This is a genomic window from Nocardia concava NBRC 100430, assembly GCF_000308815.1.
In the GTDB taxonomy this organism is placed as follows: Bacteria; Actinomycetota; Actinomycetes; order Mycobacteriales; family Mycobacteriaceae; genus Nocardia; species Nocardia concava.
The window spans coordinates 56,256-112,405 of the sequence record NZ_BAFX01000123.1; the positions used below are offsets into that span (position 1 = coordinate 56,256).

At 67.7% G+C, this 56,150-nt stretch carries 51 protein-coding genes, 1 tRNA gene and 2 pseudogenes (1 of these 54 only partly in view); 31 read left to right on the forward strand and 23 right to left on the reverse strand.

Annotated elements, in window-relative coordinates; all coding sequences use genetic code 11:
• From ON43_RS28785 to ON43_RS28795, 3 genes are all read right to left on the reverse strand, one after another.
• A protein-coding gene (locus tag ON43_RS28785; RefSeq protein WP_040812528.1) for an FtsB family cell division protein crosses the window boundary here: on the reverse strand, positions 1-51 show its beginning. 567 nt of this gene lie to the left of the window's left edge; only the first 51 of its 618 coding nucleotides appear in the window; the start codon lies at positions 49-51; its stop codon lies beyond the left edge, outside the window.
• Between the two features lie 43 nt (positions 52-94).
• Positions 95-1,381 (reverse strand): phosphopyruvate hydratase, encoded by a 1,287-nt coding sequence (gene eno / locus ON43_RS28790; RefSeq protein ID WP_040812530.1) that lies wholly within the window; start codon positions 1,379-1,381, stop codon positions 95-97.
• A gap of 166 nt (positions 1,382-1,547) precedes the next feature.
• Positions 1,548-2,279 carry a lytic transglycosylase domain-containing protein gene (locus ON43_RS28795; RefSeq protein WP_040812531.1) on the reverse strand — a complete coding sequence of 244 codons (732 nt, stop codon included), beginning with the start codon at positions 2,277-2,279 and terminating at the stop codon, positions 1,548-1,550.
• Between the two features lie 189 nt (positions 2,280-2,468).
• On the opposite strand from ON43_RS28795, the gene ON43_RS28800 reads away from it, so the two are divergent.
• The 7 genes and pseudogenes from ON43_RS28800 to ON43_RS28830 all read left to right on the forward strand — a co-directional run bounded on the left by ON43_RS28800 (position 2,469) and on the right by ON43_RS28830 (position 12,047).
• Positions 2,469-3,548 carry a TauD/TfdA family dioxygenase gene (locus ON43_RS28800; RefSeq protein WP_040812620.1) on the forward strand — a complete coding sequence of 360 codons (1,080 nt, stop codon included), beginning with the start codon at positions 2,469-2,471 and terminating at the stop codon, positions 3,546-3,548.
• Positions 3,549-3,571: 23 nt separating this feature from the next.
• The gene (locus ON43_RS28805) at positions 3,572-4,534 is read left to right on the forward strand and encodes an ornithine cyclodeaminase (protein WP_040812621.1); all 963 of its coding nucleotides are present in this window, start codon (positions 3,572-3,574) and stop codon (positions 4,532-4,534) included.
• 76 nt (positions 4,535-4,610) lie between these two features.
• A complete protein-coding gene (locus ON43_RS28810) occupies positions 4,611-5,975 on the forward strand; it encodes a type III PLP-dependent enzyme domain-containing protein (protein ID WP_245568793.1) in 1,365 nt (454 codons plus the stop codon).
• Positions 5,976-6,085: 110 nt separating this feature from the next.
• Positions 6,086-7,123 (forward strand): annotated as a pseudogene (locus ON43_RS28815) (PLP-dependent cysteine synthase family protein); the annotation flags it as partial.
• Positions 7,124-7,491: 368 nt separating this feature from the next.
• Positions 7,492-8,910 carry an MATE family efflux transporter gene (locus tag ON43_RS28820; protein WP_040812532.1) on the forward strand — a complete coding sequence of 473 codons (1,419 nt, stop codon included), beginning with the start codon at positions 7,492-7,494 and terminating at the stop codon, positions 8,908-8,910.
• A gap of 156 nt (positions 8,911-9,066) precedes the next feature.
• Positions 9,067-10,020, forward strand: coding sequence for a metallophosphoesterase (locus tag ON43_RS28825; protein WP_083913811.1), 954 nt, complete (start codon positions 9,067-9,069; stop codon positions 10,018-10,020).
• A gap of 110 nt (positions 10,021-10,130) precedes the next feature.
• Positions 10,131-12,047 (forward strand): M3 family metallopeptidase, encoded by a 1,917-nt coding sequence (locus ON43_RS28830; protein ID WP_040812533.1) that lies wholly within the window; start codon positions 10,131-10,133, stop codon positions 12,045-12,047.
• Between the two features lie 82 nt (positions 12,048-12,129).
• Here the strand turns inward: ON43_RS28830 and ON43_RS28835 are convergent, their stop codons facing one another.
• Entirely contained in the window at positions 12,130-12,510 is a 381-nt protein-coding gene (locus ON43_RS28835) for a hypothetical protein (RefSeq protein ID WP_040812534.1), read from the reverse strand.
• Between the two features lie 76 nt (positions 12,511-12,586).
• Positions 12,587-14,020 carry a stealth family protein gene (locus ON43_RS28840; RefSeq protein WP_051179405.1) on the reverse strand — a complete coding sequence of 478 codons (1,434 nt, stop codon included), beginning with the start codon at positions 14,018-14,020 and terminating at the stop codon, positions 12,587-12,589.
• A gap of 514 nt (positions 14,021-14,534) precedes the next feature.
• Between ON43_RS28840 and ON43_RS28845 the strand changes: the two genes are divergently transcribed.
• The 4 genes and pseudogenes from ON43_RS28845 to ON43_RS28860 all read left to right on the forward strand — a co-directional run bounded on the left by ON43_RS28845 (position 14,535) and on the right by ON43_RS28860 (position 17,046).
• Positions 14,535-15,005: a pyridoxamine 5'-phosphate oxidase family protein gene (locus ON43_RS28845; RefSeq protein WP_040812535.1), complete on the forward strand. Its 471-nt coding sequence runs from the start codon at positions 14,535-14,537 to the stop codon at positions 15,003-15,005.
• A gap of 17 nt (positions 15,006-15,022) precedes the next feature.
• Positions 15,023-15,598 carry a TerD family protein gene (locus ON43_RS28850; RefSeq protein WP_040812536.1) on the forward strand — a complete coding sequence of 192 codons (576 nt, stop codon included), beginning with the start codon at positions 15,023-15,025 and terminating at the stop codon, positions 15,596-15,598.
• Positions 15,595-15,892: pseudogene (locus ON43_RS28855) on the forward strand (MTH1187 family thiamine-binding protein). Before ON43_RS28850 ends, ON43_RS28855 begins: the two are co-directional and overlap by 4 nt.
• 203 nt (positions 15,893-16,095) lie before the next feature.
• Entirely contained in the window at positions 16,096-17,046 is a 951-nt protein-coding gene (locus ON43_RS28860; protein ID WP_245568794.1) for a Fic family protein, read from the forward strand.
• Between the two features lie 19 nt (positions 17,047-17,065).
• On the opposite strand, the gene ON43_RS28865 is transcribed toward ON43_RS28860, so the two are convergent.
• The 3 genes from ON43_RS28865 to mfd are packed head-to-tail and all read right to left on the reverse strand — an operon-like array spanning position 17,066 to position 22,449.
• A complete protein-coding gene (locus ON43_RS28865) occupies positions 17,066-18,040 on the reverse strand; it encodes a hypothetical protein (protein WP_040812537.1) in 975 nt (324 codons plus the stop codon).
• A gap of 42 nt (positions 18,041-18,082) precedes the next feature.
• On the reverse strand, positions 18,083-18,835 hold the full coding sequence (locus ON43_RS28870) for a nucleoside triphosphate pyrophosphohydrolase (protein ID WP_040812538.1): 753 nt from the start codon (positions 18,833-18,835) through the stop codon (positions 18,083-18,085).
• Positions 18,832-22,449 (reverse strand): transcription-repair coupling factor, encoded by a 3,618-nt coding sequence (gene mfd / locus ON43_RS28875; RefSeq protein ID WP_040812539.1) that lies wholly within the window; start codon positions 22,447-22,449, stop codon positions 18,832-18,834. The genes ON43_RS28870 and mfd overlap by 4 nt, the downstream gene beginning before the upstream one ends.
• Positions 22,450-22,698: 249 nt before the next feature.
• Between mfd and ON43_RS28880 the strand changes: the two genes are divergently transcribed.
• Entirely contained in the window at positions 22,699-23,091 is a 393-nt protein-coding gene (locus ON43_RS28880; RefSeq protein ID WP_040812540.1) for a DUF1801 domain-containing protein, read from the forward strand.
• A 127-nt stretch (positions 23,092-23,218) separates the two neighbouring features.
• On the opposite strand, the gene ON43_RS28885 is transcribed toward ON43_RS28880, so the two are convergent.
• Together ON43_RS28885 and ON43_RS28890 are read right to left on the reverse strand one after the other, a co-directional pair.
• Entirely contained in the window at positions 23,219-23,866 is a 648-nt protein-coding gene (locus tag ON43_RS28885) for a TetR family transcriptional regulator (RefSeq protein WP_040812541.1), read from the reverse strand.
• Positions 23,867-24,095: 229 nt separating this feature from the next.
• On the reverse strand, positions 24,096-24,710 hold the full coding sequence (locus tag ON43_RS28890) for a TetR/AcrR family transcriptional regulator (protein ID WP_040812543.1): 615 nt from the start codon (positions 24,708-24,710) through the stop codon (positions 24,096-24,098).
• A gap of 321 nt (positions 24,711-25,031) precedes the next feature.
• On the opposite strand from ON43_RS28890, the gene ON43_RS28895 reads away from it, so the two are divergent.
• The 6 genes from ON43_RS28895 to ON43_RS28920 all read left to right on the forward strand — a co-directional run bounded on the left by ON43_RS28895 (position 25,032) and on the right by ON43_RS28920 (position 29,400).
• Positions 25,032-25,102, forward strand: a tRNA-Gln gene (locus ON43_RS28895).
• Between the two features lie 80 nt (positions 25,103-25,182).
• On the forward strand, positions 25,183-26,685 hold the full coding sequence (gene glmU / locus ON43_RS28900; RefSeq protein ID WP_040812545.1) for a bifunctional UDP-N-acetylglucosamine diphosphorylase/glucosamine-1-phosphate N-acetyltransferase GlmU: 1,503 nt from the start codon (positions 25,183-25,185) through the stop codon (positions 26,683-26,685).
• Positions 26,682-27,662 carry a ribose-phosphate diphosphokinase gene (locus ON43_RS28905; RefSeq protein WP_040812547.1) on the forward strand — a complete coding sequence of 327 codons (981 nt, stop codon included), beginning with the start codon at positions 26,682-26,684 and terminating at the stop codon, positions 27,660-27,662. The genes glmU and ON43_RS28905 overlap by 4 nt, the downstream gene beginning before the upstream one ends.
• A 163-nt stretch (positions 27,663-27,825) precedes the next feature.
• The gene (locus tag ON43_RS28910; protein ID WP_040812549.1) at positions 27,826-28,158 is read left to right on the forward strand and encodes a hypothetical protein; all 333 of its coding nucleotides are present in this window, start codon (positions 27,826-27,828) and stop codon (positions 28,156-28,158) included.
• Positions 28,159-28,231: 73 nt separating this feature from the next.
• Positions 28,232-28,759, forward strand: coding sequence for a hypothetical protein (locus tag ON43_RS42870; RefSeq protein ID WP_051179397.1), 528 nt, complete (start codon positions 28,232-28,234; stop codon positions 28,757-28,759).
• A gap of 2 nt (positions 28,760-28,761) precedes the next feature.
• Positions 28,762-29,400, forward strand: a complete 639-nt coding sequence (locus tag ON43_RS28920) for a DUF2461 domain-containing protein (RefSeq protein WP_040812550.1) — start codon at positions 28,762-28,764, stop codon at positions 29,398-29,400.
• Here the strand turns inward: ON43_RS28920 and egtD are convergent, their stop codons facing one another.
• Genes egtD through egtA form a run of 4 tightly spaced genes read right to left on the reverse strand, consistent with a single transcriptional unit; the run spans position 29,401 to position 34,086 of the window.
• Positions 29,401-30,372: an L-histidine N(alpha)-methyltransferase gene (gene egtD, locus ON43_RS28925; RefSeq protein WP_040812552.1), complete on the reverse strand. Its 972-nt coding sequence runs from the start codon at positions 30,370-30,372 to the stop codon at positions 29,401-29,403.
• Positions 30,369-31,403, reverse strand: a complete 1,035-nt coding sequence (locus ON43_RS28930) for a class II glutamine amidotransferase domain-containing protein (RefSeq protein WP_373283494.1) — start codon at positions 31,401-31,403, stop codon at positions 30,369-30,371. Before ON43_RS28930 ends, egtD begins: the two co-directional genes overlap by 4 nt.
• Positions 31,404-31,450: 47 nt before the next feature.
• Entirely contained in the window at positions 31,451-32,794 is a 1,344-nt protein-coding gene (gene egtB / locus ON43_RS28935) for an ergothioneine biosynthesis protein EgtB (protein ID WP_051179399.1), read from the reverse strand.
• On the reverse strand, positions 32,791-34,086 hold the full coding sequence (egtA, locus tag ON43_RS28940; RefSeq protein WP_083913809.1) for an ergothioneine biosynthesis glutamate--cysteine ligase EgtA: 1,296 nt from the start codon (positions 34,084-34,086) through the stop codon (positions 32,791-32,793). Before egtA ends, egtB begins: the two co-directional genes overlap by 4 nt.
• Positions 34,087-34,209: 123 nt before the next feature.
• Here egtA and ON43_RS28945 point away from each other — a divergent pair, with 123 nt between their 5' ends.
• Together ON43_RS28945 and ON43_RS28950 are read left to right on the forward strand one after the other, a co-directional pair.
• Entirely contained in the window at positions 34,210-35,382 is a 1,173-nt protein-coding gene (locus tag ON43_RS28945) for an aminotransferase class V-fold PLP-dependent enzyme (RefSeq protein ID WP_040812638.1), read from the forward strand.
• Between the two features lie 106 nt (positions 35,383-35,488).
• On the forward strand, positions 35,489-37,135 hold the full coding sequence (locus tag ON43_RS28950; protein ID WP_040812553.1) for a fatty acyl-AMP ligase: 1,647 nt from the start codon (positions 35,489-35,491) through the stop codon (positions 37,133-37,135).
• 13 nt (positions 37,136-37,148) lie between these two features.
• On the opposite strand, the gene pth is transcribed toward ON43_RS28950, so the two are convergent.
• Both pth and ON43_RS28960 read right to left on the reverse strand, forming a co-directional pair.
• Positions 37,149-37,733, reverse strand: coding sequence for an aminoacyl-tRNA hydrolase (pth, locus tag ON43_RS28955; RefSeq protein WP_040812555.1), 585 nt, complete (start codon positions 37,731-37,733; stop codon positions 37,149-37,151).
• A 46-nt stretch (positions 37,734-37,779) separates the two neighbouring features.
• A complete protein-coding gene (locus tag ON43_RS28960) occupies positions 37,780-38,379 on the reverse strand; it encodes a 50S ribosomal protein L25/general stress protein Ctc (protein WP_040812556.1) in 600 nt (199 codons plus the stop codon).
• A gap of 385 nt (positions 38,380-38,764) precedes the next feature.
• Here ON43_RS28960 and ON43_RS28965 point away from each other — a divergent pair, with 385 nt between their 5' ends.
• Positions 38,765-39,244 carry a hypothetical protein gene (locus ON43_RS28965; protein ID WP_040812557.1) on the forward strand — a complete coding sequence of 160 codons (480 nt, stop codon included), beginning with the start codon at positions 38,765-38,767 and terminating at the stop codon, positions 39,242-39,244.
• Positions 39,245-39,367: 123 nt separating this feature from the next.
• A complete protein-coding gene (locus ON43_RS28970; RefSeq protein WP_040812559.1) occupies positions 39,368-39,655 on the forward strand; it encodes a hypothetical protein in 288 nt (95 codons plus the stop codon).
• Between the two features lie 72 nt (positions 39,656-39,727).
• Here the strand turns inward: ON43_RS28970 and ON43_RS28975 are convergent, their stop codons facing one another.
• Positions 39,728-40,390, reverse strand: a complete 663-nt coding sequence (locus ON43_RS28975; RefSeq protein WP_040812561.1) for a lysophospholipid acyltransferase family protein — start codon at positions 40,388-40,390, stop codon at positions 39,728-39,730.
• A gap of 99 nt (positions 40,391-40,489) precedes the next feature.
• Between ON43_RS28975 and ON43_RS28980 the strand changes: the two genes are divergently transcribed.
• Positions 40,490-41,053 carry a TetR/AcrR family transcriptional regulator gene (locus tag ON43_RS28980; RefSeq protein WP_051179400.1) on the forward strand — a complete coding sequence of 188 codons (564 nt, stop codon included), beginning with the start codon at positions 40,490-40,492 and terminating at the stop codon, positions 41,051-41,053.
• A 79-nt stretch (positions 41,054-41,132) separates the two neighbouring features.
• Positions 41,133-42,758, forward strand: a complete 1,626-nt coding sequence (locus ON43_RS28985; RefSeq protein ID WP_051179401.1) for a peptide chain release factor 3 — start codon at positions 41,133-41,135, stop codon at positions 42,756-42,758.
• A 4-nt stretch (positions 42,759-42,762) separates the two neighbouring features.
• Here ON43_RS28985 and ON43_RS28990 read toward each other — a convergent pair whose 3' ends face one another.
• Positions 42,763-43,284, reverse strand: a complete 522-nt coding sequence (locus tag ON43_RS28990) for a nuclear transport factor 2 family protein (protein ID WP_040812567.1) — start codon at positions 43,282-43,284, stop codon at positions 42,763-42,765.
• Positions 43,285-43,367: 83 nt separating this feature from the next.
• Positions 43,368-44,255: an Abi-alpha family protein gene (locus tag ON43_RS46410; RefSeq protein ID WP_083913810.1), complete on the reverse strand. Its 888-nt coding sequence runs from the start codon at positions 44,253-44,255 to the stop codon at positions 43,368-43,370.
• 356 nt (positions 44,256-44,611) lie between these two features.
• Between ON43_RS46410 and ON43_RS29000 the strand changes: the two genes are divergently transcribed.
• Positions 44,612-45,934, forward strand: coding sequence for a DUF445 domain-containing protein (locus ON43_RS29000; protein ID WP_245568796.1), 1,323 nt, complete (start codon positions 44,612-44,614; stop codon positions 45,932-45,934).
• Positions 45,925-46,836 carry an Abi-alpha family protein gene (locus ON43_RS29005; protein ID WP_063712649.1) on the forward strand — a complete coding sequence of 304 codons (912 nt, stop codon included), beginning with the start codon at positions 45,925-45,927 and terminating at the stop codon, positions 46,834-46,836. Before ON43_RS29000 ends, ON43_RS29005 begins: the two co-directional genes overlap by 10 nt.
• A 106-nt stretch (positions 46,837-46,942) precedes the next feature.
• Here the strand turns inward: ON43_RS29005 and ON43_RS29010 are convergent, their stop codons facing one another.
• Positions 46,943-48,739, reverse strand: coding sequence for an ABC-F family ATP-binding cassette domain-containing protein (locus ON43_RS29010; RefSeq protein WP_040812571.1), 1,797 nt, complete (start codon positions 48,737-48,739; stop codon positions 46,943-46,945).
• A 66-nt stretch (positions 48,740-48,805) separates the two neighbouring features.
• Positions 48,806-49,744, reverse strand: a complete 939-nt coding sequence (locus ON43_RS29015; RefSeq protein WP_040812642.1) for a 4-(cytidine 5'-diphospho)-2-C-methyl-D-erythritol kinase — start codon at positions 49,742-49,744, stop codon at positions 48,806-48,808.
• A gap of 140 nt (positions 49,745-49,884) precedes the next feature.
• On the opposite strand from ON43_RS29015, the gene ON43_RS29020 reads away from it, so the two are divergent.
• The 4 genes from ON43_RS29020 (at position 49,885) to ON43_RS29035 (ending at position 53,916) form a co-directional block, all read left to right on the forward strand.
• A complete protein-coding gene (locus ON43_RS29020; RefSeq protein WP_040812572.1) occupies positions 49,885-50,091 on the forward strand; it encodes a heavy-metal-associated domain-containing protein in 207 nt (68 codons plus the stop codon).
• Positions 50,088-50,978 carry a DUF8832 domain-containing protein gene (locus ON43_RS29025; protein WP_040812574.1) on the forward strand — a complete coding sequence of 297 codons (891 nt, stop codon included), beginning with the start codon at positions 50,088-50,090 and terminating at the stop codon, positions 50,976-50,978. The genes ON43_RS29020 and ON43_RS29025 overlap by 4 nt, the downstream gene beginning before the upstream one ends.
• On the forward strand, positions 50,975-53,236 hold the full coding sequence (locus tag ON43_RS29030) for a heavy metal translocating P-type ATPase (protein WP_040812576.1): 2,262 nt from the start codon (positions 50,975-50,977) through the stop codon (positions 53,234-53,236). The genes ON43_RS29025 and ON43_RS29030 overlap by 4 nt, the downstream gene beginning before the upstream one ends.
• 179 nt (positions 53,237-53,415) lie before the next feature.
• Positions 53,416-53,916 (forward strand): LpqN/LpqT family lipoprotein, encoded by a 501-nt coding sequence (locus ON43_RS29035; RefSeq protein WP_051179402.1) that lies wholly within the window; start codon positions 53,416-53,418, stop codon positions 53,914-53,916.
• Positions 53,917-53,923: 7 nt separating this feature from the next.
• Here ON43_RS29035 and ON43_RS29040 read toward each other — a convergent pair whose 3' ends face one another.
• Together ON43_RS29040 and ON43_RS29045 are read right to left on the reverse strand one after the other, a co-directional pair.
• Positions 53,924-54,115 (reverse strand): DUF397 domain-containing protein, encoded by a 192-nt coding sequence (locus ON43_RS29040; protein WP_040812577.1) that lies wholly within the window; start codon positions 54,113-54,115, stop codon positions 53,924-53,926.
• Complete coding sequence (locus tag ON43_RS29045; RefSeq protein ID WP_245568797.1) at positions 54,112-54,984, reverse strand: helix-turn-helix domain-containing protein; 873 nt, start codon at positions 54,982-54,984, stop codon at positions 54,112-54,114. The genes ON43_RS29040 and ON43_RS29045 overlap by 4 nt, the downstream gene beginning before the upstream one ends.
• Before the next feature lie 456 nt (positions 54,985-55,440).
• Between ON43_RS29045 and ON43_RS29050 the strand changes: the two genes are divergently transcribed.
• Positions 55,441-55,665, forward strand: coding sequence for a hypothetical protein (locus tag ON43_RS29050; RefSeq protein ID WP_040812581.1), 225 nt, complete (start codon positions 55,441-55,443; stop codon positions 55,663-55,665).
• Positions 55,666-56,150 lie beyond the last annotated feature (485 nt).

Consider the following 56,150-nt stretch of genomic DNA (forward strand, 5'->3'; position numbering starts at 1 on the left):
GCGGTCATTTCGTCCCGCAGGACTCTTGCCGCGCGCCCGTCGCTCCGTCATCTCACACCTCGAATTTCGTTAGCCCATACGAGCTACCGATTATTCAGCCTTCGAACGCGAAACGCGGGAACGCCACGTCACCGGCGTAGCGAGCCGAGTCACCCAGGGCGTCCTCGATGCGCAGCAGCTGGTTGTACTTGGCGACACGCTCCGAGCGAGCCGGGGCGCCGGTCTTGATCTGACCGGAGCCGACGGCCACGGCCAGGTCGGCGATGGTGGTGTCCTCGGTCTCGCCGGACCGGTGCGACATCATCGTCTTGTAGCCGTTGCGGTGGGCCAGGTCGACCGCGTCCAGGGTCTCGGTCAGGGTGCCGATCTGGTTGACCTTCACCAGGAGTGCGTTGGCCGCACCCTTGGCGATGCCCTCCTCCAGGCGCTCCGGGTTGGTGACGAACAGGTCGTCGCCGACCAGCTGCACCTTGTCGCCGATGGCGTCGGTCAGCGAGACCCAGCCGTCCCAGTCGTCCTCCGACAGCGGGTCCTCGATGGAGACCAGCGGGTACTGGCCGAGCAGCTCGGTGTAGAAGGCGGTCATCTCCGCGGCGGTGCGGTTCTGGCCCTCGAACTTGTAACCGTCGGCGGTGCTGTAGAACTCGGTGGCCGCGACATCGAGCGCGAGCGCGATATCGGTGCCGAGCTTGTAGCCGGCCTTCTCGATGGCCGAGGAGATCAGGTCCAGCGCGGCCTTGGTGCCCGCGACGTCGGGCGCGAAGCCGCCCTCGTCACCCAGACCGGTGGCCAGGCCCTGGGCCTTCAGCACCGACTTGAGGGTGTGGTAGACCTCGGCACCCCAGCGCAGCGCCTCCTTGAAGGTGGGCGCGCCGATCGGGGCGATCATGAATTCCTGCACGTCCACACCGGTGTCGGCGTGCGCGCCACCGTTGAGGATGTTCATCATCGGAACCGGCAGGACGTGGGCGTTCGGGCCGCCGACATAGCGGAACAGCTCCAGGCCCGAGGACTCGGCGGCCGCGCGGGCCACCGCGAGCGAGACACCCAGCAGGGCGTTCGCGCCCAGACGCGACTTGTCCGGGGTGCCGTCCAGATCCAGCAGGGTCTGGTCGACGGTGCGCTGCTCGACGGCGTCGAGACCGATCACGGCCGGGGCGATCTCGTCGAGGACGCCCTCGACGGCCTTCTGCACGCCCTTGCCCTGGTAGCGATCGCCACCGTCACGCAGCTCGACGGCCTCGTGCTCACCGGTGGACGCGCCGGAGGGCACCGCCGCGCGGGTGAGGGTGCCGTCGTCGAGAGCGATCTCGACCTCGACAGTGGGGTTGCCACGCGAATCCAGGATCTCGCGAGCTCCGACCTGTTCGATGATGGCCACGAAACGACACTCCTTCGGCTGCTGACTCGGCAGGTCGCACGGGGAACCCGTGCGGTCACGAGCCTACTGTGCCGTGATCGAGCTGCCACATCCCCCCATCGGCGTGGCCAGAAGATATAAACCTGCCCGAGCGCACGGACCGGATCGGGAGGGGCGCGGACCGGATTCAGGCGCGGCGGCCGACGCTGTAGGCGGCGGCGCGGTATCGGACGGTGTTCATGTAGCTGGTCGATTGGTTATAGGTGAGCAGCGCCTTCTGCCAACCGTCGACGGTGGTGAGGTTGCCGCCCATGGCACAGAGGTAGCGGGCGGCGGTGAGAGCCGCGTCGTCGATGCTGTCCGGGTCGATCTTGCCGTCGCCATTGGCGTCGACGCCCCAGCGCTGCCAGGTCTCGGGGATGAACTGGAAGGGGCCCATCGCGCGCACGTAGATCGGATTCGCTTCGGTGGAGCCGGTTTCCAGGATGCGCGCCCGGCCCGGCGAACCGTCCAGCGCCAGCCCGCGAATCGGTGGCGAAACCGTTCCGTCGTCGGCCAGGCGCGACCCGCCGTGCGAACCGTGGTGGCTCTCCACGCTCGCGATTCCGGCGAGAGTCGTCCAGCCGATACCGCATTCGGGCTTCGAGCGCGCCATGACGGCGGCCGCGTATCCGTAGGCCTCCAGCGCCACGACGGGAATCCCCGTCGGGCCGTGCTGTTCCTCCGCCCAGGCCTCGAGCTGAACGGCGGTGCGCCCGGGCGCATCCAGGTCGATGGGCGGCAGCGGGGCACCGGCCGGGGGCGGCATATCGTCGGGCACCGGCGTGAGATGTTCTGTGCCGCAAGCCGTCAACAGCGTCAGGGCGGCCGCCGTGCCCAATAGGCCGGCTCGGGTCAGCAGGGCCCTGAAGTCGGCCATTCGGTTTCGCACCCTTCCATCTTCCAGATAAATCGAGTCGGCTAGTCTCGCCGCTGGCGACTGATACCGACACGCTATTTCTGGAACACACCCTTAGGTAAGGCTTGCCAAAATTACAGGGGCGGAATACGGTCTGAGGCCGAGGCAAGATCACCATGTCACCACCGAGCCCAGGAAGGCCCTCTCTTGGTGAAAAGCGTTCTCTCCGAACGTCAGACGCTTCACCCCGCGGAGATCGAAACTCGCGACCTGCCCGAATCCGCCACCCGCGCGGTCCGCCACCTCGCCGCTGAGATCGCCGTCACAGTCGGGGCCTGCCAGGAGATAGCCACCACGCTCTCGCACCCGGTCCTGCTGCGCCACATCGATGCCAAGTACGGGCGGCTGCCCGACGCCGTGCACGAGGCCATGCGCCCGCCGGCCACCGACGCGGGCGTGACCGTCATTCGCCCGCTGCCCATCAGCGACGAGGAACTCGGTCTCACCCCGCACGATTGGCGCGCGGCCGCGGCCTGGGCCGGGGACCGCTCGCATCGGTCGGCATCCTTCGAGCTCGATATCGCCATGCTGTTGCTGGCCCGTTGCGCCGGTGAGCCTTTCGGCTGGGAGGGGCAGCAGGGCGGGCGGCTGGTCAACAACATCGTCCCGACCCCCGGGCACGAGCACGAGCAGTCGGGGGCGAGCAGCACCGCGCTGCTCAGCCCGCACACCGAGGACGCCTTCCACCCGCATCGCGCCAATCTGCTCATGCTCGGCTGCCTGCGCAATCCGGAGCGGGTGGGCACCACGGTGTCCTCGGTGCGGTGCACGGAACTCGATGCGGCGCAACGGGAAACGCTGAGCCGCGCCCGGCTGCCGATCCTGCCCGATGTCTCCTACGGCACCGGGTTCGACGAAGCCCCGACGCCCGCGGTCGCCACGCTCGGCAGCGACGAGGGGCGGCTGACGCTGCGCTTCGACCCGGCGTACACCCCGCTCGACAAGGCCGACCCCGAATTCCGGTCCGCCTACCGGCATTTGGCGGCGGAACTCGAAAGGGTCTGCATCACCGCCGCTTTGGCCCCCGGAGAACTCCTGCTGGTGGACAATGACGTTGTGGTGCACGGGCGGGTGCCGTTCACCCCCCGCTACGACGGCACCGACCGCTGGCTCAAGCGGGTGAACATCCGGCTGCCCGACCGTCGGCGCGACGCGGCCGAGGCGGCCGAGGACGGGTACGGCCAGCGTGTGGTGGCACCGTTCCGCACGAGCCGAGGGAACAACACGTGAATGCCCGACCTACCCCGCTGCGGGTGCTGTCCCGCAGCGACCTAGCCGACGTCCCGATCTCCCCCGCCGAGGTGGTGCGCGCCGTGGAGGACGCGTATCTCGCCTTCGCGGGCGGGGATTCGGACAATCCCCGCAAGCTCAGCGTGGCGCATCCCGACGGCTGGTCGGTGGCCTACGCCATGCTGGGCCGCGACGGCCGCCGCCGGGTGGTGGCCATGAAGACCAGCTACAAGTTCGACCCACATCACGATCGCTCGAACAAGCGGTACTTCACCACCATCTCGCTCTACGACGACGCCACCGGATCGCCCATCGCACTGATGGATTGCGCCCGGGTGGGAGCGCTACGCACGCCCGCGGTGTCGTCGTTACTCGTGCGGGAGTGCGCGCGACCGGGTGCCCGCAGTGTGCTGTTGATCGGCACCGGCACCCAGGGCCGCAACGCGCTCCCGCACCTGCTCGCCGCCAATCCGCATTTGAATCGGCTGATGCTCTACGGCACCCACCCCGAGGGCCTGGAAGCGGTGTATCAGCAACTGCTGCAGCACCATCCGCACGCCGAACTCGAGATCGTGAGCGATCCCAACGCCGCCGCGCGCGAGGCCGATGTCATCCTCGCCACCGCCGGGCCCGGCACCCGCGTCGCCATCGAATCCAAGGATCTCGCCCCGGGCGCGACCGTCGTCCTGGTCGGCTACGGCCTGGCCCCCTCCACCCTGGTCGAGGCCGACCGCGTGATCGCCACCAGCGCCGAGCAGATGGCCCTCACCGGCACCGACATGGCCGGTCCAGACGGCCGACTACGCCGCGTCGACGCCGAACTACCCCAGATCCTCGATCACCGCGCCGTCGGCCGCCTCACCGACGACGAACGCATCTTCGTCTACAACAGCGGCCTGGTCCTCACCGACATCGCCGTCGCCCACGCCCTGGCCAATCGCGCCATCGCCGAGGGCCGGGGCACGGAGGTGTCGCTATGGGACTGAGGCGCGGGCCCTCAATTCCCGTACTGCACAGAATTCCCGTACTCCACAGCGGAGGGAGAACGCTCTGACCGACACGTTGAAGTCCCTGACCGTGCCGCCCGGCTACTCCGAGATCACCGCCACCCCGATGCCCGCGCATCGCGACGAATGGGAGCATCGGCTCCTCGCCGACCCGAATCTGCTGCGCGACATCGCCTCTCACGTCGCGGGCCCGTTCCACCTCCTCTATCCGCCCCGGGTCGCGGCCAATATCCGCGCCTTCCAGCGGGTGTTCCTGGAGTCCGGGGTGGAGGGCGACATCTATTACGGCAAGAAGGCGAACAAATCCCCGAGCGTGGTGCGCGTGTGCGCGGAAACCGGTGCGGGAGTGGATGTCTCCAGTACCGGCGAGTTCCTGTCCGCCCTGCGCGGCGGGGTGCGCGGCATGGATCTGATGGTCACCGGGCCCGCCAAATCCGATCAGCTGCTGCACCTCTCGGCCAATTACGGCGCCCTGATCGCCATCGACGACCTGGACGAACTCGCGCGCCTCACGAGCCTGGGCATTCCGGCCCGCGTGCTGCTGCGGGTGCTGCCGCCGAACTCCACGAGCCGCTTCGGCATGACCGACTCCGAGCTCGAACTGGCCCTCACCCTCGCCGATACCGATCTGATCCGGTTGGAGGGCTTCAGCTTTCACCTCCAGGGCTACGACTTCCTGCCGCGCGCGGAGCTGGCCCACCGGCTCATCGACCGCTGCCTGGCGGCCCGCGGCGAGGACCGCCCGTTCGCCACCATCTCCATCGGTGGCGGCTTCGGCGTCGACTATCTGCCCGCCGAGGCCTGGGACACCTTCCTGGAGGGCGTGAATCCGCGTTGGTTCCACGGCGACCGCGCGCCGCATCCGGAGTCCTACTACCCGTACCACTGCCCGACTCCCGGCCCCTCGATGCTCGCCGCGGTCCTGGCCCACGGCAACCTGGGCGACCGACTGCGTTCGGCCGGAATACGTTTGGCCATCGAACCCGGCCGCGCCCTGCTGGACCAGGCCGGCTGCTCGGTCTTCCAGGTCCAGGGCGTGAAGGTCCGCCGCGCCCACGGCTTCCCCTACATGATCCTGACCGTGAACGGCACCAGCCTCAGCCTCTCCGAACAATGGTTCGACTCCGAATACCTGCCCGATCCGGTGCTGTGGCCCCGATACCCGGGCTCGATCACCCCGACCTGCGTCAGCGGCGCCTCCTGCCTCGAGGAGGACATGCTCAGCTGGCGTCGCATCCCGCTCCCCCGCGCCGCCGCGACGGACGATCTTCTCATTTACCCCAATACGGCCGGGTACCAGATGGATTCCAACGAGTCCGCATTCCACGACTTGCCGATTCCGCCCAAAATCGTGTTACGCGACGTTTCAGCGGAGCGAAGTTATGAATGGGATCTGGAAGTGCCGGGAACCGTGGACTAACGTTTCCCCCGGCCGGTGTAAACAGCTCTGAACTGTCTATATCCATAATGCCCGTTATCCATGCCCCCGTTACCCCATGCGCCACCGACTTCCTTAAGGAGAAGCCCTCGATGCCGGTTATTGCCAGGCGTGTGTCGGAGTTGATCGGACAGACCCCTCTGTTCGAGCTGGCCGTCAGCGCAGCGACCGGGTCACGGCTATTCCTGAAGCTCGAGACGATGAACCCGACGGGGGCCGCGAAGATCAGGATGGCGCGCTCGATGGTGCTCGACGCCGAGCGGCGCGGGCTGCTGCGGCCGGGCGGGCACATCATCGAATCCACCTCGGGGAACACGGGTTTGGGGCTCGCGGTGGTGGCGCGGGAGCGGGGCTACCGTTTCACGGCGGTGGTGGACCATCACGCGTGCACCGCGAAACTGAACGCCATGCGGGCGATGGGCGCGGAACTGGAATTCGTTTCCGACGAAGGGGACGACGGGCTCTCCACCTCGGCGCGTGAGGAACGCGCGGCGGAGATGGCGGCGCAGGAAGGACCCGGCGCGTATTTCCCGGCGCAGCACGAGAATCTGGCCAATGGCGTCGGGTATTTCGGGCTGGCGGAGGAATTGCTGACCGATCTGGCGAAGATCGACATTCTGGTCGGGGCCGTCGGCACCGGCGGGTCGCTGTTCGGCACCGCCGAGGGATTACGGGCGCAGGGCTGCGTTCCGCGACTGGTCGGGGTCGAGCCGGAGGGTTCGATCGCGTTCGGCGGTCCGGCGCACGACTATTGGCAGTCCGGAACGGGCACCCCCGAGGGAGCGGTGCCGGGCGTGCATGTCGATCGGGATCTGCGGCTCATCGACGAGCGCGACCGGATCAAGGTCTCCGATGTGGACGCCTTCGCCACCACGCGGGCCCTGGCCGCGCGGCTCGGGCTGATGATCGGCGGGTCCTCGGGCAGCTCGGTGTACGCGGCGCTGACCCGTCTCGACGAGTTCCCCGACCATTCGATCGTGGTCGTCATCATCAATGACGACGGCGAGAAGTACCTCGACACCGTGTTCGACGACGAATGGATGAGCGACCGCGACCTGCTCGACAAGGAGCGCGAGGACGTCGTCACCGCACTGCTCGCGCGGCATCGGCCCCCGAACCGGCCGGATCCGGGCGAGATCGAGGTGCTGCGCCATCTGCACTACGCCCTGCCCGACACCTTCGCCATCGAGAACGGTCTCACCGGTGCGACGCTCGAGGACTACGCCGATGAGCAGGTACCGCGGGCCAAGCTGATTCACCTGCTGCATCTGGTGGACATGCCGCTGCACGAGATCGGCGAGCTGCTGGCCGGCGGTGAGGATCACGTGTACCTCGCGCTGGAGAAGCACCGGCAGCGGCTGGCCGATCAGGCCACCCTGGTCGCGCAGGCCCTGGCGAGCATGCGCGCACAGCAGCGGGACCTGCGCGAGCACGAGCGGACGCACACCATCCTCGTGCCCGACGCGATGGCGGCGGAGATGGACGGGGCCGCCGCGAAATGAGCGGCACGCCTCACGAATCCGATAGGCGACACCGGCAATCCGATGGGCGGCAGCTGACTTCGCTGGCCACGCCCATCGCCTTGACTCAGCTTGCGCAGGTTGCGGTGTCCACCACCAATATCGCGTTGATGGGGACGCTGGGGGTGCGGGAGGTGGCCGCGGGCGGGCTGGCGTTGGTGTTGTTCAACCAGATTCGGACCATGTGCGTCGGGTTGATCACCGGGACCGGCAATCAGGTGGCGACCGTGGTGAGCCGGGCCGAGAAGCAGGGGCGACGGGGCGAGGCGCAGGTTCGGGCGGTGGTGCGGTCCAGTTTCCTGATCGCGACGCTGGCCGGATTGCTCGGTGGCGCACTGCTTATCGGGCTCGGGTGGGCACTGCGGTGGCTCGGGCAGGATGCCGCGGTGCTGGCCGAGGCCCGGCCGATGATGGTGGCACTCGCACCGGGGCTGGTGCCGTGCCTGTGGTTCCAGGTGTTGCGGCAGTACACGGTCGGAATGCAGCGGCCGCAGGCGCTACTGCTGGTGACGCTGGGGTCGGTGGCGTTGAACCTGGCGCTGGCGCTGGCGTTCATCCACGGGTGGGCGGGGCTGCCGGAGCTGGGGTTGACCGGTGTCGGCGTGGCCACCTCGCTGGTCTTCCTGATCACCTTCGGCGTGTTCTGGGCGATGGTGCGGCGCGATACGAAACTCGGTGCGACACTGCCGCTTCGGATGTGGCCGGTGCATGCGGCGACGGTGTGGGAGGAGCTGCGGCTGGGGACGCCGATCGCGCTCACCTACGGGTCCGAGGCGGGCATGTTCTCGGTGCTGGCGCTGGTCATGGGCAGTCTCGGCGCGGCCGCACTGGCCGCCCACAATGTCGTCTATCAGATCGTGTACATCGTGTTCCAGGTGGCGATCGGGCTCTCGCACGGCGCCTCGATCCTGGTGAGCAAGGCGGTCGCGCGGGACGAATTCACGCACGCGCGATCGGTCGCTTGGCTGGCTCTGCGGTTCGCGGGACTCGTCGCCGGGCTCACCGGCATCGCCTATGTGGCCGCACCGGATTGGGTGCTGCGCCCGTTCCTGGCCGACAGCGACGCGGCCACCATCGCGCTGGCGCACACGCTGCTGCTGATCGCCATCGTGCTGCAGTTCTTCGACGCGGCCCAGAACATCGGCGTCGGTCTGCTGCGCGGGCTCAAGGACACCAAGGCCGGGTTCCGGCTCTCCCTGGTCGGCTACTGGATTGTGGGATTGCCCACTGCGCTGCTGCTCGCCTTCCCCGCGAATCTGGGCGCGGCGGGCGTCTGGTGGGGTCTGACCGCCGGTCTGGCCACCACCGCTGCCCTTATGCTGCGCCGCTACTTCACCCTGCTGCATGTGCGTGAGCAGGAACATCCGCGGGTGCTGGCCGGTAGCCTCGGGCATTAGCCCGACATCCAAATCTCACCTTCCCGCAAGCATGTCGTCACTGCACGCGGGCAACCTGAAAGAAACGGCTTTCGCTATTCTGGCGACGATATCGGCAAAGAGCGTCAACAGAATCGGCAAGCCAGGGCGCAACCACCAATGCCGGGGAGGATGTCCGTGTACATCTCGCGAGTCGCCGAGTATCCGAAACCGGATCACGTGCTGTTCCACTTCAGTGACACGCACCTGATCGCGGCCGACACCGAACTCTACGACGCCGTCGACGCCGAGGCGCGCCTGTCCACCCTGCTGGGCCAGGCCGAGGCCAGCCGCATCGCGCCGACCGCCATCGTCTTCACCGGCGACCTCACCGACCGAGGTGAGCCGGGCGCCTACCGCAAGCTGCGCGATCTGGTCGAGCCGTGGGCCGAGCGCATCGGCGCGCCCGTGGTGTGGGTCGCGGGCAACCACGACGAGCGGGGCGTGTTACGCGAGCACCTGCTGGACGAAAAGCCTTCCGGCACACCGTTCGACACCGTGCACATGTACGACGGCCTGCGCATCATCGCCCTCGACACCACGGTCCCCGGCCACCACTGGGGCGAGATCACCGATGCGCAATTGCGCTGGCTGCGTGACGTTCTCGCCGAGCCGGCGCCCTTCGGCACCGTGCTCGCCATGCACCACCCGCCCATCCCCTGCGTGCAGGATCTGGCCGTGCTGGTGGAGCTACGCGAACAGCGCCGCCTCGCCGACGTCCTCGACGGCACCGACGTCCGCGCGATTCTGGCCGGGCACCTGCATCTTTCGAGCACCGCGACCTTCGCCGGGATCCCGGTCTCGGTCGCCTCGGCCACCTGCTACAGCCAGGACATGGCCGCCGCGGAAGGCGGCCAGCGCGGTCGCGACGGCGCGCAAGCCTTCAACTACGTGCACATCTACCCCGACACCATCGTCCACTCGGTGGTGCCCATCGGCGCCGGGCCGACCGTCGGCAACCCCTCGGATCCCGAGCAGGCGGCGAACAAACTCGCCGACGCCGGAATCGTGATACCCCCCGCGGCCCGCATCCCACACGTCCTCCGCCGCCGGACCGAGGCCCCCGAGTCCGACGGCGAGACGGTTCTGTGAGGGGTCACCAGAGCTCGGTGAAGGTTCACCGGCACCGGACGAGCGTCGAAATCGCCTCCGGCCACGCCTGATCCGGAGACGCCCGCGCTTCCCCCCGGTAGATTCGGGAGATGCCGAACGAACCGCTTGTGCTGCCGCCCGATGACTGGTCCGAGTGGCTGTCTGGTTACGTCCAGGACCGGTTGGATTCCGCGGCAGCGATATTGGAGCGGCTCCGGGCGGGGGACGGTTCCGGCACGATAGGCGTGCTCGACCTGTGGAACGACGCCGATATCGCATTGAACGGCGCGCGTTCCGCCGCCGGGCTGTTCGCTGAGGTCCACACCGATCCCGAGGTGCGCAAGCTCGGCGACGAACTGGTGCAGCGGATCGACCGGGCCCGCACCGATCGCGAACTCGACCGCACGCTCTACGACATCGTCGCCGCGACGTCCCCGGCCGGGCTGGACGCGGCGGCCGCACGCATGCGCGAGCATGTGCTGCGCGACTTCCGGCGCAGCGGTGTGGATCGCGACGACGACACCCGGGCGCGGCTGCGGGAGATCTCCGAACGGCTCGTCGTGCTGGAGCAGGATTTCGGCCGGACCATCCGCGAGGACGTCCGCACGGTCCGGCTCGCGCCCGAGCAGCTCGACGGGATGCCCGACGACTTCATCGCCGCGCACCCGCCCGCCGCGGACGGATCGGTCACGGTCACCACCGATTACCCCGACTACCTCCCGTTCCGGACCTACGCCCGCGACGCCGAGGCGCGCCGCCTGCTGACGCTCGAATTCGAGAGTCGCGGATGGCCGGCCAACAGCGCTGTGCTGCAGGAGATGCTCGAGCTGCGCGATGAGAAGGCGCGGCTGCTCGGTTTCGGCGGCTGGCCCGACTACGACGCCGATGTCAAGATGATCGGAAACGGCGCGGCCATCGCCGATTTCATCGAGGAGGTCGCGGCGGCGGCCGATGCGGCGGGTCGGCGCGATCTCGACCTGCTGCTCGCGCGTCGCCGCAAGGACGAGCCCGGCGCCACCGCGATCGACCGTTCCGAGAGCGCCTACTACACCGAGCTGATCCGCGGCGAACAGTACGACGTGGACGCGCGGGAAGTGCGCCGGTACTTCGCCTTCGACCGGGTCCGGGCCGGGCTGCTCGAGGTCACCGGCCGCCTGTTCGGCCTGGAATACCGCCCGGTCGAGGTGCCGCGCTGGCACGACGACGTCACCGCCTACGACGTCTACTCCGAGAACGAGCACCTCGGCCGGATCTACCTCGATCTGCATCCGCGCGACGGAAAGTACAAGCACGCAGCACAATTCGACCTGGTCGCGGGAGTCACCGACCGCCTGCTGCCCGAGGGCGTGCTGGTCTGCAACTTCTCCCGCGGCCTGATGGAGCACCGCGAAGTCGTCACGCTCTTCCACGAATTCGGGCATCTGCTGCACCATGTACTCGGCGGCCGGCAGCGCTGGGCGCGGTTCTCCGGTGTCGCCACCGAATGGGATTTCGTCGAGGCGCCCTCCCAGATGCTGGAGGAATGGGCCTGGGACGCAACCATTCTGGGGACCTTCGCGGTCGACGAGACCGGCGCGGTCATTCCACCCGAACTGGTGGAGCGCATGCGGGCGGCGCGCCGGTTCGGCGAGGGGATCTCGGTCCTCACCCAGGTCGGCTACTCCGAGATCTCCTACCGGCTGCACCGCGACCGACCCGCCGACCACGACGCCGCGGTCTTCACCGCCATGGACCGCTACAGCCCGATCGCCACCCTGCCCGGAACCCACTTCCAGACCTCGTTCGGTCATCTCGCGGGCTACACCTCCGCGTACTACACCTATGTTTGGAGCCTGGTCATCGCGAAGGACCTGTTCTCCGCGTTCGACCCCGCCGACCTGTTCGATCCCGCTGTCGCGCAACGCTATCGGGATCGCATCCTGGCCCCCGGCGGCTCCCGCGACGCGGCCGATCTGGTGGCGGATTTCCTGGGCCGCCCGTTCACCTCCGACGCCTTCACCGCATCGCTCGAGCAACCGCCCGTGTAGCGAGCCGGACGTGACGAAGGAGCGCACCCCATGGGTGCGCTCCTTTCCGGTTCGGGCAGAGGAATTTTCGGGGCAGCGGGATTCAGTCGATCTTGACGCTCATGCCGTAGTCGATGGTGGCGTGGCTGGGCGAGGTGACCTTCAGCTGGTAGGAACCGTTGACCGGCAGCACGACCCGCGACCACTGCCGCTGGTAGGACAGGGTCCCGGTGGGCCCGGTGATGGTGACGACCGCGTCCGACCAGTTCGGGCTCGCCTCGACGATCATGACCTGACCGCCGCGGGCGTCGACCTGGTAGGTGTCGTGGCCGAAGCCCTGCACATGGCCGCTCACGTACCCGTTGTCGGTGCCGTAGGCGAAGTAGATCTGCTGGACGTTGTCGGCGGAGGCGGACCCGGCGCCGAGGATGGTGGCGGTCGACGCGGCGGCGAGAACGGCGGCGGCGAGGAATTTCTTCTGCATGCGCCAAGAGTCGGTCCCGCCGCCAATCGGATTCCAACGGCGGACTATCGGCCCACGCCACCGCCCGTTCCCACCGTCAGGCCGCGCCGGATTCGAATGCCGTCATGGTTCCCGCGATCGTCTCCGGCTTCTCCCAGGGCGCCGGTTCCGGGAAGTAGGTTTCCAGGAATTCCGAGACGGCTCGGACCCGTTCGGCCTCCGGGACCTCCGGGAAGCTGCCGTCGTTGAGGCAGAAGAAATCCACATTGCGCCGCTTGGCCAGACCCTCGAGCAGGGCCAGGCCCGTGTACGAGGTGGTGTCCACGTACCGCATCTTGGCGGCCTCCTGCGGGACCGCGCGGCCGGTGAGCAGGGCGTAGTAGTGGTAGAGCGAATTGGTGACCGAGATGTCGGTGGCGGCGCGGAAGCGGCTGGCGCGGGTGCGGGCGAAGTCCTCGGCGAAGACCTCCTCCATCTCCAGGAGCACGCTGCGGCGCAAGGGAACCGGGGTGTGCTCGAGGTGACGCGTGATGACGTGGCCGAAGCGCTGGGTCAGCAGCGCGCGGTTCACGCGGGCGGCGTTCTCGAAGCCGCTGCGACGTTCATTGTTGGCGCCGGGGCCGATTCGGGTGCCCGCCTCGATGTAGCGGCTGATGCCCGCGGGCGTGAAGAACATGGACGGCCGCACGGGGCGGGCGAAGAACATGTCGTCGTTGGAGTAGAGGAAATGCTCCGACAGTCCCTCGATGTGCTGCAACTGGCATTCCACCGCATGGGAATTGAAGATCGGCAGCGCGCTGATATCCGAGAAGTGGTCCACCGCACGGACAATGGTGACCTTCGGATCGTCGGCCAGCCAGTCCGGGACACGGGAATCGGTGGCGATGAAGATGCGGCGGATCCACGGCGCGTTCTTGTGCACCGAGCGCAGGGCGTAACGCAGTTCGTCGATCTGGCGGATGCGGGCATCGGCCTCGTCGCCCTCGCCGACCACCACCTGCGCCATCATTCCCGCACGGCGGGCGCGGAATTCGGGATCGCTGCCGTCCACCCAGGAGAACACCAGGTCGATGTCGAAGGGGACATCGGTGGCGTGCGGGGTGAACATGCCGGCCAGGGTGGGCCAGCTGGCGTCGTAGAGCAGCACGGTGGTGGGTTCCACGTCGGCGACGTCGAAGACCATGCGGGTCAAGGCATTCGGGCGCGGGCATTCGACGGTGTCGCCGTGGTACTCCCACAGTTCGACCTCGACGTGATGGGCCGGATCCAGGTCGCGGCCGAGCCGGAAGACATTGTGCTGCTTCTCATTGCAGGAGAATCCGGCGACGACGGCGGCCCCGAGGACCCGTCGCAGCGCGGCCCGATGACCGCTGTCCACTGCCAATATCAGCCGATGGGCGGCGTCGCGGACCAGCAGATAGGGGACATCGGCCAGCGACAGTTCGGCCCGCAGGTAGCGCAGGTCCTCTATCACCGCATTCGATACCACCAGATTCGCCACGGTCCCCCGTCCCACCAACTCGTCCACCATCACGGTCTCCACTCTCTTCGCACTGCACTTCAAGACGCGCTGCACTTCGTGATGCGCTGCACCTCACGTCCGATCCCCTCGCGGAGGCACGGCGTCGACGCCGGCCCGGATGTTCTCCGAGCCGGCCCGCGCCGTGAATCCGGTTGAAAAACTTCTGCGTTCGTCGACGCCACCGCGCGCATCGTCAGAAGATGCCGTGCCGGGCGGACGAGCTTCACCGGGCGGTCATCGGCCGGTTACTCGCATGACCTCGTTCAGTCGAGGGACTGTAACGAATGATGCAGCCGTTATCGCTTCTCGTCAATCCGTTCCCCCGCAGGTCCGCGTATGTTTTCACAGTCGTTACCGACAAACCGGTCAGGTTGTACGGGCCGCGGGCCCGTTTCGGAGGCCAGCGGGCCAGCGCGGCAACGGCATACACTTGCGACAGCACAGTCCAGCCCGCTGTGCGGGAGTCAATGGTGAGGTGACGCGGATGGTAGCCGAAGCGCGGGAACGTCAGGAGCCCTCGACAATGGCAGAGCCCGATGACCACTCGACAGCGCAAGACCACCCCGAATTGGACGCCCTACCCGACTGGCCGCTCGACACCATCGCCGTGCTGGTGACCACCGATCCGGCACCGCACGCGATTCCGGTCTCGTGGCCGGTGCGCGCCGGAGACCGTCGAATCCTGCTCAGCCTCAAGTCCGATCGCGGTTCGCTGGCGCGGCTGCGGGAGCGGCCCGAGGTGGCGCTGCTGATCCTGGGCGGCGGCAATGTCGCGCTGTGCGCGCGGGGCGCAGCGCGGGTGATCGCCGATCCGCTGCCGGGCGCCGACGATTATGTCGCGGTGGAATTGAACGTCGCGGCGATCGACGATCACCGGCAGTCCGCGTTCGCGGTGGCCTCGGGAATTCAACGCACCGTCCTCGACGACACCGAACTACGCTATCTGGAGAAACGGGTCGCCGTACTCAAAGCCATGGCGGCCGATCAGAACTGAGTATCGAAGGAGACCGCGTGTCTGTCAGCTTGGCCAAGGGCGGAAACGTTTCGCTGTCCAAACAAGCCCCGAATCTGACCAAGGTCTCGGTGGCGCTGGGCTGGGACGTGCGCACCACCACCGGCGCCGATTACGACCTCGACGCCAGCGCGCTGGCCTGCGGATCCAACCAGCGTGTGCTGTCCGACGCGCACTTCATCTTCTACAACAACCTGCGCTCCCCCGAGGGCACCATCGAGCACACCGGTGACAACCTCACCGGTGCGGGCGACGGGGACGACGAGGTGATCAATGTCGACCTGGCCGCCATGCCGCCGACCATCACCAATATCTTCTTCCCCGTCTCCATTCACGAGGCCGATGTCCGCCGCCAGTCCTTCGGTCAGGTCCGCAACGCCTACATCCGCGTGATCGACGCGGCCACCGGCTCCGAACTGGCCCGCTTCGACCTCACCGAGGACGCCTCCACCGAAACCGCCATGGTCTTCGGCGAGCTCTACCGCCACGGCCCGGAATGGAAGTTCCGCGCCATCGGCCAGGGCTACGCCTCCGGCCTGGCCGGCATCGCCCGCGACTACGGCGTGAACGTGTGATCGTCGCCTTCTCGGTCACCCCCGCTCGGCGTCGGCGCGGACGTCGGCCGCGCCGTCGCCGAAGCGGTCCGCATCGTCCGAGCCAGCGGCCTCCCCAACGAAACCAACGCCATGTTCACCACTCTCGAGGGTGAATGGGACGAGGTCATGGCCGTCGTCAAACAGGCCACCGACGCCATCCTCGCCGTGGCCCCGCGCTGCAGCCTCGTCCTCAAGGCCGACATCCGCCCGGGCGTCACCGACGCGATGAAGTCCAAGGTCGAATCCGTGGAGCGCTACCTCGCGGAGGAGTAGCGACCATCACGCTGTTCCGGACACCTACCCTGACCGCAGCCGACACCCGTGTCCTTGCCGATGTGGATCGGATGCGAACTGAACTGCGTCATCGGCTTCGGTTGAATTCCGACAAATGGGTACAGCGGCTACGCGAGTTCCTCGTTGCGGACTCGATTGCCGCATCGAACTCGATCGAGGGTTTCAACGTCCCCACCGTCGACGTGGCCGACCTGATCGCAGGCGACCGAGACGTCGACACTCCCGACGAGAACAAGGACGAGACACTCGCCTACTCCCAGATGATGGGCTACATCCGACTGTGTGGCGACGACCGCAGCTTCAGCTACGACAACAGCGTTCTCAACGCATTGCACTGGATGCTGCAGGGACACCGGCACTCCGAGCGCCGCCCGGCCGGGCGGTGGCGGCGCGGCCCGGTCTACGTGACCGATACACGCGACCCGACCACCGTCGCGTACACCGCACCGGATGCCGGGCAGGTACCCGCCCTGATGGATGAGTTGATCGAGTGGCTGAACACCGATGACGAATCTCCTCCACTCGTCCGCGCGGCGATGGCACATCTGCACCTCGTCTGCGTTCACCCCTGGGCGGACGGCAACGGGCGCATGTCCCGATCCCTGCAAACACTGCTGATCGCGCGCGAAGGGGTTCTCGCACCTGAGTTTTCGTCGATCGAGGCGTGGCTCGGCAGGCCGGGCAACACGTGGGAGTACTACCAGGTGCTCAACCGCAAGGGCAGCACCTACCAGCCGGATCAGGATGTGTCCGAGTGGATTCGGTTCAACCTGACCGCTTATCACCAGCAGGCTCAAACCGTCCATGCGCGCTGGGTCCGCTCCGGCTCGGTGTGGGCGATGCTCGATGACTACGTCGCGGGGATCCGCCTCGATGAACGATTCGTCAGCGCACTGCATGACGTCGCGATGTCCGGCCGAGTCCGTCGCACCCGATACGAGCAGGCCGAAGGGTTGAGTCTGCAGCAGGCGCAACGCGATCTACGCGATCTGGTGTCACTGGGCGTACTCGAGCCGGTCGGCAGAACCCGAGCCCGGTTCTACACCGCCGGATCGAATTTTCCGGCCCATGTCCTCGAGGTCGCCAGCACCCCAACCGTTCTCGACAATCCCTACAGGTCACGAGCTATTTAGGCAGTAGACCCCGGGCCGGTCACGAGATGCGCTGGCGGAGCCAGGTGGGGATTTCGTCGCCGGCTCGGGGGTAGGTGGCCAGTTCGCGGCGGCATTCGTCCGGCTCGGGGATGGGGAGCCAGTCGGGGATCTCCTTGAAGGAGAGGGTGAATTCGGCTCGGGAGGAGTCGGCGCGGAGGAGGACCTGACCGGAGAGCCAGGTGCCGGTCATCTGGTCGTAGCAGACTTCCTTGAGGCGATTGAGGAGCATGAGGACCTCCTCGGAGGGCTGGAGGTCGTCGGCCTCGGGCTCGGTGGGTTCCATTTGGATGCCGGCGTGGCCGTCGTCGCCGACCAGGGAGAACCAGAGGACCGCCAGGTGCCAGTCCACGGGTAGGGCGTCGGTGAGGGCGCTGACCAAGGCGCTTTCGACCATGTCGCGATCGGCGGAGCGGGGACTGCTGGGCGGCGGGTCGGCGGGTTCGTCGCCGGGTGCGCCGACCGCCAGATCGGGATGGTGCTCGCGCATGACCTCGACCACGGCGGGCACCGGGACGGGTAGGCGCTCGGGGACGATGTAGAGCGGGCGGTCGATGTTCTTGCGGGCGGCGGCATCGCCGAGAGCGTGGACGCGGTCGCGGAATTCGCCGGGATCGCGCAGCACCACCTCGGCGAATTTCTCCTCGCGGCCGCCCTTGCGCAGTCGTCCGATGCCCAGGCGCAGGCGCACGACTTCGCTCCACGCCACGTGCGGGTAGCCGCGGTAGGTGAAGCCGTGATCGGTGATCACCAGGGTGGGCTGCGGGCGGATCAGGTCGTCGAGCATGGCGTACACCCCGAAACCGAACAACGCCATGGCGAATCCGCCCAGCACCCGCAGCACCACGTGTTCCTGACCGTCGAACACCACGAACCCGGGCAGCGCGGTCATCACGAGAAAGAAGACCAGCGCGCCGATCGCACCCGCTTTCGGCGGGTAGTACTCGGTGATCGATTCGCGCCCCGAAGCTTGCACCCCCAAGACGCTAGCCGAAACGAGCCGAAGGCAACACCGCCGTTATCGCCCGGCACCGGTTCCGCTATGCCAGTACGCGCGCCAGTCCGCCGCGTCCAGCGCCCGCCGCTCACCGCGCGCGAATTCGGCGGCGTCCTCGGCGGCGCGAATCCGACCGGCGAATTCGAGAGTGGCCTTCCGCAACCGTTCTTCGGCGCTGTCGGGCCCGCCGAGCCGCACGACACGCAGATCGTCCGGAATCAAATCCTCCGGTAAACCGGCCTTGATACCTCGTGAGCGAACCTTCTCCGCCAGTGCCAGCGCGGGCTGGGCCATCGCGATGCCGTCCAGGCAGGAGCGGCGCGCCTTCTCGGCGGATTTCCGCTCCTCCCAAGCCTTTTCCTGCGCCGCGATCTTGTCGGCCACCGCCGCGTCCGGATCGATGCCGTATTCGCCGGAGTCGCCGTGCCCGATCAGATGCGGGCTCCGGTGCACCAGCTTGGCCACCAGCGCCGCCGCCACCTCCCCGACCGTGAATTCCCCTGCGGCCTCGGCGATCCGGGAGTGGAACAGCACCTGCAACAGCAGATCCCCCAGCTCCTCCTTGATCGTCTCCGCATCCTCGGCCTGAATGGCATCGAGCAGCTCGTAGGTCTCCTCGAGCAGGTAGGGCCGCAGCGAATCGTGCGTCTGCGTGACCTCCCAGCCCCCGAAGCTCCACAGCCGATCCATCACCTCGACCGCCTCGCCCAGCGCCTCGGTCATGCGCGCGGTATCCACCGCGGACTCGGTCGAGAGATCCTCACCGGATGTCATCGGTCGGCCATCACCTCGGGTGCGACCCTGACATCGACTGCGCCCGGGGCCTTTCCGTCCAGGGCGAGGAGGAGATCGGCGACGAACTGGAGGACCTGGACGTCGCGGACCCGAGCCGCACCGACGCTGTCCTCGACGCGCGGGAGCGGGAGTTGGACGATGCCGGTGGCGGCGCGGTAGGTGGCGTTGGGGTAGAGGCGCTTGAGGCGCATCTGCTTGGAGTCGGGCAGTTGGAGCGGGGACACCTTCAATGTGGTTCCGGTGACGCCGATTTCGGCGATGGCGTACTGGCGGGCCAGCAGGCGCAGCTTGGCCACCGAGACCAGGCGTGCCACCTCGACCGGGAGCGGGCCGTAGCGGTCGACGAGTTCCTCGATGACCGCGGACAGGGCCGAATCATCCTGGGCGGCGGCGAGTTTGCGGTAGCCCTCCAGGCGTAGGCGGTCGGAGGCGATGTAGTCGGGCGGGATGTGGGCGTCGACGGGGAGGTCGATGCGGACCTCCTTGACCTCCTCGTCCACCGTGATCGGGCGGCCGTCGGCGGCGGCGCGGTAGGCCTCCACCGCCTCGCCGACCAGGCGCACGTACAGGTCGAAGCCGACGCCCGCGACATGGCCGGACTGTTCGGCGCCCAGCACGTTGCCCGCGCCGCGAATCTCGAGGTCCTTCATGGCGACCGCCATGCCCGCACCCAGATCCGAGTTCTGGGAGATGGTGGCGAGCCGGTCGTAGGCGGTCTCGGTGAGCGGCTTCTCCGGCGGGTACAGGAAGTAGGCGTAGCCGCGCTCGCGGGAACGGCCGACGCGGCCGCGGAGCTGGTGCAGCTGCGAAAGGCCCAGGGCGTCGGCGCGTTCCACGATCAGCGTGTTGGCATTGGAGATGTCGAGGCCGGTCTCGATGATGGTGGTGCAGACCAGCACGTCGAATTCGCGCTCCCAGAAGCCCTGCACGGTCTTCTCGAGCATGTCCTCGTTCATCTGCCCGTGCGCGACCACTACCCGTGCCTCCGGCACGAGGTCGCGAATCCGCTTGGCCGCCTTGTCGATCGAGGCCACCCGGTTGTGCACGTAGAATACCTGGCCGTCGCGCAGCAGCTCACGGCGCACGGCCGCGGCGACCTGCTTGTCGTTGTACGCGCCCACATAGGTGAGCACCGGATGGCGTTCCTCGGGCGGGGTCAGGATGGTCGACATCTCGCGGATGCCGGCCAGCGACATCTCCAGGGTGCGCGGAATCGGCGTGGCGGACATGGTCAAAACGTCCACGTGCGTGCGCAGCGCCTTGATGTGCTCCTTGTGCTCGACGCCGAAGCGCTGCTCCTCGTCGATGATGACCAGTCCCAGGTCCTTCCACCGCACGCCGGTCTGCAGCAGGCGGTGCGTGCCCACCACGATGTCGACGTCCTTGGTGGTCATGCCCTCCAGGATCTCCCGCGATTCGGCGGGATCGGTGAAGCGCGACAGCCCCTTCACCACCACCGGGAATCCGGCCATCCGCTCGGTGAAGGTCTGCAGATGCTGTTGCGCCAGCAGCGTGGTCGGCACCAGCACGGCGACCTGCTTGCCGTCCTGTACCGCCTTGAAGGCCGCGCGCACCGCGATCTCGGTCTTGCCGTAGCCGACGTCGCCGCAGATGACGCGGTCCATCGGGACCGCCTTCTCCATATCGGATTTCACCTCGGCGATGGCCGAGAGCTGGTCGACGGTCTCGGTGAACGCGAAGGCGTCCTCCATCTCCTGCTGCCACGGCGTGTCGGGCGCGAAGGCGTGGCCGGGCGCGGCCTGCCGGGCGGCGTAGAGCTGCACCAGCTCGGTGGCGATCTCGCGAACCGCCTTGCGCGCCTTGCGTTTCGTATTCGCCCAGTCGGAGCCGCCCAGCTTGGACAGCGACGGCATCTCGCCGCCGACATAGCGCGAGAGCTGATCCAGCGAATCCATCGGCACGAACAGGCGATCGCCCGGCTGCCCACGCTTGCTCGGCGCGTACTCGATGACCAGGTACTCGCGCCGCGCCCCCGCGATGGTGCGCTCGATCATCTCCACGAAGCGGCCGATGCCGTGCTGATCGTGCACCACCATGTCGCCCGCGGTCAGCGCCAGCGGATCGACCTGGTTGCGCCGCTTCGCGGGCAGCTTCTTGCCCTCGCCGGGCGCGGTGACCCGGTTGCCGGTGAGATCGGATTCCGCGATCACCACCAGCTTGGCGTCGTCGAACACGATGCCGTCGTGCAGCGAACCGCACAGCACGCCGACCAGTCCGGGCACCGGTTCGGCGCCCGCCTCGAGGGTCGCGGCGGGCACCTCGGCGTCGGCGAGGCGCTCCAGAATGCGTTGCGCCGTACCGTGTCCGGCCACCACGATGACGGCGCGGCCGCCGGTGGCGACGTGCGCGCGCAGCGAGGCGAAGATGGTGGCGACCAGTTCCTCGGACCCGCGCGCGGAGGCGGCGGCCAGCACCGGCAGCGCGATCTCGTCGGGATGGTCGGCGGCCAGCGGGCTCAGCGTCCACCACGGCAGCCCGCGCCGGTCGGCGTCGGCGTGCACCACGTCCAGACCCCGGTAGCCGGACGCGGCCAGATCCAGGCCGTGCGCGCCCAGCGGCGCGGCCCCGCCGAAGGAGGCCGCCGTCCACGACGCCTCCAGGAACTCCTCACCGGTGCGCACCAGATCGGCCGCGCGGGTGCGGACCTTCTCCGGATCGCACAGCAGCACATGGGTTTCCGCGGGCAGCACATCCACCAGCAGCTGCAGCTCACCCGGCTGCAGTACCGGCAGCAGCGCCTCCATGCCCTCCACCGGGATGCCCTCGGAGATCTTCTCCAGCATCTCGACCAGGGCGGCGTCGGCCGCGTTCTCGGCGGCGACCTGGGCGGCGCGTTCGCGAAGTGCGGTGGTGAGCAACAGTTCCCGGCAGGGCGGCGCGACCACCAGGTCGATGGGCACCTCGTGGATGGAGCGCTGGTCCTGCACCGAGAAGGCGCGCAGTTCGGCGACCTCGTCGCCCCAGAACTCCACGCGCACCGGATGATCCGCCGTCGGCGGGAAGAGGTCCAGGATGCCGCCGCGTACCGCGAACTCGCCGCGCTTGCCGACCATGTCGACCCGCTCGTAGGCGAATTCCACCAGCCGCGAGAGCAATTCGTCGAAGTCGAACTCCGCGCCCTTGGTCAGCACGATGGGCTGGATCTCCCCCAGCCCCGCCGCCATCGGCTGCATGAGCGAGCGCACCGTGGTGACCACCACCCGCAGCGGCCCCGCGAATCCCGGATCCTCCGGATGCGCCAGCCGCCGCAAAACCTGCAACCGCCGGCCCACGGTGTCCGCGCCCGGCGACAGCCGCTCGTGCGGCAGTGTCTCCCAGGACGGGAACAGCGCGACGGTGTCGCCGAGGATCTCGGTCAGCTCGACAGCAAGATCATCGGCCTCCCGCCCGGTCGCCGTCACCACCAGCAACGGCCGCTGCCCGGCAATCGTCGACGCCACGAACGGCCGCACCGCCGAAGGCGCGACCAACATCGCCGACTCCCGCCCGATCAGGCTCCTGACCTGCTCGAGGGCAGCGTCGGCACCCGCCACCGCAGCCAGGCCAGCCAGAGGTGGACGATGGGTGGTCATGGGGCAGACTCCTCGGCGCAGATCAGCGTTTCAGACGGCCGTTCGAGTCTAGGCTCCCCCGCCTCCCCGCGACTTCAGCGGGCGGCTAAGAGCCGTCGACAGTCCCTCATCCGTGCCGGCGGTCGGGTGCCGAACCAATCTTGGACGTACCCAGGGAGTTACCCCGATCGCCACCAAATCAGTTGTCCCCTGGCATACGCAGGCACCGGGTTCACCCCGCGGCCCGCGCGACCGTGCTTTGATGGCGGGATGTCCTATGCGACCGATGCGCGGGTGGACGCCTACATCGACGCCCTGCCCGACTGGCAACAGGCCATCTGCCGCCAGGTCCGCGACCTCGTGCACGAGGCCGACCCGGCCGTGGAGGAGACCATCAAGCGCACCGTCCAGCCCTACTTCGTCCTCGACGGCAATATCTGCGCGCTGCTCTCGACCAAGAAGGCCGTCGACATCTTCCTCTACGACGGCGCGATCGTGCCCGACCCCGACGGCATCATCACCGGCGGCCACGACAACAAGACCGCCCGCATGATCGCCGTCCAGGAGGGCGAAACCCTCAACGCCCCGGCCCTTCTCGCCATGTTCCGCCAGATCATCGCCAACAACCGCGCGGGCGGCTGGCGCAAACTGAAGGGCAAATGAGCCGCAGCGAAGCCCGGGGTCACCGGCGCGAGCCCCTGAGATTCCCGACGCCACGCCCCAGGTTCCAGCCATCCCGCCCTTGGGGTTTCAGGGGCTTGCCCCTGAGAGTCCCGAGAGTTGGATCTCGTTATTGCACGTAGCGGCGCAGGCGGCGGGCCGCGAATTCGCGGAAGTACGCCACCTTCTCCTCGGGCACGATCGAGGGGAGGAGGAAGTACCAGGCGCGTTCCATGCGGGTCGCCATCTGGTCGATGGATTCGGTGCTGACGGCGACGATGTGGACGCCGGTGGTCATCTCCTGGAGGAGCAGGCCGATGGTTTCCGGGTCGAGGTCGGGCTTCAAATCGCCTTGGGTGATGGCGCGTTCGGCGAGCAAACGGTGCGTCTCACCCCACGTCTTGGCGATATTGTCGCCGGTCGCCCCGCGGTAGTCGCCGATCTGGTGGGTGAGTTTGAGCATCGCCCCGACCATCGGATCGTTCATCGTCAGATCGGCCACCACGTAGGTGATCCCGATGCACGCCTCCAGCGCGGGCACCCGCGGATCGAAGAATCCCTGACATGCGCTGATCAGTCGCTCGTTGCCCTGATCCACGACGGCGCGGGCCAGTTCTTCCTTGGAGCCGAAGTGAAAGTACAAGGCGCCCTTGGTCACATTCGACTGCGCGATGATCTCCGAGAGGGACGCGTTCGCGTAGCCCAGTCGCAGAAAGACATCGGCCGCACCCGCGAGCACGGAATCGCGAGTGATCTCCGCACGCGCTTGCCTAGCCATCAGATCCGCCTGTCATCAAACCAGCCATCCTGAAGTAGACCGATATCCCGAAGTTGACCGACATCACAGTTCGAACAGCACTCGAAGGATGGGTGAACCGTACCACCCGGCTGCGCGCTGCCAGCCGATTCGAGCATTCGGCCCGTCCTCCTTCGCAATTCGCTGGTTAACTGTCCAGTTCTGCCCCGCTTAGACAGACATATCAGACCAAAATTCAGACCGCAGGGTTCTATAACCCCTTGCCGCTCGGCCATTCCGACGCCAGCTTCGGATCCGCCTCCAAATGCGTGAGCCCGTTCCAGCACAGATTCACCAGGTGCGCGGCCACCACTTCCTTGGAGGGCTGGCGCTCGTCCAGCCACCAGGTCGCCGCCGTCGCAACCATTCCCACCAGCGCCTGCCCGTAGAGCGTCGCCAGGGTGGGGTCCAGGCCGCGACGTTCGAAATCGCCGGCGAGTATGTGCGCCACCTGATTCACGGCCTCGTTCAGCAGGCTCGAGTACGTGCCCTCCGCCGCCGACACCGGCTGATCGCGCATGAGGATCCGGAAGCCGTCGGTGCGCTCCTCCATATAGGTGAGCAACGCCAGCGCCACCTGTTCGAGCCGCACCCGCGACCGGTTCTGGGTGAGTGAGGCGGTGATCATCTCCAGCAAGGTCGACATCTCGCGGTCGACCACGACCGCGTACAACCCTTCCTTGCCGCCGAAGTGCTCGTACACCACCGGTTTCGACACCTGCGCCCGCGCCGCGATCTCCTCTATCGAGGTGGCGTCGTACCCGCGCTCCGCGAACAGCGCCCGCCCGATCTCGATGAGCTGCTGACGCCGCTGGGTCCCGGTCATGCGCGCCCGCGCCGGCCTCGGCCCCTCGCCAGCCGTCATCGAATTCGCCTCCTGCTTCGCTGTCAGATGCGCTACAACTGTCCCAGACTTCGCCCCGCTGGGCGGCGTGGGGACCACTTTCGCCCGTATGCCGACGTGACAACTGATCTAGCACGACCGGGGTAACTCCTGGGGTACCGGCTAATTCGGCCGTGTCGCGAACCGTCGGCCCGCAACGTGAGGCGAGTTGCGCCTAGCCGATCGGCAAAAAACGCGGAGAGGCGGGACAGTTCGACGGAACGGCATCGTTCATGCGAGGATCAGACCCGCATGACGCTGCAATCCGCCGTGGTGTAATGGCAGCACAACTGATTTTGGTTCAGTTTGTCCAGGTTCGAGTCCTGGCGGCGGAGCTCACGAGCTGGGTCGTTATGGTTGGCCCCGCGTATTGCACCTGACTCAGCACACGATGACCGGCAGCCGAGGGAGATCCATGCCACAGCAGACCGCCGTCGTCGTTCTCGCCGCCGGAGCCGGAACCCGAATGCGGTCCAAGACACCCAAGGTGTTGCACCCGCTCGCCGGTCGAAGCATGCTCGCCCACGCGTTGCATGCCGCGCACGAGATCGACCCGACGTCGCTCATCACCGTGATCGGCCACGACCGCGAGGCGGTCGGCGATGCTGTCGGCAAGGTGGGCGCGGAACTCGGCCGCCAGATCACGCTGGCCGTGCAGGAGGAGCAGCGCGGCACCGGCCACGCCGTGCAGTGCGCGCTCGCGGTCATGCCCGAGGATTTCACCGGCGACGTCCTGGTCACCTACGCCGATGTGCCACTGCTGGACGGGCACACCCTCAACGCACTGCTCGACGAGCACCGCAGCTACTCCGACGGATCCGCCGTCACCGTACTGACTTTCGAGCCCGAGGACCCCAACGGCTACGGCCGCATCGTGCGCGACGAGCAGGGCCGCATGATGGAGATCGTCGAGCACGCCGACGCCACCCCGGAGCAGGCGGCGCTCACCGAGGTCAACTCCGGCGTCTATGTCTTCGACGCGGCCGTGCTGCGAATCATGATCTCCCGCATCGATACCGCCAACGCCCGGCATGAGCTCTACCTCACCGATGTGCTCAAGCTGGCGCGCGAGGCCGGGCATCCGGTGCACGGCGCGCGGCTGCTCGACCACGCCAAGGTCACCGGCGTGAACGATCGGGTGCAGCTGGCCGACGCGGCCCGCACCCTCAACCGCTACATCCTGGAACGGCACATGCGGGCCGGGGTCACCATCATCGATCCGGGCTCGACCTGGATCGACGGCAATGTGGTGATCGGCCGCGACGCGGTCATCCGCCCGGGCGTACAACTGTTGGGCGACACCGTGATCGGCGAGGACGCCGAGATCGGACCGGACTGCACGCTGACCGACGTCACCGTCGGCGACGGCGCGAAGGTGGTCCGCACGCACGGCGAGAAGTCGAAGATCGGCCCGGGCGCGAATGTCGGCCCGTTCGCATATCTGCGGCCCGGCACCTCGCTCGGTGAGAGCGGCAAGATCGGCACCTTCGTCGAGACCAAGAACGCGACGATCGGCACCGGCTCCAAGGTCCCGCACCTCACTTATGTGGGCGACGCCACCATTGGCGAATACAGCAATATCGGGGCGTCCAGCGTTTTCGTCAATTACGACGGGGTCAAGAAGCATCACACGACCGTGGGTTCGCATGTTCGCACGGGCAGCGACAACATGTTCGTCGCCCCGGTCACCGTGGGTGACGGCGCGTACTCCGGAGCGGGTACTGTACTGCGCAGAAATGTTCCACCGGGAGCGCTCGCGGTCTCGGGTGGTGCACAGCGCAACCTCGAAGGCTGGGTGCAGCGCAATCGCCCCGGCACCGATGCAGCCCGCGCGGCCGAAGCGGCCCTCGCGGCGCTCCCGGATCAACCGGGAACCACCGAGATATCCAACGAGCAAAAGGATGGCGAACGTCAGTGACCGCGTTCTCTACCGATAACCAGAAGAATCTGATGCTGTTCTCGGGGCGCGCTCATCCTGAGCTCGCCGAGGCGGTGGCAAAGGAACTCAACGTCCACGTCACTCCCCAGACCGCCCGCGACTTCGCGAACGGTGAGACCTTCGTCCGATTCGAGGAATCGGTCCGCGGCTCCGACGCCTTCGTGCTGCAGAGCTTCCCGGCCCCGCTGAACCAGTGGGTCATGGAGCACCTGATCATGATCGACGCGCTCAAGCGCGGTTCGGCCAAGCGCATCACCTCGGTGCTGCCGTTCTACCCCTACGCCCGCCAGGACAAGAAGCACCGCGGCCGCGAGCCCATCTCGGCCCGCCTGATCGCGGACCTGCTCAAGACCGCGGGCGCGGACCGGATCATCACCATCGACCTGCACACCGATCAGATCCAGGGCTTCTTCGACGGCCCGGTCGATCACATGCACGCGCAGGTGCAGCTGGCCGAGCACATCCGGGTCAACTACGACCTGTCCAACATCACGGTCGTCTCCCCCGACGCCGGTCGTGTGAAGGTCGCCGAGAAGTGGGCCAACTCGCTGGCCGACGCGCCGATGGCGTTCATCCACAAGACCCGCGACCCGCTGGTCCCCAACCAGACCGTCTCCAACCGCGTGGTCGGTGAGGTCGAGGGCCGCACCTGCATCCTGATCGACGACATGATCGACACCGGCGGCACCATCGCCGGCGCGGTCAAGGTGCTCAAGGAGGCCGGTGCGGGCGATGTGGTCATCGCCGCCACCCACGGCATCCTGTCGGCCCCGGCCGCCGAGCGTCTCGCCAACTGCGGGGCCAAGGAGGTCGTGGTGACCAACACCCTGCCGATCGACGAGTCCAAGAAGTTCCCGACGCTGACCGTGCTCTCGATCGCGCCGCTGCTGGCGCAGACCATCCGCGAGGTCTTCGAAAACGGTTCCGTGACTGGCCTTTTCAACGGGAACGCCTAGCCCGCTCGAAAATAGCTGTCGAAGCCCCCTGCCGAAGTATGGCAGGGGGCTTTCGTCATGTTTGGGCATCAATGGATGTCCGTTTCTCAGCGCAAGCGGTAGCGTTGGACGCGGATTCGCGGTTTGCTACTGGTGCGCTGATTGCGCGGAGAGGTGGTGCCGGATGGCTGAGCGGCCCGACGAGGACGACGCGCGGCTGATGGACGAGGTCTTCGACACCGATCAGGTCTTCGACAGCGATGTCGACAATCTCGACTACGACCTCGGCGACGACGATCAAGAGGACGAGATCCGCGAATACGGGCGGTACATCACCGACCCGCCCGAGGACCTGGTGATCCGCAATCGCGAGAACGACGACACCGGGCGGCTGGGTATAGGAGCCGAGCTGGACCAGGAGTGGACGCGGCGGCGCCAGCGCGAGGAGTTCGTGGCCGAGGACGATCGGCCCGCCGAGGTGGCGGCCATGGATATCGTCGAGGAACTCGACGACTAGAAGCTTTGCGTAGCGAGTTCGGCAGCGGGAACCCTGACAAAGGCGTCACACCCACGACCGAGGAGGGCGCGACATGAGCACGCCACCGAATGAACCCGGAACGCCAGACGATAAGAACCCCGGTACACCGGGCAAGGACGACGAATCGATCAACCTGTCCAAGCCGGACAGCGAGGCGCCCGTCGCGGAAACTCCCCCGCCGCCCGATCCCACCCAGTTCAACCCGGCCGCGGCACCCTATCCGCCGGGCGGCGCGTACCCGCCCTATCCGCAGGGCGCACCGCCGTCCTACCCGCCGGGACCCTATCCTCAGCAATTCGGGCCCGGCGGCCAGCAGTACCCGCAGTACCCCGGCGGCTACGGCCCACCGCCCCAGCGAACCGGGTCCCAGATCTTCTCGATCATCGGATTCATCTGCGCCGCCATCGCGCTACTGCTGTGTCCGCTGATCGGCCTCGCGGGCATCGTGCTCGGCATCGTCGGCAACAGCAAGGGCGAACCGCTGGGCAAATGGGCCGCCATCGCCGCGGGCGTGTGCATGGTGATCGGCTTCGGAATCGGCCTTGCCGTCTACGGTTCCGGCATGATGAACAATAACTAGCCATGACCGCATTCACCGGATTCCCACTCGCCGGACTCGACTTCTACGAGGACCTGGAAGCAGATAACTCCAAGGCCTTCTGGAACTCTCACAAGCAGGTGTGGGAGGAGTCGGTACGGGATCCGATGAAAGCCCTTGTCGCCGAGCTGGAACCGGACTTCGGCGAGGCCAAGATCTTCCGGCCGTACCGGGATGTGCGCTTCGCCAAGGACAAGTCGCCGTACAAGAACCATCAGGGCGCGGTGGTGTACAGCGCGCAGTACTCCGGGTGGTACGTGCAGATCGGGGCGGCGGGACTGCGGGTGGCGGGCGGCATGTACGCCGCCTCGCCCGCGCAGCTGACCGCGCTGCGGGTGGCCATCGATGACGAGGTGCGCGGGGCCGAGCTGGAAGGTTTGATCGCGCAACTGGTCTCGGCCGGATACAACATCGGCGGGGACAAGCTGGCGACCAAACCCAAGGGCTACGACATCGATCACCCGCGCATCGAACTGCTCCGGCACAAATCCATTACCGCCGGAAGGGATTTCGGTGCGCCCAAATGGCTGAGCACTCCGCGCGCCGCCCGGGAGATCCGGGCGGCGTGGGAGCAGATGCGGCCGCTCATCGAATGGCTGGCGGCCGTCACCGACCAGAAGTAGCTACCTGCGTTCGGCCAGCACCAGCGCGAATCGGTGGTCGGGATCGGTCCAGACCCGCTCGGTGGTGAAACCGGCGGCGTCCAGCTCGCTTTCGAGTACCTCGCGGCGGAACTTGGCGGAGATCTCGGTGCGCAGCTGCTCGCCCTCGGCGAATTCGACGGTCAGATCGAGTTCCTTGATGGTGACCGTCATCGCCTCGGTGGCCTCGAGCCGCATCTCGATCCACTCGTTCTCGGCATCCCAGATGGCGACGTGCGCGAACTTCTCCGGCTCGAAGTTCGCGCCCAGCCGGGCGTTGAGCACATGCAGCACATTGCGATTGAATTCCGCGGTGACTCCGGCGGCATCGTCGTAAGCGGGCACCAGCACGGCAGGGTCGATCACCAGCCCCGCGCCGAGCAGCAGCTGCTCCCCCGGCTCCAGCACATCCCTGATGCCACCGAGGAATTCGGCCCGCTCCCCGGGAACCAGGTTCCCGATGGTGCCGCCCAGGAAGGCGACCATCCGCCGCCCGCCGCCGGGCAGGTTCTCCAGCGTGGCGGTGAAATCGCTGACCACCCCGTGCACGCTCAGCCCCGGAAACTCCGACGCCACCTCGTCCGCCGCCATCCGCAGCGCCGACACGGAAACATCCTGCGGCACATAGCTCTTCAACGGCCCCTCGGCCCGCATGGCATTCAGAATGAGCCGAGTCTTGGCCGCCGACCCCGCCCCGAGCTCGACCAGCACCTCGGCCTGCGCGATCCGGGCGATCTCCCCCACCACCCGCTCCAGCAACGCCCGCTCGGTCCGAGTCGGGTAGTACTCCGGCAGCTCGGTGATCTTCTCGAACAGCTCACTCCCCCGAGCGTCATAAAACCACTTGGGCGGCAACCACTTCGGCTCCGCGGTCAGCCCACGCCGCACATCCTCCCGCAGCGCGGTGGTCAAATCCTCATCGGTGAGGTGAATCTCCACCGTAGGTGTACTCATGAACCAGCCCTTCCGATCTCAATGTCCAGCGGCTCCACCGCAACCCGCCCGCCCCGCACACGCACCAACTGCCGATCGGCAATAGGCCGCCACCGCGGATCGTCGTCATACGGTTCCGAAGCCACCACAACGAACCCGTCGGCCTCCAAAACCGACAAAGCGTGATGCCACGTCGTGGCCCAAACCCCCACCCCATCCCCCAACAGCAAATTCAGCCGAGCCTTCGGCGACCGCGCGAGCACCGCCGCACTGACCCGCCGCAACGCCGCACCCGGCTCCATTCCACCCGTGTCCGAACCGCTTCCGGCTGAGGCTGTCGTCCATCCCCAGGCCCGAACCTCCGGTGATGCACCCGAAGTCGAGCTGACGCTCACCGTTGAACCGAAGGACGCAGCCGAACTCGCCGACCGGGTGCCGGATTCCGAGTTCGCGGGGTTGTCCTCGAGCAAGCCCCGCACAATCACCCAGAGCGCGGCCGAATCCGTGAGTGATTCGGCGTCGAGCAGGGAGGGCGCGCCGAACTCCTCCGCCACCTCGGAGAGGACCCGTCGCCAGTCGGGGATGGCGCCGTTGTGGCTGAAGGCCCAGCGGCCGTGGGTGAATGGGGCGCAGGCGGCCCGTTCTACCGGCATTCCCACTGTGGCGGAACGGATTGCGGCCAGGACCGCTGTGGAGTGGATCTGGGGCAGCACCTCGTCGACCGCCGGATCCGTCCAGATCGGGGCGGCGTTACGGTAGCGGCTGACCACCAGATCTCCTGCCGCGGAGGGGGTCTCGGGCTGGTCCGGCACCGCGCCACCGGCAACGGGACCAGGTCCGGACGCTTGCGACGAGTCGCCTTCGGCCGCGGCGCGGATGTCCGGAGCTGAGCCGCCGTGCCAGATGACTCCCGGGCCGTGGTCCGGGGTGGCGGCGTCGGGGTGGTGCCACCAGGCGACGCCGAAGCCGTCGGCGTTGATGGTGCCGCCGCCTCGCATTTCGCGGGGGGCCCAGGATTGGGTGCGGAGGGAGTGGGGGCCTTGGGTCAGCAAGGTTCCTACCGGGGTTGGCGGGCCCAGGTAGGCGAGGTGGCGGCACATCAGTGCTCGCCGGGGGTCAGGTCTCTGGCCAGGCGGAAGCCGGAGAAGATTTGGCGACGGATGGGGTGGTCCCAGTTTCGGAAGGTGCCTCGGGAGGCGACCTGGTCGGCTCCGAAGGAGCCGCCGCGCAGGACCTTGTAGTCACCGCCGAAGAAGACTTCCGAGTATTCGCGGTAGGGGAAGGCGCGGAAGCCGGGGTAGGGATCGAAGCCCGAGGAGGTCCACTCCCAGACGTCGCCGATCAGCTGGTGCACGCCGCTCGGGGACGCACCGGCGGGGTACGCGCCGATGTCGGCCGGTTCCAGGTGGCGCTGGCCGAGATTGGCGAGGGAGTCGGTGGGATCGAGGTCGCCCCAGGGGAATCGGCGGGTGCGGCCGGTGGTCGGATCGAAGCGCGCGGCCTTCTCCCATTCGGCCTCGGTGGGCAGGCGCTTGCCCGCCCAGTTGGCGTAGGCCTCGGCCTCGAACCAGCAGACGTGCACCACCGGCTGCTGCGCGCGCAGCGGCTGCATGGTGCCGAAAACCCTTCGCCACCAATGGCCGCCGCCGTCCTGCTCCCAGAACTGGGGTGCGGTCAGCCCGGCCTCGACTCGGTGCGCCCAGCCGCGCTCGGACCACAGTTCGGGCCGCTCGTAGCCGCCGTCGTCGACGAAGGCCAGGTACTGCTCATTGGTGATGGGTGCCGCGTCGATGGCGAAACCGCCGACGTGCACGGGATGCGCGGGCCGCTCGTTGTCCAGGGCCCACGGGTCGGTATCGGTGCCCATCATGAATTCCCCTGCGGGAATGACGACTTCACCGCTCACGCGCACCCGCGCGGGCGGCGTCGGCGGCGCCGACAGCACCGCGTCCCCGGTGCGCAGCTGGTGGGTGGCCAGCATGGTCTCGTCGTGCTGCTGCTCGTGCTGGGCGATCATGCCGAAGGCGAAGCCGCCGTCGACCAGATCATTTCCGCGTAATGGACTGTGCTCCAGCACATCCCACACCTTGTCCCGCACGGTCCCCACATACGCGCGGGCCTGGGCCGGATCCAGCAGCGGCAGCGCCGGCCGGTCGGCCCGGGCGTGCTTGAAAGCGTCGTAGAGGTGGTCGATGTCGTCGCGCACCGCCTCCCGCCCGCCGACATCGCGCACCAGCCACAGTTCTTCCTGATTGCCGATGTGCGCGAGATCCCAGACCAGCGGGCTCATGATCCGCGAGTGCTGGGCGACCAGTTCCGCCTCGTCGAGGCATTCGGTCAAGCCGATGGTCCGCCGCCGGGCCCGTTCCAGGGTCTCGGCGATCTGCCCCCGCAGCCGCTCGGTCTCCGCCCGGTCGGTACCGGGCACGTGCTGAATTGTCATGAGAGAACTCCCGATTCGTATTCGCCCACCGCGGGCGGCAGTCCGCTGCGACATCGCTCGGCGGCGGCGCCCAACTGCTTCGCGGCTTCCCCGGTAGCGGCATGCGCCGTGGCCAGCTCGAGCAACGCGACGGCGGTGGCGCGCAGCTCCGGATCGGCCAGACCGCAACGCGCGGCCTCGGACCAGAGATTCGCGGTCGATTCGGCCAAACCCGTTGCCTCCGCGACCGTTTCCGGACTGGACAGCAGTGCCTCGAAGGCATACACCGGCACCGTCCACCCGTCGCCCGGCTGCGCGTCGAGGTAGCGCACCTCGAGATGTCCGGACGCGCGGACCGGAGGGAAGACCGTAGTCAGGTGGTAATCGAGATCCGCCCGCGACGGCCGTCGCCCGATCTCCTCGTCCAGCGCCCCGCACAGCCAATCCGCGAAGGTGGCCCCGGCCGGAGCCGTCCAATCGTCGCCGTCACAACGCACGCACAGCAGCGGCACGTCCAGCGCCCAGCGCGCGTACCCGGCGACGGGATCGGCCCAGTCGTGCACGGGCGGCCGGGTCCGCAGTTGATCGAGCCGCTGCCAGGCCCGCATGCGCTGGGACGCCCAGGCGCCGGGCGGGGCGGAATGCAGGTCGGGTGAGCAGGCGAACGCGGCCAGCAGGGCCGGCCCCATGGCGTACAGCACCCGCCACCGGGCCGCGATCTCGGCGGGATTCGCGCCCGCGTCGACGCTCACCTGGGTGGCGGCGGTATTGCACATCATGAGCGCCCCGAACGGGCCGATACCGGCGAAGGATCGCTCCATGGCCCGGTACCGCGGCAGGGTCAGCACGCGCAGCGGCCGCCGGCTCGCATCTGCGGCGGCGGAAAAGGTTCGGATATCGCGGGATTCGAGCAGCTCCCGCAGGCGTGTCGTGTCCGACCGCAAGCGCTCGCACAGTTCGGCGGCGGTGCCGAACGGGGCACTGGACAGTTCGATCTGACCGCCGGGTTCGAGAGTGACCCGGCTGCCGCCCGGCAACGGAACGGCCGGGGAATCGGGGGAAATGGACCGCGGCGCATACGGTCCGAGTGCGTCCGCGAAGACCCTCGGGTCGGGACGCGAATTCGTTGCCGAAAGTTCACCTTGCGCGGTGAGCCACTCCAGTTCGGCACCGATGAGCAGCGGTGGGCCCTGTTTGAAACACACTTTCCCGATGTATGCCTCGGCGGCGGCCCGTGAGGAGAACTCGCCGCCCGGCTCGGTTTCGGTCAGGCCATTTCGCAGCACATCGGTGGGTGACGCCGTGACAGCCATTGCCAACCTCCGTCTGATGCGGTCGCCACACGGGGGTCCGGCAGCGACCAAACCAGAGTAGCGAGGGACTGTGACAAGAAATCTGACGAAATGAAGAACACCGCAACCGATATGGTCGTTCCCATGCTGGAAATCGCGCGGTTACGGGCCGACACACCAGGTTGTGAAAATCAGGTATTTCTCGATAGCGCGGGTTCCTCGCTGCCACCCCGGGTCGTCGTCGACACCACCATCGCCCACCTGCGTCGCGAGGCCGAGATCGGTGGCTATCGTGCGGCGAACGAGCGCATAGACGACCTGCACGGCGTCAAGACGGCCATCGCCGAACTGCTGAACGCCGACCCGGCCGCCATCGCCATGAGCGACAGCGCCAGCCGCTCCTGGAGCGATTTCTTCTACTCGGTCCCGCTCGCCCCGGGCGACCGCGTGCTGATCTCCGGCGCGGACTACGCCAGCAATGCCATCGCCGCCCTGCAGCGCGCCCGGCAGTCCGGCGCGACCGTCGAGGCAATTCCCAGCGACTCCAGCGGCCAGCTCGACCTCGATGCCCTCGACGCCATGCTCGACGAGCGCGTGAAACTGGTGTCGCTGGTTCATGTTCCGACCAATGGCGGACTGGTGAACCCGGTTGCCGAGGCCGCCCGCCGCGCGCACCGGGTGGGCGCGCTGGTGCTGCTGGACGCCTGCCAATCGGCCGGGCAGCTGCCCCTCGATGTCGCCGAACTCGAGGTCGACGCGCTCTCGGCCACCGGCCGCAAATGGCTGCGTGGCCCGCGCGGCACCGGGTTCCTCTACGTCCGCCCCGAACTGGCCCTGAGCCTGGAACCGGGCCGCCTGGACCTGCACAGCGCCGAATGGACCGCCCCCGACGACTACGTGCTCGCCCCCGACGCCAGCCGCTTCGAATTCTGGGAGCACGACGTGGCCGCCCGCCTCGGCCTGGGCGCGGCCGTGCGCTACCTGCTCGACCTGGGCCCGGCCGCCGTCTACGCGGCCATCGCCGAGCGCGCCGAGTACCTGCGCAAGGCGCTGCAGGAGATTTCGGGCGTGGATGTGCGCGACCGCGGCACCCAGCACGCGGGCATCGTGTCCTTCACCGTCGACGGCCTGGAACCCGTCCAGGTCCGCGATCGCCTGGCCGCCGAGGCCATCACGGTGACCGTCAGCTTCCGCGGCTCGACCCTGCTGGATATGTCGGCACGCGAACTGAACTCGGTGGTGCGCGCGTCCCCGCACTGCTTCGTCAGCTTCGAGGACCTGGATCGCTTCGTGCGCGCGGTACGCACTCTCGCGTAGAGCGCGCGAGGCCTCGTGTAAACGGACATGAACTCCGAAAACGGTTAACAGCCTTCACCCGACGCGGGATATTGGAGGTGCTGGTTACGCGTTTGAGGAGTCGATCGTGAGCCGCTTCACCGAGGAAATGTATGCCACCGCGCGAGTGTCGCAGCGGGGGCTGGTGACCGGGGAACCGACTGCGCCTGTGCGGCACACGTGGGGTGAGATCCACGAGGTCGCACGCCGGATGGCGGGTGGTCTGGCCGAGGCCGGAATCGGACCCGGCGACGCGGTGGGCGTGCTGGCGGGCATGCCGGTCGATATCGCGCCCGCCTGCCAGGCGGTGTGGATGCGCGGGGCCTCGATCACCATGCTGCATCAGCCGACCCCGCGCACCGATCTCGAGGTGTGGACCCGCGACACCGAGACCGTGCTGGCCATGATCGAGGCGAAGGCGGTGATCCTGGGCGCGCCCTTCGAGATCGCGGAACCGCTACTGCGCGAACGCGGTATCGCCGTCATCACCCTCGACGCCATGCGCGCGGGCCCGCCCATCGATCCGCTCCCGACCGGCGAGGACGCGATCGCGTTGCAGCAGTTGACCTCCGGCTCCACCGGCTCACCGAAGGCCGTGCGCATCACCCACGGCAACTTCTACGTCAACGCCTACGCCATGTTCGACCGGGTGAAATTCCAGCTCGACGACGATGTGATGATCAGCTGGCTGCCGCTGTTCCACGATATGGGCATGGTCGGATTCCTCAGCGTGCCAATGCAGTTCGGCGCGGAGGTGGTGTGCGTGACGCCGCTGGACTTCCTGACCCGCCCCATCCTGTGGGCCGAACTCATCTCGAAGTACCGCGGAACCGTCACCGCCGCACCCAATTTCGCCTACTCCCTGCTCGCCCGCCGCCTGCGCAACGCGGCGGACGGCGCCTTCGACCTGAGCTGCGTCCGCTACATGTGGAACGGCGCGGAACCCGTCGACGCCGACACCATGGACGCCCTCGCCGAGGCCGGAAAACGCTTCGGCCTCAACCCCATGTCCCTCACCCCCGTCTACGGCATGGCCGAGACCACCCTGGCCGTCTCCATCCCCGACCCGGGTCTGGGCCAGGTCATCGACACCGTCGACGCCGACCTGCTGGAAGCCATCGGCAAGGCCGTCCCCGTCCGCGATCCGGATCACCACCACGGCAATGTCCGCCGCCTGCCCACCCTCGGCTACCTGGTCGACAACCTCGAGGGCCGGGTGGTCGACACCGACCGTCAGCCCCTGCCCGTGCGCAGCGTCGGCGTCATCGAACTCCGCGGCCCCGCAGTCACTTCCGGCTATGTCACCGTCGACGGCTTCCGTCCCGCCCAGGACGCCGAAGGCTGGCTCGACACCGGCGATATCGGCTATTTCACCGAGGACGGCCTGGTGGTGGTGTGCGGGCGCATCAAGGACGTCATCATCATGGGAGGCCGCAATATCTTCCCCACCGATATCGAACGAGCCGCCCTGCGCGTCAACGGCGTTCGCCCCGGCAACGCAGTCGCCGTCCGCCTCGACGCGGGCCAGAAACGCGAAAGCTTCGCGGTGGTAGTCGAATCCAATGACTTCCAGAACCCGCAAGAGGTCCACCGCATCGAACACGACATCGTGCACGCGGTGTTCTCGGAAGTGGGAGTCCGCCCCCGCAGCGTGACCGTTCTCGGCCCCGGCGCACTCCCGAAGACATCCTCCGGGAAGCTGCGCCGCTCGGCCACGGCCACGCACCTGGGCTGAGAGGCCCTGCGACTCAGTGCAATTGGTTCTGCGCGGTCTCCAGACCCACGCGCAGCAGCAGCTCGACCGCGTCCGCGGTCTGCTCGACGATCACCGGAACCTCTTTGCGCTCCGGCGCGGAGAAGGGCTTGAGCACGTAATCCGCCGGATCCTGGCGGCCCGGCGGGCGGCCGATGCCGAAGCGGACGCGCAGGTAGTCCTTGGTGGTGAGGGCCTGCGAAATCGACCGCAGCCCATTGTGTCCGCCCTCGCCGCCGCCGCGCTTGAGCCGCACGGCACCGAACGGGAGGTCGAGTTCGTCGTGGACGACGATCACCTCGGTGGCGGGGACGGAGAAGAATTTGGCCAGCGCCGCGACGGGCCGCCCGGACAGGTTCATGTAGCTGCGCGGCTTCGCCAGCAGCACCTTGCGCCCGTCCAGGCGGGCCTCGAGCAGATCCGCGCCGGACTTCTTGTGCACGGTGAAACGGCCGCCGACGCGCTCCGCGAGCACATCGGCGACCATGAAACCGACATTGTGCCGGGTGCGCTCGTATTCGGATCCGGGGTTACCCAGACCGACCACCAGCGCGGGCCCGGCAGTAGTCATCTCTGTCATAGAGAGATTGCCTCGGTCATCTACGAACCGTTGCGGGAGTAGGGAGTTACTCCGCGGCGGCCTCTTCGGTGGCGGCCTCTTCGGTCTCCTCGGCGGCAGCGGCCGGGGCGGCGATGATGTTGACGATCAGGGCCTCGGGGTCGCCGGCCAGGGTGACACCCTTCGGCAGCGCGATCTGGCCCGCCAGGATCTGGGTGCCGGCCTCGACGCCCTCGATGGAGACCTCGATGGACTCGGGGATGTGCAGGGCCTCGGCCTCGATGGACAGCACGATGGTGTCCTGCTGGACCAGGGTGCCGGAGGCGGCCTCGCCGACCAGGGCGATGCTCACGTCGGCGGTGACCTTCTCGCCACGACGCACGATCAGCAGGTCGGCGTGCTCGATGTAGCGGCGGATCGGGTGAACGACGACCGACTTGGTCAGCGCCAGCTGCTTCTTGCCGGCGATGTCCAGGTTGAGGACGGCGTTGGTGCCGTGCTCACGCAGGATGGCGGCGAACGCCTGGGCGTTGACCGACAGGTGCTGCGGCTCCTCGTTGTGGCCGTAGAGCACGGCGGGAACGTTGCCGTCGCGGCGGGTACGGCGGGCGGCACCCTTACCGAACTCGGTACGTACGGTGGCTTCGAGAAGGTTGGCGTCGGACATGACTGTGTCTACTCCCTACGGCTCGTCCGGGCTGTAATGTCAGCTGGTCGCCAGGCGACTGGGCCGCCCTGGCTGAGTTGGTCTGCTCGTCGGCGAAGATCAACATGGGACGGCCGAATAGGCCGAGCCGCGTCGATCACGGTGGGCAGCTAGGTGCCACACCCTCGCCGAGACAACCTGAAGACTCTAACACGCTGCCGGAAGGCCCTTGCGCCACCCCCTCGGTAAGCGGCCCGCGGCCCGTATCACGCGGTGGCGGAATCGAATTCCCAGCAATTTCGCAGGGCGAGAATTCCTGTTTCCGGTAGCGCGCATTCATTTGAAATGTTACTCAGTCTGTTCGGCATGCCGATCGGCTCGCCGTCCAACGCAAAAGGAACACCTGATGAAGAACATCCGCCGGTTCGGTCTGAGCGCCGCGGGCATCGCCGCCATCTCCGCCACCGTCGCCCTCACCGCCCCGTTCGCGGCCGCGGACACCTCCAGCAACGGCATGACCGTCGTGGGCAGCAGCTTCGTGACCGGCAACGCGTACACGGTCAACATCATCACCGGCGTGACCGGCGTGACCGCGAACCTGTACGACACCGTCAACGGCAGCACCCAGTCCATCGGCTCGGCCACCTCCTCGGGCACCACCCAGGCCTCGGTGCAGTGGACTCCGACCGTGTCCGGCTCGCATCACCTGTGGGTGGTGCTGACCGGCGGCTCGCAGTCGGTGCCCACCTCGGGCCCGGTGGACATCACCGTCACCGATGCCGCGACCTCGGCCCCGACGGGTACCGGCAGCGCGAGCACCCTGCTCCCGCTCATCACCAACCTGATCGCCAGCCTGACCGGCGGCAACGGGGCCAGCATCGGCTGATCCCGGCTGCGTGACCCGCTCTGCGACTCGTCGGAGCGGGTCTTGTTTCCGAAGGTGTGAAGCACTACTGTTTCGCATCATTCCCCGCTCTGGGGGAATGGCCTGCACCATAAGGAAATACGCATGAAGAGCATTCGCCGGTACGGCCTCGGGGCCGCGGGAATCGCCGCCATCTCCACCGCCGTCGCCCTCACCGCCCCGCTCGCCACCGCGGACACCGTGGGCCAGGGCGACAGCGTCGAATTCATCACCTACAACGACTGCCCGCCGTCGCCCACACCCACACCCACCAAGCCGTCCGGGACCGGTAGCTCATTGACCCCGCTCACCGGCATCATCGACAGCATTCTGAAGGGCCTGGGCGGCGCCGGCGGCGCCACCTCGAGCGGTTCCGCCTCCAGCGTCGGCTGACGGAACGACGGCCGGTTGTTCGGATTCGCGCGGGATCCGAACAACCGGCCGTTTTCGTTTTCAGGGGAAGTTTTATGCGGCCCGCTGTTTGAAAGTGGTCGCGTAGCAATCCACATACGGGCGACCGGAGCGCTGCACGATTTCGGCCATGAGTTCATCGGTGGCCCGGCGCACGGCCTGCTGATCGGCCGGAAGGAAATGACGGGGGCGGCCGAAGGAAACGCGAACCTTGGCCGGGCGCAGGAAACGCCGATTGCGCGGATTGACCCGATCGGTGCCGGAGAGGACGACCGGGATGACGGGAGCGCCGGTCTGCATCGCCACCCGGATCACGCCGGTGCGCCCGCGATAGATGCGGCCGTCCGGCGAGCGGGTGCCCTCGGGGTGAATGCCCCAGATGCCGCCCGACTCCAGGATCTTCACGGCCGCCGCCAGGGAATCCGATCCGGCGCTGCCGCCGGTGCGGTCCACCGGCACCTGCCCGGTCGCGTTCATGACGAAGCGGTTGATCCGGCCGCGGAAGCCGCCCTCGGTGAAGTACTCCTGCTTGGCGATGAAGGTGACCTTGCGGCGCAGCACCAGGCACAGATAGAGCGAATCGACCACGGCCAGATGGTTTGCCGCGATGATCACCGGCCCGTCAGCGGGAACATGATGCAGCCCTTCGATCTCGGGGCGTCCGAGCAGCCGCAGCACCGGCCCCACCAATACGTGCTTGAGCAGCCAGTACCACATGTGAATCCTCCCGGGTCGCGGCCGTAGACAGTGTCTACCGAAAGCCTTTCTACCCCACCCGCGTAGACACTGTCTACCGTTGCGGCGAGAATGTGGCGCATGACTTCGGTTGAGCCACTGCGGGAACGGCTGGTGACGGCGGGCGTCGCCATGCTGGAGGAGACCGGGGCCGGGCAGCTGGGGTTGCGCGCCATCGCCCGCGAGGCCGGTGTCTCGCACGGCGCGCCGCGGCGGTACTTCCCCACCCACAACTCGCTGCTGGCCGCCATCGCCGCCGTCGGCTATCGCGATCTGCGCGCCGAAATCGAAGCGGTGCAAGCGGATTCACCGCGCGACCGGATCGACCGCAGCTGCCTGACCTACGTCGATTTCGCCATCCGGCGCACCGAGATGTTCACCCTCATGTTCCGGCACGACCTGCTCGAGGGCGCGGGCGAGAATCTGCGCGAGACGGTCTCGCTGCCGCTGTTCCGGTATTGGCGCGGACTCGTCGACGCCTGCGTCGCCGACCCGACCGGCGCTCGCGCCATGGGCCTGTGGACCAATCTGCACGGCCTCGCGGTGCTCGCCGGCAATCGCAGCCTCGAGGCGATCGCGCCGGAGGCCGATCTGTCCGCCCTCGTCGCCGGGGCCATCGACCGGTACCTGGGAACACCCGCCTGAGCTGGGACCGGCCGGTCGGACGAAGAGGCCGATCGCGTACCCTGGTTCGGTTGCCTCGTCCGCACAAAAGGAGTCCCCCGTGAGTTCCCCGACTGCCAGCGCGACCTCTGCGACCGCCGGGCGGCTGGCCGACGAGGCGGCGCGGCGGCGCACCTTCGCGGTGATCTCCCACCCGGACGCCGGTAAATCGACGCTGACCGAGGCCCTCGCGCTGCACGCCAAGAAGATCTCCGAGGCGGGCGCGATCCACGGCAAGGCCGGGCGCAAGTCCACCGTCTCCGACTGGATGGAGATGGAGAAGGCGCGCGGTATCTCCGTCAGCTCCACGGCACTGCAGTTCGAGTACGGCGACTGCGTCATCAATCTGGTGGACACCCCGGGTCACTCCGACTTCTCCGAGGACACCTACCGCGTGCTGACCGCGGTCGACGCGGCGGTCATGCTCATCGACGCCGCCAAGGGCCTGGAACCGCAGACGCTCAAGCTCTTTCAGGTCGCGCGCGATCGCGGGATCCCGGTCGTCACCGTCATCAACAAGTGGGACCGGCCGGGCCAGGCGCCGCTGGAACTACTGGACGAGATCGTCGACCGCATCGGCCTGACGCCCACCCCGCTGTTCCTGCCGGTCGGCATCGCGGGCGACTTCCGCGGCCTGCTGCGCCGCGGCGAGGAGGGCGCGGCCACCGAGTACATCCACTTCACCCGCACCGCGGGCGGCGCGACCATCGCCCCCGAGGAGCACTACACACCCGAGCAGGCCGCCGAGCGCGAGGGCGACGCGTGGACCACCGCCGCCGAGGAGAGCGAACTGCTCTCGGCCGCCGGGCAGGACCACGATCAGGAACTGTTCCTGGCCGGGCACACCTCGCCGGTCATCTACGCCTCCGCCATGCTGAATTTCGGTGTGCGCCAACTGCTCGACACGCTCGTCGAGCTGGCGCCGCCGCCGCGCGCCCGCAAGGACGTCAAGGGCGAGCCGCGCGAGACCACCGCGCCGTTCAGCGCCGTCATCTTCAAGGTGCAGGCCGGCATGGACACCGCGCACCGCGACCGGCTGGCGTTCATGCGCATCGTGTCCGGCGAGTTCGAGCGCGGCATGGTGGTGACCCACGCGCAGACCGGACGCCCCTTCGCCACCAAGTACGCGCTGACCGTGTTCGGCCGCGAGCGCACCACCGTCGACACCGCCTATCCGGGCGATGTGGTCGGTCTGGTGAACGCGACCGCGCTGGCCCCCGGGCACACGCTGTTCGTGGACAAGAAGGTCGAGTTCCCGCCGATCCCGTCCTTCGCGCCCGAGCATTTCGCCTCGCTGCGCGCCAAGACCGCGGACAAGTACAAGCAGTTCCGCAAGGCCATGGATCAGCTCGACTCCGAGGGCGTGGTGCAGGTGCTGCGCAATGACGCCCGCGGCGATCAGGCGCCGGTGCTGGCCGCGGTCGGCCCCATGCAGTTCGAAGTCGTCACGGCCCGAATGCAATCCGAGTTCAATGTCGAGACCCAGCTCGATCATCTGCCGTACCAGCTGGCACGGCGCACCGACGCCGAATCGGCCGAGGAGCTGAGCCGCCAGCGCGGCGTGGAGGTCTTCACCCGCACCGACGGCGCGATCCTCGCGCTGTTCAGCGACAAGTGGCGGCTGCAGTACATCAGCAAGGAAATGCCGAAGCTGACCCTCGAGGTCCTGGTCGCCGGAGCCGAATAGGTCTTCAGCCCAGCGTGCCGGAACCGTCGGAGCTGGGTTCGATGCGCGGGGAATCCGCCGGGTCGCGGGCGATCAGGCCCCAGCGGCTCGAGGTGAGGCGCAGGCTGGGCAGGTCGGAGAGCGAGAGCACGACCTCGTAGGTGCGCTCGTATCCGGTGTGGGCGATGCGCCAGTTGCCGTCGTCGCAGAGCACGTAGCGGTCGGTGTAGAAGGCCGCGCCGCGCAGCAGCATGTTGTGGCCGGGGATCAGGACCGTGTCGGCCAGGTACCAGGTGCCGGTCGCGGTATCGCCGTCGACGTCGATTTCCGGGTGGTCGCAACGGTGTTCGGTGATGACATGGGGTCCGAGCGTGTTCCGCATGAAGGCCAGGAAGGCATCGCGCGATTCGAACTGGAGGTACTCGCTGTAGGTGGCGGTGGCCTCCGGAATCATGGTGTCGGCGAACTCCTCCCACGCCTTGGTGTCCAACGCGCGTAGGTAGCGGAACTTCAGCCGGCTGATCGCGGCGACGGCATCGGAATCCATACCATCAACAATCCCATCAGGTGTCGGAAACCTTCAGGGTTCGGCACGGATTTGTACCGGATCGCTATCAGCCGGATACCGAGTCAGCCGTTGATCGAGAAGCAGGTGTTGCAGAAGTCCTCGCCGAACTCCGTCAGCCGCAGGCTCTTTCGCACGATCTTGGGCACCCGGCCCGCCTTCTTCAGCGCCTGCTCCACCACCGGCTGCACCTCGAGCACCATATAGCGCGAGAGCACCACCGGATCCTCGGAGGTCATGGTCAGACCCAGGCGGTTCAGGTTGATCAGGTAGTGCCGCGAACGGTCCGGGTAGCGGACGCCGGACTGCTCCGGCACGGAGGTCAGATCGCCCGCGACCAGCTCCGATCCGATGCCCAGCGGCCGATTGGTCCGCACGTCCACCGACGGCTGCGGTCCCTGCAGGGCCATGAAGCGCAGGATGCGCGCCTCGTCGGGCGCGAGCTGATCGAGGATCCGGTCGTAGGCCGGGTGCACGTCCTCGGTGAAGTAGACATCGGCCGAGCGCGCCAGCAGCGCGTCGCCGCGGCGGCGCAGATCCTCGGTGGTGGCCGAGCGCAACAGCCCGGTCGTGGTGGTGATGGACTGCTGCGGCGCACCCATGGGAGTCGGTACGTAACTGACGATCTCGCGCACCGAACCCTCGGTGACGCCGAGCGCGCTGCGCGCGATGGACCGCAGCGCCGCCCCCGTGCGCTCGGCGATATCGGCGGAGGATTCGCCGTCCAGCGCGGCCTGGGTCAGCTGTTTGGTGATCTCGAAGCTGGTGCCGACCGCCCACTCGGTCCCCCGCACCGCGGTGCCGACCGCCAGCCCGGCCGCCCGGAATGCCCCACGGATCAGGCGGGCCTCATTGCTGATCTGCCGCTGCTCCACATCCGAACTGCGTTCCACGGCACGAGGTCCCGGCCGGGCCACGTTCTGCCCCGGGATCCTGTCTTCCGCCACGTCCATCTCCGCTTATCGCCAGGTGAACCCAATCGTTCACAAGATTATTGCCCCCGACGGACCTTCGGGCATGTTGAACCCTCGAGTCAGACGAAAGGTTACCCCAGTCCACGTCCGCCGCTCGGCGACGGCCATGACCCCCAACACGCCCTTATTGGACACGATATGGATGTGGTCCCCGTCATTCTCGTGGTCCCATCGGGAGGAAGGAACTCGAGCCCGGCCAGTGTGACCGAGATCTCCGACTCAGACACTCTGTGGCTGGACTCGCTTCCTAAAGAGCCAGTAAGGTCCGAATCGCCGATGGGGTAGTAACGCCGACGGCGGTGCGTTGCGGGTCGGCAGGTCGGCAGGAGGGTGTCGTGCTAGAGAGTGTCTTCGGGGTACATCCGACCATCCTCATGGAATTGATCACCATCCCGCTGTTCACGGGCGTGATCGGCTATATCACCAACTGGACCGGCGTGCTGATGCTGTTCAAGCCGATCCGGTTCCACGGTTTCCGGCTGCCCGGTCTGGCCGCGGTTTTTCCGTTGCTGCCCAAGCGGATTCAGGTGCTGCCGCTGCTGCAGTACGACGGGCGGATCGGTTGGCAGGGGATCGTGCCGTCGCGCGCGGACAAGATGGCCAGCATCGCGGTGGACAAGGGGCTGGCGAAACTCGGGAATGTCGCCGATTTCTATCGGGAACTCGAACCCGACAAGCTCGCCGAACATTTTGTTGAAACAGCCGACCTCCAGATTCGCGACATTGTCGAGGACATCCTCAAACGCGAACATCCGCAGCTCTGGTACAACCTCCCCAACGGGGTCCGGGAGATGATCCACAGCCGGGTGCGCGAGCAGCTGCCCGACATTCTGCGCGAACTCACCGATGAACTCGGCAACAACATCGACCAACTGCTCGACGTGAAGTCGATGACCATTCGGTACTTCCAGGCGCGCCCGCAGATGCTGAACTCGGTGTTCCAGGTACTCGGCGCCAAGGAACTGCGGTTCATGCAGAACTTCGGCTTCTACTTCGGCGCGCCCATGGGTCTGGTGCTGGTCGCGATTCTGCATTTCACCGGCTGGTCCTCGCTGGTGGTGCTGCCGGTCGGCGGCGTGATCATCGGGTGGGTGGTCAACTGGATCGGCATCAACCTGATCTTCGAACCGGCCTACCCGAAATGGTGGTGCCCGTGGCGGCAGGGCCTGCTGATCAAGCGGCAGAACGAGATCACCGAGGGTTACGCGGATCTGGTGGCCAGCGAGATCATGACCGTCGCCAATATCGGCGACGAGCTGCTCAACGGTCCGCGCGCCGACCGCACCATGCAGATGCTCCAGGACACCCTCAAGCCCGCGGCCGACCGCGCGCTGGGGCCCGCGAAGTCGGTGGTCAAGTTCGCCCTGGGCGGGCGCGAATACGACTCGCTGCAGGACTCTTTGACCTCCGAGGCGATGACCATCGCGCCCATCGCCTTCGCCGACCCGGCCTTCAACGCCCGCCAGGGCAAGCAGGTGCAGGAGTACATCGCCAAACAAATGTCGGCGCTGCCCCCGCCGGAGTTCGTGGACATGCTGCGATCGGCCATCAAACAAGATGAATGGCTTTTGTTCGTCCATGGCGGCGCGCTGGGGCTCTTCGCCGGTTACGCTCACCTCCTGATCTTCGGTACAGGAGTGGCGAGCACATGGCTATAACCGAATCCGGCAGCGGCGACGGCGATCCCGACGCGGTCGGCACCGAAACAGGTGTGCGCGTAGGCACTGAACTCGCTGGTCAACCAGGCTCGGAACTCGCCGTTCGCGAGGCCGCGCCGCTGCCGGTACCGGTGTCCCCCAACGAGAAAGCCGCGTCGGCCGGACCTGTGCGCGCTACCGCCGGGGTGGTCGCGGTGGCCGTGTCCGCAGCGGTCGAGGCCAGCTTCTGGAGCCTGCACACCGCTTTGGGCGTGACCTCGGTGGTGTTGCGCGGCAGCATGGCCGGGCAGCCGCCGCGTGCGATCCTCTCCGATGCCGGTGCGCAGGTACGGCATTCGGTGCGCCAGGCGCTCGGCGTCAATGCCCCGGAGGCCGTCGAGCTTGCTCCGGATCCGAGCCCCACCAGCGTCTTACGCGCCCGCGGGGCCGAATTGCTCCGTCGCTCCGCCGATTTCCACGCCGAGGACGACAACCACCATCACGCCGCCTACGCCCGCATCCTGGGTGAGCTCGCGCCCGATGAGGCCCGCATCGTGCGGCATCTCTACCTGGACGGTCCGCAGCCCGCGGTGGAGGTGCGCACCGGAAGAACCTCGCACCGAGGCACTTTCAACCTCCTGGGCGAGGACGCCGCCCTGCGATACCCGAACCGCATCAACGAGTACCTGGCCAATCTCGACCGGCTCGGCCTGATCCACCTCACCCGAGAGGCGCTGGGCAACCCCAATAGATATCAGCTATTGGAAGCCCTGCCCGAGGTGCGCCGCCTCCTCAAGCGCGCCAGCTTCGGCACCAAGGTCCTCTACCGCACCATCGAACTGAGCTCCTTCGGCGCAGGTTTCGTCCGCACCTGCCTCCCCGTCCCCACCCTCGACCCGCAGGTTCTCGAACAGCACGGGTAGGCCCCGCCCCGTCAGTCCGGCGCGCTTTTGGCCGGAATCCACACCATCGGCGCAGGTACGGCCGGTGTGGATCCCGGCCAAAAACATGCCGGGATGACGAGGACGCTCAGGCGTTGTCGGCCAGTTCGAGCCAGCGCTCTTCGGTCGATTCCTTCTCTGCCTGCACCTGCTTCAGCTCGGCACCGAGCGTGACCAGCTTGTCCGGGTCGGTGGCGGCCTCGGCGAGCGCGGCGTGGAGTTTGTTCTCGCGGTCGGTGAGCTTTTCCAGGGCCCGCTCCAGCTTGGCCAGCTCTTTCCGAGCCGCGCGGTAGGCGGCCGAATCCGTGGCGGGGGCAGCGGAATTCGAGGCTGCGGGGGCGGCGGACTTGGCCACCGGCGCGCTCAGGGCGGCTCGTTTGCGCAGGTATTCGTCGATGCCGCCGGGGAGGTTGGTGAGCTTGCGGTCGCCGAACAGGGCCCAGGTGGAGTCGCAGATGCGCTCGATGAGGTAGCGGTCGTGGGAGATGACCACGAGGGTGCCCGCCCAGCCGTCGAGCATGTCTTCCAGCTGCTGCAGGGTGTCGATGTCGAGGTCGTTGGTGGGCTCGTCGAGCAGCAGAACGTTGGGCTCCGCCATGAGGATTCGGGTCAGCTGCAGGCGGCGGCGCTCGCCACCGGAGAGGTCGCCGACGGGGGTGCGCTGCTTGGCGGGGGTGAAGCCGAGGCGTTCGGCCAGCTGACCGGCGGAGATCTCCTTGTCGCCCAGCATCATTCGCTGTGCCACGTCCTGAACGGCTTCCAGCACACGCATGTTCAGGGGTAGATCGTCGAGTTCCTGGCGCAGCCAGCCGATCTTGACGGTCTGACCCTGAACCCGCTTGCCCGACTTCAGCTCCGCGTCACCGGCCAGCGCGCGCAGCAGGGTGGTCTTGCCGGAGCCGTTCACACCGACCAGGCCGACGCGTTCGCCCGGCGCGAGCCGCCAGGTCAGGTCGGTCACCAGTTCGCGGCCGTCGGGGGTGGCGAGGGTGGCGTCCTCGAGCTCGATCACCACGCGGCCCAGGCGCTTTCGCGCGAAGGAGGCCAGTTCGACCTTGTCGCGCGGCGCGGGGACGTTCGCGATCAGGGCCTCGGCGGCCTCGATGCGGTAGCGCGGCTTGGAGGTGCGCGCGGGGGCGCCGCGGCGCAGCCAGGCCAGTTCCTTGCGGGCCAGGTTCTGGCGGCGGGCCTCGCTGGCGTCGGCCTGGCGGGCGCGTTCGGCACGCGCGAAGATCCAGTCGTTGTAGCCGCCCTCGTAGGACTCGACCTTGCCGCCCTGCACCTCCCAGGTGCGGTTGGCGATGGTATCGAGGAACCAGCGGTCGTGGGTCACGACCACGAGCGCGCTGCGGCGGTTCACCAGATGCTCGGCCAGCCACTGCACGCCCTCGACGTCGAGGTGGTTGGTGGGCTCGTCGAGGACGAGCAGGTCGAGGTCGCGGACCAGGGCGGCGGCCAGGGCGGTGCGGCGGCGCTCGCCACCGGAGAGGTTGGCGACGGGGGCGTCCATGCCGAGATCGGCGATGCCGATGCCCTCGACGACGGAACGGATGCGGGGATTCGACGCCCATTCGTGTTCGGCGACACCGTCGGTGCGCTGGTCCTCGGCCAGGCCCGCGAGCACGACCTCGCCGACGGTCGCGCCTTCGGGGAGGACACCGCGCTGGGTGACGACGGCCATGCGCAGATCACCACGACGGCTCACCCGGCCCGAGTCGGGGGCTTCGATTCCGGTCAGCACCTCGAGCAGCGTGGTCTTACCGCCACCGTTCAGGCCGACGACACCGATGCGCTCCCCCTCCTGAACGCCCAAGGAGACGTTGTCGAGCAGCGGCTTGATGCCGAAGCTCTTGGAGACCGCTTCGAGGTTGATCAGGTTGGCCACGGGATCCTCTGTGTCGTCGATACTTGCCCCGGGCAAGCCTACCGAGCAGGGCGGACCACCCCGATATCAGCGCTTGGCAGCGTCCGGCGAATCGGTGATGCGACGCGCGCCGGGCACCGGGCCGAAGGCGGTGCGCACGCTGCGGCAGACCCCCGCACCGGCGAGTTCGGCGGCGACGGTGACCGCGGCCTCCTCGTTCTCGCACAGGAACGCGCAGGTCGGGCCCGAGCCGGAGACGATGCCCGCGAGGGCTCCGGCGGTGACGCCCGCGCGCAGGGTGCGGCGCAGGTCGGGTTTCAGGGAGAGGGCCGCGGCCTGGAGGTCGTTGCCGAGCAGCGGTGCGAGTTGCTTGGCCTCACCGGAGGCGAGCGCCTGCAGCAGGTCCTCGGGGCTGCCGAGCCGCGGCGGGTCGCCGACCTCGCGCAGCCGGTCCAGTTCCCGGAAGACGGCCGGGGTGGACAGCCCGTCCTTGGCCAGCGCGAGCACCCAGTGAAAGGTGTTGCGGGACAGCACCGGGAGCAGCTTCTCGCCGCGACCGCGCCCGAGCGCGGTGCCGCCGTGCAGCGAGAACGGCACGTCACTGCCGAGTTCGGCTGCGATATCGGACAATTCGGCACGCCCGAGGCCGAGTTCCCACAGGTCGTTCAGCCCGATCAACGCCGCGGCTGCATCCGCGCTGCCGCCGGCCATGCCGCCCGCCACCGGAATGCCCTTGGTAATGCCGAATTCCACCAGCGGCGCGCGCCCGGCCAGATCGGCCAGCTTCACCGCGGCCTGCCACACCAGGTTCCCGCGATCGGTGGGCACCTCCTCGGCTCCTTCGCCGGTGACCTTCACCCGCAGCGCCGAGGACGGCGCGATCTGGACATCGTCGCTGAGCGACAACGCCTGGAACACGGTGGTGAGGTCGTGGTAGCCGTCCTCGCGCAGATCCTCCACCCCGAGGTGCAGGTTCACCTTCGCGGGTGCGCGCACGATCACGGGGCTGGGCACAACTGAGAGCACGCGCACAGCCTAGTCGACAGATTTCTCGTTCGAGTACTTGCGCCAGGTACCCATGGGGGGTATGTTTCTGGATGTCGGGGATACCCCCACACCGTATAAATCAAAACCGTAATCGGATCAACGAACACGAGGAGACCGCCATGGCCACCAGCACCTACACCGTCACCGGCATGACCTGCGGCCACTGCGTCGGTTCGGTGCAGAAGGAGATCGGCAAGATCGACGGTGTCACCAGCGTGGATGTGGATCTCGCGTCCGGCCGGGTGCAGGTCGAGTCCGCCGCCCCGCTCGCCGATGCCGATGTGATCGCCGCCGTCGACGAGGCCGGATATGAGGTGGCGGTGTGAACGACCGACTCAAGTTCGCCGCCTTCGGCGTCGGACTGGTCGTCTTGTTCGGAGCCGCGCTCGGAGTAGGTGCCCTGGTCGGGGACCGCTCCGGCGCGGCCCCGGCCGGGGCCGATCACAGCGAGCATCAGGCGGCCGCGCCGACGGGGTTGCAGGCCAGTGAATCCGGCTACACCCTCGGCGACATCACCGCCCCCGTCACACCGAATCAGCAAGGCGCACTGCAGTTCCGGATCACCGGACCGCAGGGGACCCTCACCCAGTACAACAACCTCCACGAGCAGGATCTGCACCTGATAGTGGTCCGCTCCGACGCCAGCCAGTTCCGGCACGTGCACCCGAAGCGGGCCGCCGACGGCACCTGGTCCATCGACTGGAAGTGGGCCGAACCCGGCAGCTACCGCGTGTTCGCCGACTTCTCCCCTACCGGCGGGCCCGGCGAGCTGGTCCTGAGCCGCACCTTCGCGGTCGCGGGCAATGTGACCGACAAGCCGCTGCCTCCGGTGTCCAAGACCGCCGACGTCGACGGCTACCGGGTCACCCTCGCCGGTGACCTGACCACCGCGGGCAGTGAACTCACCTTCACCGTCACCCGCGACGGCAAGCCGGTGACCGATCTGCAGCCCTACCTGGGCGCGTACGCTCACCTGGTAGCGCTGCGGGCCACGGACCTGGCCTACCTGCACGTCCATCCCGAGGGCGAGGTCGGCAAGACCGCACCCGGCCCGAATGTCGTCTTCGCCGCGCAAGCGCCGAGCGACGGCGACTACCGCCTGTACCTCGACTTCGAGCACGGCGGCGCGGTTCACACCGCGGAATTCACGAATACGACCACCGCCGCATCCGATTCGAATGCGCCCGCCCACCACGAAGGAGGTCACTCATGAGCGCCGCTGTCGGTGTTGGAAACAATCCAGCACCCGAGCGTTCGATCGAACTCGATATCGGTGGGATGACCTGCGCTTCCTGCGCGGCGCGAATCGAGAAGAAGCTCAACCGGATCGACGGTGTCACCGCCTCGGTCAACTACGCCACCGAGAAGGCGAAGGTCAGTTTCCCGGAGTCGGTGACGACGGACGATCTGATCGCCAAGGTGGTCGATACCGGCTACACCGCGGCCGTGCACCACAACGAGCCCGTGAAAACCGAGTCCGCCGAGGGTGATTCGGCTCCCTCGGCCGCTGATCTGCTGCGCCACAAGCTGTACGTGACGCTGGCGCTGGCCGTGCCCGTGGTCGCCATGGGCATGTTCCCGGTCTTCCAGTTCACCAACTGGCAGTGGCTGTCGCTGACCCTGACCGCGCCCATCGTGGTGTGGAGCGCGTCCCAATTCCACCGGGCCGCCTGGGTGAACGCCAAGCACGGCGCGGCCACCATGGACACGTTGATCTCGCTGGGCACGCTGGCGGCGTTCGGTTGGTCGGTGTACGCGCTGTTCTGGGGCAATGCGGGCATGCCCGGCATGAAGCACCCGTTCAGTTTCGCCATCGAGCGCGGTGATTCGTCCTCGGCGCTGTACTTCGAGGTCGCGGCGACCCTGGTCACGGCGATCCTGGCGGGCCGCTACTTCGAGGTCCGTTCCAAGGAGAAGGCCGGATCGGCGCTGCGTGCCCTGCTGGAGCTCGGTGCCAAGGATGTCGCGGTGCTGCGCGACGGCGTCGAAACCCGCATTCCCGTGGGTGAATTGCGGGTGGGCGAGGAATTCCTGGTCCGGCCCGGCGAGAAGGTCGCCACCGACGGTGTTGTGGTGAGCGGTAGTTCGGCGCTCGACATGAGCATGCTGACCGGTGAATCGGTGCCGGTCGAGGTGGGTCCCGACGATCAGGTGGTCGGCGCGACCGTGAACGCGGGCGGTCTGCTGACCGTGCGCGCCACCCGGGTCGGCGCGGATACCCAACTGGCGCAGATGGCTTCGCTGGTGGAGGAGGCGCAGAACGGCAAAGCGCCCGTGCAGCGGCTGGCTGATCAGGTGGCGGGCATCTTCGTCCCGATCGTCATCGCCATCGCCGTTGCGGCCCTGGGCTTCTGGCTCGGCACCGGCGCGGCCGTCGCCACCGCCTTCGGCGCGGCCGTCGCGGTGCTGATCATCGCCTGCCCGTGCGCCCTCGGATTGGCCACTCCCACCGCACTTCTGGTGGGCACCGGTCGCGGCGCGCAGCTGGGCATCCTGATCAAGGGCCCGCAGGTGCTGGAGTCGACCCGGCGCATCGACACCGTCGTGCTGGACAAGACCGGCACGGTCACCACCGGCAAGATGACTCTGGCCGAGGCGATTCCGGCCGCCGGCGTGGATGCCGACGAGCTGCTGTCGGTGGCCGCGGCCGTCGAACACGGCTCCGAGCACCCGGTCGCCAAGGCCGTGGTGAACGGCGCGGCCGAGCGCGGACTCGACACCGAGAAGGTGGAGCAGTTCGTCAGCCACGGCGGCAAGGGCGTGCAGGGTCTGGTCGGTGAGCGCGCGGTCGTCATCGGACGCACCGAGTTGCTGGAGGATTGGTCCATCACGCTGCCGGAGTCCTTGGCGGACGCCAAGCTTCGTGCCGAGCAGGCGGGCAAGACCGCCATCGTGGTGGCGTGGGACGGGCAGGCGCGCGGCGTGCTGGTCATCGCCGACGCGGTGAAACCGACCAGCGCCCAGGCGATCTCGGAGATGAAGGCCCTGGGCCTGACTCCCGTGCTGCTCACCGGCGACAATGCCGCCACCGCCCGCACCGTGGCGGACCAGGTGGGCATCGACGAGGTCATCGCCGAGGTGCTGCCCAGCGACAAGCTGGACGTGGTGAAGCAGTTGCAGGACAAGGGCAAGGTCGTCGCCATGGTCGGCGACGGTGTCAACGACGCCGCCGCACTCGCCCAGGCCGATCTGGGTCTGGCCATGGGCACCGGCACCGATGTCGCCATCCAGGCCGCCGACATCACCCTGGTCCGCGACGACCTGCGTGCGGTTCCCACCTCGATCAAGCTGTCCCGGGCCACCCTGCGCACCATCAAGGGCAATCTGTTCTGGGCCTTCGGCTACAACGTGGCAGCCATCCCGCTGGCCGCCGCCGGGCTGCTGAACCCCATGCTCGCCGGTGCCGCGATGGCGTTGTCCAGCGTGTTCGTGGTCAGCAACAGCCTGCGCCTGCGCGGGTTCAAGGGATGACGGAAAACGATCACCGCGGAAGGGCCGCCCGAGTCATCGCGACTGGGCGGCCTTCTCTTTGCGCGCCCGCGCATCGAACGCGGGCGCGAGGTAGTGCGCGCCACCATCGAGCGATCGGCGGCGACGGCATCGTGTTGAATGGCTGGTGACCACCGCCGTCGCCCCTCGGAGGAGACCCGTTGACCACCATCGCCGAATACCTGGCCGCCGCCCAGATCCAGGCCGCGCCGGTCGACCCCGCGGCCCCCGGCGCGCCCAAGGTGGCGGTCGGCGTTCCCGAAGGCTGGCAGCAGGTTCCCCCCGGCATGTTCCCCGGCGCCTACGGCGTCTGGACCCAGCCTCCGGTCAACGGCTGGGCCGACAACGCCGTCCTCCTCGTCGCCACCTTCACCCCGCCCGTCGACGCCCGCGAACTCCTCACCCACGCCTTCGCCGACGCCCGCCAACTCCCCGGCTGGCAAGACCTCGAAACCGACACCGAAGACTTCGAGGGCTACCCGTCCGCAGGCATCACCGGCACCTACACGGTCGAACAGCTCACCCTCTGGGCCTACAACCGCTACATCATCGTCGACTCCGACAACGGCCAATACCTGGTCCAGCTCACCATCACCACCCGCACCGACAGCGACGGCGCCGCCCCCACCACCCTCCTCCAGGGCCTGTCCATCTCCGCCTGACGCGAGATCAGCGCACCCAAACCCCGCTGGCGATAAAGCGGTCCCACTGCTCACCGGAAAACACGAGCGCGGGACCGCCGGGGTTCTTGGAGTCCCGAACACCAACCCCGGCACGCAGGAATGCGACCTCGACGCAGTCCTTACCTCCGGCGCTACGGCTGCTCTTGAACCAATTGGCCTGGGACAGATCGTCTTTCATGGCGCGAACTCCTTAGCAAGTCGTCGAAGCATGTTCTTGCTGTCGGCCGCGTCGAGCGCGGCGGCGCGAATAGCCGTGTGCGCCTGCCGATACAGCTCCACACTTGTCGTCCCTTCAAGGTACAAGTCACCGGCGTAGCTCTCGACGTAAATAACAGTGGGCTCGACCGGCTCGCCATCCTCGTCCGTCTCGAAGTCCAGGATCGTGAACGGTCCCGGGGATACACCGAGCGGAAAACCCGCTGCCGCAGGCAGGATTTGAACCGTCACATTCGGCGGCAGCGCGGCCAGATGCCGCAGCTGCGCGGCCATGGTCTTCGGCCCTCCGACCACCCGGCGCAACGCGGCCTCGTCGATGACCAGGCGAGCTGTGGCGGGCTTTCGCTTGCGCAGAATCAGGGACTGCCGTCTCATCCGCAGTTGCACGCGGCGCTCCACCTCGGTCGGCGACTCGTGCGTGAAATACGTGTGGTCGAGTGAGCGCGCATATTCCGGCGTCTGAAACAGACCGGACACCATGTCAGGTCGATAGATCGTCAGCCGCTCGGCCGCCGACTCCAATCCCACATAGACGTTGAATCCGGCGGGAATCAGATCCCCGTATTCGTGCCACCACGACTTCACATTGGCCTGCTGGGCAAGTCCTTTCAGCGGCTCGACGTAGTCGGGCGCGTCGTAAATTCGGCAGAGCTCCTCGATATCGCGCAGCTGGATGCGCTCGGTGGCCCCGGTTTCCAGCCGTTGCAGGCTGCCCGAGCTCCGTTCGGCGAGCTTGGCGGCCTGCACGATCGACAGCCCGCACTGCTGGCGCAGTTCTCTCAGATACCGCCCGAGCTGGCGGCGCGGCAGATTGCTGGAGCGATTCGACATGACCATCTCCTGGCGTCGGCTCCGAAACCCGAATCAAGTTTGCTCCGAAATCGGGTGGCGTGCTGGGAAAACGCGCAGAAATCCTGCGCACGCAAGAAACTCGGTCCCCCGCACGCAATCGCTGATGTCCGATGAACCTCAGCCCGGCCCCCCAAACCTCCGAAACCCCAGCGGGACCCGGGTACCTCTGACAACGCATTCTCGGGAGGAGACCGTAATGCCTTGGGATATATGGGCTCTATTGATGATCGCGATCCTCTGCGGCAGCGTGATCCTCTGGTCGTGGTGGGGGTTCCACAACGAATCCCACCCCACCGACACCACCCATCTCCGCCTCTCCATCATCGGCGGCGGATACCTGGACGTTCCGCGCCAGAGCGGTTACCCGCCCGGCCGACATCGCCGAATGCCAACGCGCGCAGGACATCCGCACCATCTCGCCCGAAGGTCACCCGCATGACCGCCGCCGAGGTAGCGGTCCTCTCCGCCCTCTCCCCCGATCACGCCCTCACCACCACCGAAATCCAACAGGCGTCCGCCCTAACCAGCTGGCGCACCAGAAACGCCGTGGCCCAACTCAACTCCCGCGGCCTCATCACCTCCACCCATCCCCCAGGCCGCTGGCGCCTCACCCCGCGAGGGCGCACCGCCCTCGCGGTGAAGGCTCCCCGCTTCCGGTGATATGGCTGGCGGGGTTGAATGGGCCTGAACCTACATTTTCACCGGCTTTTCGACAGAATCCTGTCGCCGCGAGCCGGTTTATGTAGCTCCAGGCCCATTCCCCCCGCGCCGCCGTCCCATCACCCTGCGCAGCCGCACCCCCCTCGCCGGGAAGTCCCCTCTTCCGCAGACCACCCAATCAAGATGCGCGCGGACACAGGCTGGCGCGATGTTCGAGTACCACGGATGGGTGTCGTTGCGGGCGACCGCCGCGGCGGTCGATGACGAGCCGGAGCTACGGCTCGGTGAGATGGAGGCGTCGTCACGGAGCAGGCCGACACGCTGCTGTCGCCGGTCATCCCGACACTCGAGGACCCGGAACGCGGACGTTGAGTCAGTCGGTGGCGGTGAGGGAGCGGTGGCGGCGCTGCTCCAGTTCGATGAATTCGTCGATCATGGCGGTATAGACGCGTTCGACGACTGTCGGTTCCACACCGTGCTGGAGC

Coding starts and splice junctions, on each gene's coding strand:
- ON43_RS28885 (WP_040812541.1), bottom strand. CDS start 23,866: ATGGCTAGGCAAGCGCGTGCGGAGATCACTCGCGATTCCGTGCTCGCG.
- ON43_RS28910 (WP_040812549.1), top strand. CDS start 27,826: ATGGCTGAGCGGCCCGACGAGGACGACGCGCGGCTGATGGACGAGGTC.
- ON43_RS29020 (WP_040812572.1), top strand. CDS start 49,885: ATGGCCACCAGCACCTACACCGTCACCGGCATGACCTGCGGCCACTGC.
- ON43_RS28795 (WP_040812531.1), bottom strand. CDS start 2,279: ATGGCCGACTTCAGGGCCCTGCTGACCCGAGCCGGCCTATTGGGCACG.
- ON43_RS28840 (WP_051179405.1), bottom strand. CDS start 14,020: ATGGTGGACGAGTTGGTGGGACGGGGGACCGTGGCGAATCTGGTGGTA.
- ON43_RS28960 (WP_040812556.1), bottom strand. CDS start 38,379: ATGTCCGACGCCAACCTTCTCGAAGCCACCGTACGTACCGAGTTCGGT.
- ON43_RS28845 (WP_040812535.1), top strand. CDS start 14,535: ATGGCAGAGCCCGATGACCACTCGACAGCGCAAGACCACCCCGAATTG.
- ON43_RS28870 (WP_040812538.1), bottom strand. CDS start 18,835: ATGACATCCGGTGAGGATCTCTCGACCGAGTCCGCGGTGGATACCGCG.
- ON43_RS29040 (WP_040812577.1), bottom strand. CDS start 54,115: ATGAAAGACGATCTGTCCCAGGCCAATTGGTTCAAGAGCAGCCGTAGC.
- ON43_RS28980 (WP_051179400.1), top strand. CDS start 40,490: ATGACTTCGGTTGAGCCACTGCGGGAACGGCTGGTGACGGCGGGCGTC.
- ON43_RS42870 (WP_051179397.1), top strand. CDS start 28,232: ATGAGCACGCCACCGAATGAACCCGGAACGCCAGACGATAAGAACCCC.
- ON43_RS28920 (WP_040812550.1), top strand. CDS start 28,762: ATGACCGCATTCACCGGATTCCCACTCGCCGGACTCGACTTCTACGAG.
- ON43_RS29030 (WP_040812576.1), top strand. CDS start 50,975: ATGAGCGCCGCTGTCGGTGTTGGAAACAATCCAGCACCCGAGCGTTCG.
- egtD (WP_040812552.1), bottom strand. CDS start 30,372: ATGAGTACACCTACGGTGGAGATTCACCTCACCGATGAGGATTTGACC.
- ON43_RS28965 (WP_040812557.1), top strand. CDS start 38,765: ATGAAGAACATCCGCCGGTTCGGTCTGAGCGCCGCGGGCATCGCCGCC.
- ON43_RS29005 (WP_063712649.1), top strand. CDS start 45,925: ATGGCTATAACCGAATCCGGCAGCGGCGACGGCGATCCCGACGCGGTC.
- mfd (WP_040812539.1), bottom strand. CDS start 22,449: ATGACCACCCATCGTCCACCTCTGGCTGGCCTGGCTGCGGTGGCGGGT.
- ON43_RS28830 (WP_040812533.1), top strand. CDS start 10,131: ATGCCGAACGAACCGCTTGTGCTGCCGCCCGATGACTGGTCCGAGTGG.
- ON43_RS28970 (WP_040812559.1), top strand. CDS start 39,368: ATGAAGAGCATTCGCCGGTACGGCCTCGGGGCCGCGGGAATCGCCGCC.
- ON43_RS28880 (WP_040812540.1), top strand. CDS start 22,699: ATGTCCTATGCGACCGATGCGCGGGTGGACGCCTACATCGACGCCCTG.
- pth (WP_040812555.1), bottom strand. CDS start 37,733: ATGACAGAGATGACTACTGCCGGGCCCGCGCTGGTGGTCGGTCTGGGT.
- ON43_RS28820 (WP_040812532.1), top strand. CDS start 7,492: ATGAGCGGCACGCCTCACGAATCCGATAGGCGACACCGGCAATCCGAT.
- egtA (WP_083913809.1), bottom strand. CDS start 34,086: ATGGCTGTCACGGCGTCACCCACCGATGTGCTGCGAAATGGCCTGACC.
- ON43_RS46410 (WP_083913810.1), bottom strand. CDS start 44,255: ATGGACGTGGCGGAAGACAGGATCCCGGGGCAGAACGTGGCCCGGCCG.
- glmU (WP_040812545.1), top strand. CDS start 25,183: ATGCCACAGCAGACCGCCGTCGTCGTTCTCGCCGCCGGAGCCGGAACC.
- ON43_RS28975 (WP_040812561.1), bottom strand. CDS start 40,390: ATGTGGTACTGGCTGCTCAAGCACGTATTGGTGGGGCCGGTGCTGCGG.
- ON43_RS29045 (WP_245568797.1), bottom strand. CDS start 54,984: ATGTCGAATCGCTCCAGCAATCTGCCGCGCCGCCAGCTCGGGCGGTAT.
- ON43_RS28945 (WP_040812638.1), top strand. CDS start 34,210: ATGCTGGAAATCGCGCGGTTACGGGCCGACACACCAGGTTGTGAAAAT.
- ON43_RS28835 (WP_040812534.1), bottom strand. CDS start 12,510: ATGCAGAAGAAATTCCTCGCCGCCGCCGTTCTCGCCGCCGCGTCGACC.
- ON43_RS29050 (WP_040812581.1), top strand. CDS start 55,441: ATGACCGCCGCCGAGGTAGCGGTCCTCTCCGCCCTCTCCCCCGATCAC.
- ON43_RS28890 (WP_040812543.1), bottom strand. CDS start 24,710: ATGACCGGGACCCAGCGGCGTCAGCAGCTCATCGAGATCGGGCGGGCG.
- ON43_RS28990 (WP_040812567.1), bottom strand. CDS start 43,284: ATGGATTCCGATGCCGTCGCCGCGATCAGCCGGCTGAAGTTCCGCTAC.
- egtB (WP_051179399.1), bottom strand. CDS start 32,794: ATGACAATTCAGCACGTGCCCGGTACCGACCGGGCGGAGACCGAGCGG.